The sequence below is a fragment of the Leptospira yanagawae serovar Saopaulo str. Sao Paulo = ATCC 700523 genome (assembly GCF_000332475.2).
Taxonomy (GTDB): domain Bacteria; phylum Spirochaetota; class Leptospiria; order Leptospirales; family Leptospiraceae; genus Leptospira_A; species Leptospira_A yanagawae.
The window spans coordinates 629,823-687,493 of the sequence record NZ_AOGX02000015.1; the positions used below are offsets into that span (position 1 = coordinate 629,823).

The window sequence follows — 57,671 nt, forward strand, 5'->3', positions numbered from 1 at the left end:
TTTTTGTTGGAATCAAACTTTTTAGATATTCATACAAAAATTCTTCTGCGCCAAATTCAGGATGGATGTCAAATTTCTCTAAAAATTGATGGATGGACCTTCTCACAAAAAAATCAATTTCAAATTTATCCATAAGATAGGAATCCACAGCATCATCAAAATCAATGGTGGCAGCTGTGAGGAGTAGGATTAATTCTTGGTCTAATTTATGGTTTGCGATTGTTTTTTGAATCAGAGTTTTGTATGATTCACGAAGTTCATATAACGGACGTTCACTAAAAAAAATCCCTGCTTTTAAAAATTCTTCCGCAACCTCATCCAAAGCCAAAATCCAAGCCAAAAAATCGATAAGAAGGTCACCATCAACTTCATGGAATCCGCCAGACAAAGTCATCTGTGGTTTGGCTGCTTTGAATTGGTAAACTTTACGTAGGCACTCTTCTTTTCGTATTTCTAGAAGTTCCGAGAGACGGTCATAAGAGAGAAACCATTGCATGGACTCGGAAACGTTTTGCAGTTCAAAAATGACATCATGCAAAATCTGTTTGGCCTTTTTTGTTTCCGTTTTTTGGACCATAAACTATCTCTTAAACCAATTTCAAATCGGGCCGACTTTTTTGCTAGTGAATCCTATTCCTTTTTTTGAACTGGAGATATGAGTCACCATATTTCTGAACATCCATCTTTACAACCGTTTGATATTTCCGAATACAAAGGCCTACGAGGAAAAAATTTTTATGATATGGATCCTGCCTTGCAGAGAATGGTGGATCGTTATTCAGCAACGTACGAACCCGATCACAAACAAGCCATGGTCGATCATATCCGAAAGTATGGGGAACTTGTGGGTGGGATTTTGGATGAACTTACCGAAGAGTGCCATAAGGAAGGGAAATACGGCGAAGTGGTCAAATATGACCGCACCGGCAAACGCATTGATTTTATAAAGTATTCAGAAGAACAAAAGTTGTCACGAAAGATTTCTTATGATCATGGTGTTGTCAATTTAGACTTTCACCCTGAATGGAGATTTGAATTCACACATATCCATCGTTATGCGCTCACGTATCTAATGAATTTAAATGGGGAGGGTGGAGTTGCTTGTCCTTTGGCAATGACAGACGGAATGATACTTGCCTTAAAAAAAATTGGAACCGATGAACAAAAAAATAAATATCTCCCACTTGTTGCAGGCAAAGGGAGTAACTCCCACTTTATGGCAGGCCAATATGTAACGGAACGAGTTGGTGGAAGTAATGTGTCAGCAAACAGAACCATAGCCAAAAAACTTCCGAACGGCAAATGGGAGTTAACTGGTGAAAAATGGTTTTGTTCCAATCCAGGTGATTTATGGGTAACCACTGCGAAGATGGAAGGAACAAATACGGTAGGGATGTTTTTAGTTCCTAGGATCAAAGATAATGGAGAATTGAATGGCCACCACATCCTTCGGAAAAAAGACATTATCGGTTCTCGTGGTAAGATAACAGTTGAGATCATTTATGACAAAGTGGAAGCGGAAGAATTCGGCCGGCCTGGTCATGGGCTTGTGAATTTAATTCGTTATATCATCAAAACATCAAGGTTACATGTAGGTCTTGGTTCTTGTGGGAATGCAAGAAGGTCTGTGATGGAAGCATCGGAGTATGCAAAGTATCGTACGGCTTACGGAAAAAAAATATTAGAATTTCCTTCCTTTGTGAAAACATTAGCAGAGATGCAAATCTTACAAACGGCAAATTGTTTTGTTAATTTTCGATCTGTTGCTCTAGCCGAAAAAGGGGATGAAGCCGCAGAAATCACTGTCCCGTTATTAAAATACAAATCTTCTTCCCATGCAAGTTACATCACACAAAAAGCGATCCTTACGTTAGGAGGGAATGGGATCATTGGAGACTTCTCACCACTTCCAAGATTGCACAATGACTCCATTATCAATGAAACTTGGGAAGGAACCCATTTGATCATCACAGACCATTGTTTGCATGCCTTACAAAAACCAAAAGTGTATGCTGCTTTTCAAACTCTTTTGGATGAACTCACATCCAAGGTAAGTGGCAATTCTGAATTAGAAACTGTGTATTCCCTTTTCCAAACGAAACGAAAGGAATTGGAACATTGTTTGAAAGAAGAATCCAAAGAATGGAAAGATATGAATCGTGTGTACATCGCTGATCTTACATACAATGTCTTAGTGTTGGCAGAATTACTCGAACAAACAGTCCACGATATAAAGGAAAATCTGCCGACCAAATATTTATATTTTGCAAAAGGTTATACGGAAATGGTTCGTGATGGATTAGAGGCACCGAGGCAAAAAAATGGTGTGTTTTTCGATCCAAATGCCCTTAAGACCTTTCTCTCTTTTTAAAAATGGAAAATTTTTTATTACTCGGAATTTGTTTTGGATTGGGGTTATTCTTTCGTCGGATTCCTCAATTTCCAGAAACCACTCCCAAGGTTCTCAATGGTTTTATACTATTTATATCATTGCCATCACTTGTATTATACCATGTACATGAATTAGAAATCTCTGTTTCAGCAATCATGCCAACCTCTATGCCTTGGTTAGTATTTGGATTTGCGATCCTCTTTTTCTATACATTTTATAAGCTAAAATTGATGACATTTCCAACTATGGTATGTTTGGTGTTAACAGCAGGTCTTGGTAATACTTCTTTTGTTGGATTTCCTTTACTTGAAACTTACTTAGGAAAGGAATCCCTTGGGTATGGTATCCTTTCTGACCAGTTAGGAACCTTTATGGTTTTGAGTTTTCCAGGGATCATCCTCGCATCCATTGCTATGGATGGAAAATGGGATTTTTTAACTTTAGTCAGGAGAGTGCTTGGTTTTGCTCCCATTTATGCTTTGTTACTTGCCATCCTTACAAGGCAATGGGAGTATCCGAGTGCATTAAAAATTGTATTGTTACGGTTAGGGGATACTTTGACGCCACTTGCTCTTGTTTCTGTGGGATATATGTTAGATTTAAGAACAATCGCCGGTCATGGCAGGTATTTAATTTTGGGACTTGGTTTTAAACTTGTTTTAGCACCAATCCTAGTGTATTTTGTCTATTCTCCATTAAAGGATGATACATTATTATTCCAAACAATTCTTTTTGAATCTGCAATGGCACCTATGGTCACGTCGACAGTCATCACAATTGAAAAAAATATTTCACCTCATTTAGCAAGCCTTATGTTAGGAATAGGGATTCCTGTATCCTTTTTTACAACCTATTGTTTGCATTTACTCATCAAAGGAAACTACATTTGAACATTAAATTTTTGATTCTCTTAATTTTGGCAATGGTCTCTTGGGGGATATCATGGCCAATTGCAAAAATGATCGCTGGTTTAGTGCCAGTCCCTGTCCTCGTGTTTTGGCGATTCCTTGCAACTTTTTTATCTGTTATACCAATCCTTTATGGATTACGATTGCCCATTCGATTGAATTCAGGTAAGGACTATTGGAATGTTTTGGTAGGTGGGATCATTTATACTCTATACAATCAATTTTTCTTTTTAGGATTGAAAAATGGATTACCAGGAGCAGGTGGAGTTCTTGTCACCACTCTCAATCCCATTGTCACTTTTTTTATCGTATTTTTAATTCAAAAAAAATCGATCTCCAAAAGACAAGTTTTAGGTCTTTTTTTCGGATTTATCGGTGGGCTTGTGATATTACAAGTATGGAAAATTAGTCTCGACTATCTTTTGTTATCTGGAAATTTATTCTTCTTACTCTGTTCATTTGTTTGGGCTACTCTCTCTCTCAATAGCCAAAAAACTGGTAAATCCATGTCTCCAATCACGTATAGTTTTTATGTTTATGGAGTTGGATCCATTTTGGAACTTCTATTTTGTTGGAATGATCCAAGTTTTTGGAAGGTATGGGATTTTGGTCCATCGTTTTGGTTTGCAATATTTTATCTCACCGTTATATCCACAACGTTCGGAACTACTGTTTATTTTTATGCGGCAACCAGACTTGGTTCTGAAATAGCGAGCAGTTTTATTTTTATTGTTCCATTATCAGCTTATATCAGTAGTTTTTTGATTTTGGATGAAGTCATACAAATTCCTGTCATCATTGGGGGCGCCTTGGCAATGTTAGCTGTGTACCTCATCAATTCTAAACATAAAAAAAAGGAACTGATACAAGGATGAAATCAATTTCTTGGAAAAAAAGATTCAAAATTTGGTTATATAATTTTTATCCACCTTACATTGGTGCCGGAATTCGTATCAAAAAAATCGCAAAGGATTTATCTTTTTTCCAAGTAGAAATGAACCTTCGATTTTATAACAAAAATTATGTTGGTGTTCATTTTGGAGGTTCATTGTATTCGATGTGTGATCCATTTTTTATGTTAATCCTTTTGGAACAATTGGGATCTGATTTTATCGTTTGGGATAAGGTGGGATCGATGACATTTGTTAAACCTGGGAAAGGTAAGGTAACGGCAACATTTGCAATTCCAGAATCAGAAATCCAAAGGATCAAAATGGAAGTGGAAACAAAACGGAAAGGGGAATATCATTTCACCACAAATGTATTTGATGAGGGAGATGATATTGTTGCTACTTTAGAGAAAACAATTTACATTAGAAAACGAGGAAGGCTCCCGGTTCAAAATGTATAAATTTTCTGATGAAGTGTCCGAGTGTTTCAACTCAAACTACTATGGTAACAAACTTTATCGTATTTTTAGTACTTTTTATCTTCGTCTTCAGGGATCATATTCGCATAGTATTGGAGTAAGGCATCGTTTTTAGAATGAATCATTCGATTGGCTTCTTCAATCATCTTACGTTTTTCTAAGATCTTTTTTCCTTTTTCCCAAATTTCTTCAGGGTCCCTCGTTAGGTAATTACCTTCATGGCGGGAAATAAAGTCCTCAACTAACATCGTACTTTGTGAGACTTCAATGGAATAATCATTCTCCACTAAAATTTTTGATACAATTTGGTTTGGTAATAATTTATGATATTGTTTCCAACCTTTTGTGATTCGGTAACTCAATTCGATTGTTGGGTCTTCTGTATGAGCATATTCTGATATTGGGATTGGATCACAGAATTCTACATATACATTGGATCGTTTTGCTAAAAACCCTGCCATTCCCAACTCTTCTGGGATATTACAAAACTGATTGTCTTCCGGAACGGTTTCATAAGAAACAGAAATGGGTACAATGACAATTTCTGTTCCCGAACTTCGGAATGCATTCACTGCAGTTGTAAGTAAACCAGTTTTCACTGGAACGATGGCTCCTGTTCTTGATCTGGTACCTTCTGGATACACTAGAGACGGAATGCCTTGTTCGAGCATCACTTGTGAGTATAAGGTAAGGCATTCTAAATACAAACTGTTCCTTGTCCGTTCGCGGTCAACTGCATACGCACCAAGAGATTTTAACATCCACTCCCAAAATGGATTGGACATTAAATTGATTCCTGCTGCATAACGAGGCACAGGCAGACCTAGATGGAAAAGAGAATAGGCAACCTCAACTGAATCCAAATGAGATCTATGTGTGGGAGCGTACAACAAATTGTATTTGGAAGAGAGTGCTTTGACTACTTCCGTTTTTCCACCAACATGTGGGATCATCGAACCTTTTAAAAATCCACCTGAAAACAATCGAATCGGAGCCACAAATCGTAAAACCGATTCATGAACGGTTGGACTGTAATTGTCAGCAATTTCATTTACATAGAATCGAACGAGTTCTTTGATCGAAGTGAGTTCCTCATCTTTTTGACAATTATGAAATCGTTGCCAAATTTCTACTTCCGATTCAAACTTTGCTTCTTCGAGTTTTTGTTTTTTTCGTTTAGCTATGGTTAGGCGTTTTTGTGTAGATTCAATCACGGCTGAGGATTGTTTTTTCACACGGCTGATTGTACCTGGAACATTGCTAATTTGTTTTAAGATTCTGTCGACAAGTAAGTTTTGAAAGTCTATCCCTGATGTTAAATTGAGACCAACTTTTTTCTGAACTACAAGTGGTATATTTTTGGCTTCAGTTTTTTTGCCACAAATCAGATCAATGAGAGCACCTGGTGGTTGTTTTCTTGTTAACACATCAAAGAGAGTTCGATGTAACGTAAATGGAAGGCGAATTTCATTTGCCAATTCGATGAGAATGCTAAGGGCATAAGTTCCTTCTACGTTATCATGCCATTTAGTAGATTCCCTTTCGATAAAAGAGCGAGGGGCAAAAAAGATTTCAATTCGATCTTTTAAACTGAGTTTTTCACCACCTGACAGTAGTTCTCCGACTATCTTTTGACCAAATCCTCTGTTTCTGCTTTTGTTGCTAGTTGCAGTAGTGATGAAGTCTGCAAGACCAGACCTTCCCATTACTGTGTCAGGCCTTGCACCATAACGCATCGCAAGGTCTCGTACTTCTTGGAAACCAGCGGATAAAATTTCGCCAAGTAAATTGGCTCCATACCGAGGAAGTAAGGATACAATTCCACTTGCAATGGCCATTGGATTTTTAGCGACCCCTACAATTTCCATTCCAATTACATCATCAGTGATGGATGTATTCATAAAATGAGATGAATACACTTCCGCCAAATAATCAGCCGTTGGTTTTTCGGTAGAACCTATGTTAAAAAAACTAAACTTTTCTTCTAAAATTTCACCAAGTAAAGATGGGCCATTGACAACAGCAACAGATGCGTTATTAAAATTGCGTTCGAGTAAATAATTTTGTAAGTATTGTGAATAAGTGACAAAACCTGTTTTTTTTCGGTTTTTAGAATCTAAAATCCCTTTTGTCAGAAAGGAAAACACATAACTATTAAAGGGTTCGAGAACTTCGATCAAACCATGGACACTATCCAAAAACGACCGAGAAGGGACGGCAACATGAAAGGCCCAATCATCCCTCCCAAAGGAATCCAAACTTGAAACGATTTCAATGTGGTCGGGAAGTTCGATGGTTTTTCCCATAATTTCTGTTTGGCGGCGCTTCTTTAGGAGTTCTACAAATTCTTTGTCAGGAATCCATAAAGTGATAGAATCATACTTTTCTGCCAGTATGGAAGCGATAATGATACCCATTGGGCCACTACCCAAAACTGCTTGTTTTAATTCGTTATAGGTTATTTGCATAAAAAATGAACATTTGGAAATTTAAGGAAAGTCTCATTGTATTTGTTTGCTTGAAACGAATTGAGTCTATCGAAAAAGTATCAGGTGAGTATAAATCGTCAAGTCACAATGATTCGAGCAGGCCTTCTATTTTCAATACTTTCCATTTTTCCTGCATTCTTCGGATGGTACCAAAATTGGCTTGGACTCACCCCAGCTCAGGAAATCAATTTAGCGATTGCGCTCCTTGTATCCTTCCTTTGGATCACAGAACTCATCCCACTCTATGTCACAGGATTTTTGGTTCTTTTTTTAGAACTCATTTGGTTAATTCCTGGTTGGGGACCTGGTGCTCCAAAAACGATTACTTTTTTGTCTTGTTACTTTTCTGAGACCATCTTACTGTTCTTAGGTGGCTTTGTAATCTCAAGTGCCATTAGTTTTTACGGATTGGATTCTACGATTGCTTCATTTGTGATCAAAAAAACCAAAGGTTCAGCATATTTACTAGTGCTTTCCTTAGGTATGGCTACGGCCTTACTTTCTTGTTTTATGAATAACACTGCCACGGCCGCCATGATGCTCGGTCTTGTCTCATCGATGATGAAATCCTTGGATGAAAAAAGTCCCCTTCGCAAATCAATATTATTTATGGTTCCTTTTTCTGCAAACTTGGGCGGAATTGGGACACCCGTTGGAACACTCCCAAATGTAATTGGAATTGCCTATTTACAAGAAAAAGGCTTTCAGATTGGATTTTTGGAATGGATGGCTTTTGCCTTTCCTGTCTTTTTAATCTCTGTTTTTGCTTTGTCTGGAATTTTGTACATTGTGTACCTAAAAAAAGAAAAAAGTAATTCCTCCATCCACTTAATTGGAATCCAAGAGTCCACAAACACATTTCCCAAAAACAAAAGAAACCTATCTATTTTTGTCATCCTCGTCACTATCCTTGGTTGGATCTCATCCGATTGGCATGGAATCTCCAATGGAACTGTTGCACTTTTCCCTGTGATTGTATTTTTTGGATTTTCCTTATTGGATTTAAAAGAATTCCGCAATTTATCTTGGGATGTCCTTATTCTTATGGGTGGTGGGATTGCTCTTGGAAAAGCATTTGAGGAGACAGGCCTTGCCAAACACTTCGTTAGTCTTTTTTTGTTAGGTGAATCAAGTCAGTTTTCTTTGTTTTTGTTTTTTTCGATTTTGTCCCTTCTGCTTTCTTGTTTTTTAAGTAATACCAGTGTAGCGAACTTGATTTTGCCGATAACCATGGGGCTTCCGGGTGAACTGATACTACCAGCGGCAATTGGTGCTACCATCGGTGCTTCCCTTGCCATGCCACTTCCAGTTTCCACTCCACCAAATGCTTTGGCTTTTAGTTACGGAGGAATACGAAGCATCGAGATGGTCAGAATTGGAGGTGCCATTTCCATTGTGGCCTGGATCGTGTTTACGTTTCTCGGCGGCTTCCTCTTACACCATTTGCATATTGTCGATTTTTCTCAGTTTTAAAAAAAAGGCTTTTCCTTCTTTTCTGAATTGATAGCCTTCTCACGGACTATGATTCAATTTCGAAATTTTACACTTCTTGTTTTATGTTCCCTTATGTTCTTACAATCTTGTTATAATTATATGAGTGAGGATGTGCCAATCGTCTCACGACCCACTCTCAAACAACAAATTCCACTACTAACGATTCAAGTTTTCACTCCTGAAAACAATAGAAACAAACGTGAGATTACTGCAATTTATACAAAGTACCTAACTGAAACAGGTTATTTTGGACGAGTGTTGTCCGATGGAGTACGTGCCACACATCATATCGATTTGTATACAAGTGAAGTAAACGAATACGAACACTTCTGGGTTTCTTCTATCTCAACCATTTTTATGATTGGAACTGCAGGATTATTACCATCCATTTATTCAAAAGAAAGAGTCCTTCAGGCTGATTTTTATTTAAACGACAAGTGGATTGGTCGTGAAAAATACAGACAAAAACATTCCACTCTATTTGGAGTTCCCTTTATGTTCATTTGGGAATCAGGAATCAAAGAAGCGAAAACAATTCAATACAACAAAGAAAGAAATCTCATCCACAATGTTGTGCAAGATTATAACCGGTATTTATAGGAGACGATATGAATTTACAATCGAAACAAAACCAAATTCAAAATAGGAATCGAAGCCAAACAACAAAGGAAGGTTCGCTAAGAAACATTCTTCCTGGTTTTGCTGTTTTATCCTTATTTACCTTTACTCTCTGTAAAACCCCTGAAGTAAAAAAAGCTCCCGTTGTTGTAGAAGAACCTAAGAAAGTGGAACAGGTTGTCGAAAAACAAGACCCAAAACTGGCTTTTTTGGAAAGTATAGAAGACGGTAGAGAACTTCCCGATTCTGATAAATGGAAAGTGGAACAATACGATGCATTTACTGAAGAGACTTTCCCAACATATGGTCCCGCAAATGCCACAATTGATTTTAGTAAAGTTGATTATCCGCTATTAAATGCTGCTATTTTCTATGTAACATCCAAAGAAAGAAAACAATTGGGAATGAGACCCTTTAAATATTCCGAACGATGTGAACAAGCAGCTTTTGGTCATGCCCAAGACATGGTAACCTACGATTTTTATTCGCATAACAGTACGGTAAATGGAAAAGAAACTCTCAAAGATCGATTAGATTTAGTCGGAATATCGGAAACCTATTCTGCTGAAAATATTATCAATGCTTTTGGAATCCAATACCAAAGTCGAAGGCCTGTTTTTACGCCTGTTCAGAATGGTGGTCCGTTTTTTAGTTATACCAAGGCAGGAACACCAATTCCAAACCATACCTATTTAAGTTTAGCAAAAGCTGTTGTGGAAGTATGGTTCAATTCACCAGGGCACAGAAAGAATATTCTCAATCCCGAATTCAATTATATGGGAGCAGGTGCTTACTTTTATAAAGACAAAAAGTTTTTTGAAGTCGATAAGGTTAAGGCAGTACAGGTATTCACAGCAAAACCGTAATTGGATTACTTGATTGTAACACCCGCTAGTTTTATCACAATTTCAAATTCTTTTTTGGTGACAGGTTGGATCGAAAGTCTTGATCCTTTTTGTGTCACCACCATCTTCTCTAGACCCTTCGTTTTTTTTAATAGGTCTAATGGAATGAGTTCTTGAAACTTAGTATGGGGTTTGAGGTGGACACCAAACCATCTTGGTTCTGTCCCTTTTAATTTTGGATCAAAGTATTTGTGATTGGGATCAAATTGGAAAGGGTCAGGGCTTGCTTCTTTCGCCACTTCGGCAATGCCTACAATTCCAGGTGGTTCCAAACGACTATGGTAAAATAATACCAAATCACCTAACTTCACTTCATCACGAAGGTAATTCCGTGCTTGGTAATTTCTAACACCTTCCCAATACGAGAGTTTTTCTCGTATTAGGTCGTCGATTGAAAATACATCTGGTTCTGTTTTAAAGAGCCAATATTTCATTAAGCCGAATAAGCCGGTTTGGTAGCGGATGCACCTTTCCCTTTTTTGGAACCAACTCCGGGTTTGTTATCAGAAAATTTATCAAACGTAGGTTGTACAATGTCCATCAGTTCTTGTGCATCAATGGTTTCTTTTGCAAGAAGGGCTTTCGCAATTGCATCCAATTTCTTTTGGTTTTTCTTCACCAAATCACGTCCCTTATCGAGGCAAGTTTGGATGATACGTTTGACTTCTTGGTCAATCATTGCTGCAAATTCTTCTGAGTAAGGTTTGCTTGTATGACCATAGTCTCTTCCCATAAACGGAGAAGACTCACCGGATCCGTAGTGGATGGTGCCAAGTTTTTCCGACATACCCCATTCACAGACCATACGACGAGCAATGTTCGTTGCTTGTTGGATGTCATTAGAAGATCCGTTAGAAGGGTCACCAAAGATGAGTTCTTCGGCAATGTATCCACCCATTGACATGACAATCCGGTCCAAACAATAGTTTTTACGATACGAATGTCTGTCTTCTACAGGGAGAGATTGGGTAAGACCCAGAGCTCGTCCACGTGGAATGATGGTGACTTTATGAACTGGTTCGGTATACGGCAGTAAGGTGCCAAGGAGTGCGTGGCCTGCTTCATGGTAGGCTGTCATTTCTTTCTCTTTGTCAGAGATGAACATCGACTTACGCTCAGGTCCCATCATCACTTTATCACGAGCTTCTTCGAGTTCTTCTTGGGTGACTCGTTTTTTGTTACGACGTGCCGCAAGCAGAGCTGCTTCGTTGATGAGGTTTGCAAGATCAGCACCTGTAAACCCTGGCGTTCCACGTGCAATGGAGTTGAGAGATATATCAGAAACCAAAGGAACTTTTTTAGCATGAACCGCTAAAATCTCTTCACGACCTTTTAAGTCAGGGAGATCCACAATTACTTGTCTATCAAAACGGCCTGGACGAAGGAGAGCGGGGTCGAGGACATCAGCGCGGTTTGTTGCCGCCATGACAATCACACCTTCGTTCATTTCAAATCCGTCCATCTCGACTAACATCTGATTGAGGGTTTGTTCTCTTTCATCATGTCCACCACCTAGGCCTGCACCTCGGAGGCGACCCACTGCATCAATCTCATCAATGAAGATGATACAAGGTGCATTCTTTTTCCCTTGGTCAAAAAGATCTCGTACACGTGATGCACCAACACCCACAAACATCTCTACGAAGTCAGATCCAGAGATGGAGAAAAAAGGAACCCCTGCTTCACCAGCAACCGCTTTCGCAAGTAAGGTTTTACCAGTTCCTGGAGGACCAACGAGTAAGACACCTTTTGGAATCCTTGCGCCGATCGCTTGGAATTTTTTTGGATCTTTTAAAAATTCAATGATTTCTAATAATTCTACTTTTGCTTCTTCACAACCTGCCACGTCGTTAAACGTAACTTTTACTTTAGGGTCAACATTCATCTTGGCACGAGACTTACCAAAGGTAAATGCCTTGTTTCCAGATGCTTGGAGTTGGCGCATCATGATGAACCAGATAATACCAAGGATGAATAACCATGGGATAATACCTGAAACAACACTCCAAAATTTATTTTCTTCAGTGGACTTTGCCGTAAAACTTAGGCGTGACTTTCGAAGTTTCGTCACCAAATCATCGTTAACTTGTGCAACATTTGTTTTGAAGGGTTTTGGTTTGTTGTCCTTACTATTTTCAGGAATGTACCAACCTTCGATGAGTTCTTTATCAATGATGATTTGTTGTTTGGAAGAAATGTCTTTTCCATCTTTGGAAGTGATTTTCCCTATGGGTTTTTTTCCCTCAATGGGTTCTACCATATTCAAAAAATCGGAATAACTGATTTCGTCGGGTTTACCGGCAAAGTCTTGGCCCTTATAAACCGTTGCCAAAATGACAAGGAATACGAGTAAAAATAGGAATACGGTTTTGATGTTTTTATTCATGTAAGACTTCCGATGATTAGACTGAAATCAAAGGTGATATTTCTGAATCACTTCGTCAATATCCCCCATGGATATGGAACGAATCGCCGCTTCGGCGTCATTGATGATCTGTATCAAACTCAGGTTCTCTAATGGCTCAAAATCTTCACGTAAAAAATCTTCTCTTTTTTTCGGATTGTAGCTGGAATTGAGAATTCCGATCCGAATCCGGATGAAGTTGGGGGAACGTAATGAGACAGAAATCGAGTTTACACCTTGATTTGTGTCATTTTCCCCACCTTTCGTGACGACGATTTGGCCAAGTTCCAGTCCTACATCTTCGTGGATGACAACGATGTCTTTGACCTGGATTTTGAGAAAGGAGGCAATGTAAAGGACCGACTCACCAGAGAGTTCGCTGAAGGTTTGTGGTTTGAGTAAAACCACTTCATCACCTTCAAAGTCACCTCGTCCAATGAGCGATTTTTTCTTTTTAGTTTTGATTTCGATGCCAATGTTATTGGCAATGACATCGAGAATCTTAAAACCAATGTTAGATCGATTGTTGTTATATCTATCGCCAGGATTTCCTAGCCCTACAATTAACTTCATTGGTTCTTAAAAGTAATTCTTACTTCTTAGCCGCTTTTTTAGCTGCTGGTTTGCCTTTTGCCGCATCAGCTTCAGCTTTTTCAGCGCGTTCTGCCGCTAGGATCGCTTTCGTTTTGTTACATGAAGCAACAATTGGATCACCATTCACTAAGATATCCCAAGATTTCGGATGTGGAAGTTCAGAAACTTTGATCATCATTCCGATATCAAGACCAGTTACATCAATTGTGATGACGTCAGTAAGATCTTCAGGAGTAGACTTCACTTTGATTTCGTGAACGAGGTGTTCAAATTGTCCACCAGCTTTTGATCCTTTTGCAACACCTGTTGTTTTGATGGCAACAGTGGTTTGGATTTTTTTCCCTGGAGTCACTTTGTAAAAGTCAATATGACGAATTTGCCCTGTGTGTGGGAATCTTTGGATTTCCTTTACGAACACTCTTTCCGATTTACCGTCGAGTTCTAGGTCAATGAGAGTTGCCTTACGAATTCCAGAGTCGATGAGTTTTTGGATTTCTTTTTCGACAACACTTGCCGATTTTGCTTCACCGCTTCCGATGATGTTAGCCGGTACTAAACCTTCCACACGCATTCTTCTGGCAGGACCTTTTCCTGTTGCAGTTCTTGGTTGTGCTTTGATAGTGATTTTTTCCATGATTATGTTCCTTAAAGTTATGAAAACAGACTAGAGATTGATTCTTCGTTATGAATCCGCTCGATGGCTTTTGCAAAGAGTGGGGCGATGGAGAGCGTTTTCAAGTGATTTATTTTTTTGCTCTCGGGAATGACGATAGAATTGGAGAGGACAATTTGTTTAAAATTGGCCTCATTGAGTTTTGTTGGCGCTTCCCCAGAGAGAACTCCGTGAGATGCACAACAAAGTACGGTTTTGGCCCCGTTTTCGTAAAGGGCAGTTGCAGCTTTTGCAATCGTTCCACCAGTATCGATCATATCATCCAACAACAAACAGTTTTTGTCTTTGATGTCACCGATGACATGCATGACAACGGACTCGTTGGCTTTGGGTCTACGTTTGTCGATGATGGCAAGAGATCCGTTGACTTTTTTACCAAAATTACGAGCTCGTTCAGCACCACCAGAATCAGGAGAAACAATGACAAGATCATCCATTTTAAGTGAATTGATGTACTCAGCAAGGACTGGTGAAAAATACAAATGGTCAACTGGAATGCGAAAGAATCCTTGGATTTGGTCCGCATGTAAGTCCATCGTGAGAACTCGGTCCGGGCCAACGGTTTCAATTAAGTCAGCTACCATACGAGCAGAAATCGGAACCCGTGGCTCTACCTTTCTGTCTTGGCGTCCGTATCCATAGTAAGGTATAACGGCAGTAATGCGACGTGCAGAGGCTCTTCTTGCTGCATCGATGATGAGTAGAAGTTCCATCAAACTGTCGTTAGCAGGGTAACTAATGGATTGGACTACAAATACATCGCGGCCCCGAACATTCTCTTCGATTTTGACAGAACTCTCTCCATCCGAAAATCTTTTGACTGAGATTTGGCCATTCGGAATTCCCAAGTTTTTACAGATTTCTTCTGCTAAAGGTTTATTCGCATTACCAGAAAATACTACCACTTCGCTAGGATTCATACTCCAACCAACCCATTATCTATATATTGTTTCGCTAGTGCCAAATCATCAGGAGAATTGATTCCATGACTTTCTAAAGCATTGGTTAAAGTTTGTGCTCCAACCTTTTTCCCTTCATTTCTGAATATCTTAATCACATCAGTGAGGTAATATTCTTTTTGTGCGTTGTTATTACCAATTTGTTTGAGAGCACCAAAAAGATCTTCTGTATTAAAACAATAGGTGCCCGTATTCACTTCGTTTACGGCTTTTTCTTCTGGATTTGCGTCTTTTTCTTCTACAATACGAAGTAGGCTCCCATCATCAGCAGAACGAATGATACGTCCGTAACCAGTTGGGTTTTCCATTTTGGCAGATAGGACAGTTGCGACATAACCATTGGATTTATGGTGTTCGATGAGATTAGAGAAGGATGACGCAGAAATCAATGGTGCATCTCCGCAAGCAACAATCGTATGACCAGTGTATGGTGCGAGTTGTTTCTCTGCCGAAATCACTGCGTGCCCGGTTCCGAGTTGTTCGGTTTGTTCAGCAAACTCAACACCAGGAAATGATTTTGCAATGTCTGTGACTATGTCTTTGCGGTAACCGACAACCACAACTTTGCGGTTTATGCCGGCGGATTCGATATTACGAAGAACATGGAGTAAAAGTGGAGATTCGTTCAGTACAACCGCAACCTTGGGAAGCTCACTCTTCATTCGAGTTCCTTTCCCCGCCGCCAAAATAACAGCAGTTACAGTATTATGTAGGTTCATCGTTCGTTCTATCGGATCTTTTAAAACTGGCTGGCCTGCTAGGATTCGAACCTAGGGAATGGCGATACCAAAAACCGCTGCCTTACCGCTTGGCTACAGGCCAGTTTCTAAAAAGAGAACGTTCGAAATTCCATTTCGGGGAATCTGAAGGAGACATTGGGAAGGGCCTCGTTTCGTTTCCCTTCGGTTGGATAAATGCCATAAAGACAAGAACCAGAACCTGAAAGAGAAGCAAAATCTGCTCCCGACTCAAAGAACCCTAATTTCAATTCCTTTAGTAAGGGTTGGGTCTGGAAAGCGATTTTTTCAAACTCGTTCTCTAACCTGTTTTGCAGGTAAGCCCAATCCCCGACGTGAAGACTTCGAATTAAATCCTCTGCCAGAGATTTCCATACTTCGGAACCATAGGGTTTTTGTAAACTTTTTTGAAGGCCTGCGTACATAGATCCGGTAGATAATCCAAACGGAGGGATGGCCATGATCCCAAATCCTTTGGCAACGGAGATCGGCTCTAAGATTTCTCCAATCCCACTGACAAAACAAGCTGAGTCTTGCAGGAAAAAAGGAACATCGGCACCAATGGATTTGGCAAAAAGGATCTGTTCTGGTCCGCTCAATTTTGAGAACGGCAAAATTTGTCGTAAAAAAACTCCCGCATTGCTACTGCCTCCACCAATCCCACCTTCGGGAGGTAGGAATTTCTTCAGATGGACTTTGATTCCTAAGGGTTCGATTAGGTTTGGTTTTAACGCAGCAAAAGTTTTGGAGAGGATGTTTTTGGTAAGGTCCCCTCGCTCTGACACTGCTTCAAATAAAGAGTGGCGGTACCCTTTCAAATGGTTTTCGGAATGGAATTCCAAAGTGGATTCGTTCCCTTGGGGTAAGGGTTGTATATGAATTTCCATGGGATCACCAAAGTCAATCGGAACAAAGACACTTCGGATTTCATGGAGTCCATCTTCCCTTTTGTAGGGGATCACTAAACCGATGTTAATCTTTGCGTGTGCAATCGTTTGCAAAAGAACCAACTTACGTTTCTAATGACTGGTTTTGTTTGGAAAGAGAAATGGATTGTAAATGGAGTCGTATGGAATCTTTGATTTCTTTTGGTTCCGCAACAAGAATGGAAGTACCATAACCAAGAATGGTTTGGATGAGCCAATTTTTATCCCGCATGGGAGTTTGGAATTCGCGGTAAGTCGTGTTTTGGATTTGTTTTACGTTTCCAGTTTCTTTTAGAGGGAGTTTTAAACCCAAATGGTAGGAAGCCGAGTCTGTCACCCATAATGTTACATTGGATTCTGGATTGGATTCGATTTCAAATTTTTGTTTGAATCCTTCTAAGAACTCAGAAGCCGTATCGGGTATGTTTGGGTAATCCTTATCAGTGATTGCGACATCTAAAATATAGTCCAATCGAAAGGAACGAAAACCTTCTTTCTTTAGGTCATAGGCAAGCAGGTAGGATTCATTTTCTTCGAGTAATAACCAAGGAGCAAGAGTTCTTGTTTCTTTTTCTTTAGTATTCCGCTTCCAGTAAACAATTGTTAGTATCTTTTTGGAGTGAATGGCATCTTGCACCATTTCTTTTGTTTTTTGATGAGGTGACCAGTCCCCAGAAGGCAAAACAGAATCTATTTTTTTTAATATAGATTGCCTTATAGAATCTTCTTTTGTGTTTTGATTAGTTAGTAGTAACGATCGTAATGCGGCCCATTCTTTGGGAGATAAGGGTAGAGCTGCATCAACAGCAATGGGAAGTCTAATTTTTACCTTGTCCCCATCAAAATCTAAATCCACAGCATCAGTCGGAGAATACGGATACATCTCAATCATGTACAACTCTCCCAAATCTTTTTTGAGAGAGGAGATGGATTTGTGCCCGGTTACTCCTTGGATTTCTTCTAATGTTAAACCTTCTGGGTGTGAAGCCAGAAGGCGTATTAAATTGAGTTTAGAAGCAGCCCGAGCGGTAGAAGGGTTCATTAAACTTCGAGAATCACCTTTAATTCTTTTGCGTTAGAGGCGCATAAAGATTGTTTTTCGATGTTTTTTGCTTTGAGGTGGCCACCAGTTAGTCTTTGGCTCACAACACTCGGTCCAAAGTCAATGATTGTCGTGATGGCACTGTCGTTAAAAATAGGAGCAATCGCCAAATCCCAGTAAAGTGGTTCAATGAGTACCATTTTGAAAAGGATGTCACGAAGGTTTCCATCTTTTTGTAAGTTATGACCATCAAAGATACTATAGACAGGAACTTTTAAATCAGCACCAGTGTAAGGGAATGGAACCACTGAAGCATCTTCTGCATTGAACTTATCAAGTGAAGTTTCCATAAAAGGACAATGGAAAGGAGCTGTTGTTTTTAAATACACGAACTTAAATTTTTTCTCGTCCATCTCTGCTTTCCACTGTTTACGGAATGCTAATAAGGATGATGGAAGTGCAGATAAAATCATCGAATCAGGAGTGTTATACAAAGAGATAAACACTGTGTCTTGGCCTTTGAGTCCAAGTGAATCGTTTGTTTTTTTCACACGGTCTTCGAGTTCCTCTTTTGAGTAACCAATCACGGCCACCATAGGAGCTGGGTTTTTGTCACCGTTTGCTTCGTTTTCTTTGACGATGTCTTCCGAAACTTGGAAGTTAGGGTATACTTTTTGTCCGTTGAACCCAAGATAAAAAACAAATTTCAAAAAGTCAGAGTAGGCCTTTAAGAATTCAGCGCCTTCTTTTCCAAGACCTACTAGAGCAGAGGCAATCACCCCTTGGCTATGCCCACTGACAGCACCAGTTGCTTTGATGAGTTCTGCTGTTGGATAACCACGTTTTGATACCAAAACATAGTTTGCGATTTGGGTCATAAAAATCCCAGGAACAGAGATGGGTGCACGGGCTAGGTAATCTTCGTTTGGTGCTGCATCTGGATTTTCAATCCAAGATTTGAAATCGAGACCTTCGTTTAAAAGGGGGTTTTTTCCGTCACGAGCTGCGATTTCACCAAGAGTTTTGAAACTCGTTTCGAAAAATTCTTTTAATTCTGGTTCTGCATACAATTTTACGAGTTCTTTGAGGTAAGGGGAACCCTGTCCTCCGAATTGAAGGAAAAATTTTTGTGAATTTTGGAGGGTACCGGTAAGGAGTTTTGCCGAAGTCATTGGATCTTCCTGAGAAATGATTTTTCTGTTACCGTACAGAGAGGACTTCTCAGAACAAGGAGAAAATTCCTGGAAGGACTGGCGAACCCCCCCCCCAGGATCTGGAAGCAAACCGACCGTTTAGGCGGCTTTGCTTTGTTCTAAATTGGATTTGATGCGTTCGTGGTCGAGGGCAAGGAGGACCGTATTTTCAAAATAGGTCGCAAAATCAATTCTCCCAGAAGCATAATCTTCATGGAGAAGGGCTAAAAGAAGGTAGAACATAGATCCTCCTGGTGGTTCCGAATCTATCAATGTGACATAATTCGAAAAGTCTTTTTCAAAGAAAGTGTTACTCAGTTTGTCGGCGGCTTTGGAAAAATTTTAAGGAAAATATTGGGCAGAAGGAAGGTTCTATACCTTCGATTTCCACTTTACAAACTTTTTTTCTCGGTTTCCCTTACAAACCTATGTTTGTTGCCTTAAGCCCCATCGATTATCTCATCATCTTTGTTTTCGTCGTTTTTATGGTGGTGATTGGGGTGCTTTTGAAACGATCCATGAACCATTCTGCGGATTTTTTACTGGCAGGGAGGAAAATTCCCAGTTGGATCACAGGGATTGCCTTTATCTCGGCAAATATTTCCGCCTTAGAATTGTTAGGGATGAGTGCTAGTGGGGCAGAGTATGGTTTTTTGACCTTTCATTTTTATTACTTAGGCGCCATTCCTGGAATGATCTTTCTTGGGATCTTTATGATGCCGTTTTATTATTCTACCAAGATACGAAGTGTACCTGAATATTTGCGGTACCGGTTCAACAGAGAGGCTCACTTAGTCAATTCACTCATCACCTTGTTGTCACTTGCTCTTGGTTCCGGAATCTATTTGTATTCCTTGTCCCTTGTGTTTGAAACTTTATTTGGTTGGAACCCACACCTTTCCATTGTATTTAGCGCTCTCATAGTTCTGATTTATACCTACTTTGGTGGACTTAGTTCTTCCATTTATACGGAAGTCATGCAGTTTTTTCTGACTGTGTTTGGGTTATTTCCGTTGGTCATAGTTGGATTAACAAGGTTAGGTGGATGGGATGGTCTTATGCAAAAAATTCCAGAGTCTCACAAACATATGTGGGTGGGCCTCGCTGGTGGACAAAATGAACTTGGTTGGGATATTCTCAGTGTAACTGTTGGACTTGGATTTGTTCTTTCGTTTTCGTATTGGACTTGTGGATTTGCGGAAGTGCAAAGAGCTATGGCAGCAAAGGATTTTCGTGCAGCGAGGAGAACTCCTCTCATTGGTGCCATGTTCAAATTGTTTTTGCCATTTCTTACTGTGATCCCTGGCCTCATTGCTCTTGCCGAATATTCTTCCGAAATGAATGGAGAGTATAACAAAAGTTTTTTGATTTTATTAAAAAACTTTTATCCTTCTGGGATGTTAGGACTAGGTACAACAGCGTTACTTGCAGCTTTTATGGCAGGGATGTCAAGTTCCATCACAGCAATGAATACGATTTTTACGTATGACATATACCAAACCTATATCAATCACAATGAAGATGATAAAACCTATTTAAAGATTGGAAAACAAAGTACGATGGTAGCAGTTGTATTTGCGATTTTTACATCTTACATTGCAATGCAATTCGAAAACATCATGAATTACATCCAGTTACTATTCTCCTTTTTTAATGCACCTTTAATCTCAATTTTTTTACTTGGTATGTTTTGGAAACGTGCATCCAAATGGAGTGCATTCTACGGGATGTTAGTGGGGACTGCGAGTGGCCTAGTTCATTATTTTTTGTATGTGAATGGGTATTTGTATTACAAATCAGATATGGTATCCAATTTTTATGGTGCCATTTACTCTGGCCTGTTTTGTTTTTTGGTGATGGTATTGGTGAGTTTGATAGAATCAGAAGATCCAAATCGCGACTTACATGGGTTAGTGTATGAAGATAGAGACAGGACCAATGAATTTTGGGATCCAAGGATTTTTGCCTGGGGTGTGATATTAATTGTCCTACTTGCAGGGTTTAGTATCGTTTTTGCGTAAAGATTTATACAACCGTAATAAAATAGTAATTGAATGCGAGTATTCTCAATTCTATGTTTGTTACAGTATACTCTAAGACCATGAAACCAAATCATTATACCGAAATCCCTGCTACCTTTGAAGTTCAATTGGAACATCTAAAGGATTATGATTCGAAAAAACATATCAGTGCCAGAGGGATCAAATTTTTCCATCCTTATGACATTGAAGTGCCTTCGATTTTAAAAATTTCTTTAAAAATGATTTCAATGACAGGATCGATCGACTTCCTCGTGAAGACATTAAAGTCTCTGAGAGTGGATCAGGAAGACCTATACGAAATCCATTGTAATTTTTATGACACAAATGCTGAAAAAGAAGACGAAGTGTTGGAGTTTATCAAAAGTTTTTAATCGTTTTTAACGATTGAAGTATGTTCGCCAACTCAAATCCTGTTAAGGATGTGTAACCTTTTGTATCACAATGGATTGGAAGCTATCTACAAAGTTCCGTTTTTTTCGCCAATCCATTGGAAGGTTTCTTCGCTAAAGGACTTTTCTTTGGGGCCGTATGTCATAAGCCACCGAGTTGGTGGTAAAAATCCGTCTGTTGTCAGTCCATACCCTCCACCTAACGGAGCACCCACTTTGGACCTAAGTTCAAAGTGGAGGTGTGCCGGGTAACTTCCTCCTGCATCTCCTATGGTTCCAATCCATTCTGTTTTTTTGACGAGTTGGCCTGGTTCCACATCGATGGTGTGAAGGTGGGCATAGACAGTTTCTAAATGATAAAAATTCCCATTGGCCAAGTTCTGGTGGTGGACAATGCGAACCACTTTGCCCCATCCCCCACCATAATCGGCAATTTCTGAGACCACTCCATTTCCAAAGGAATATACGGGAGCAGCAAAATCAGAGTCCCCACCTGTAAGAGCATTCCAGTCTTCTCCTAAATGCTTTCGTCCACCAAACTTTGCATTTTCGGATCCAAATTTTTGGGCAAGGTAATACCCATCGGCATATTTCCCACCAACAGGAAATTCAAAGTCTGTGGCATGGAATGAGGGGTAACGTTTGAGAATAGGGAATGGGTCCGTTGTGCGAACCTCTCCCGAAGACTCCATCCATCCAAAGAGTGGATTCCCTTGGTAAGAGTACCCTTTGGAAACACAACCTGTTCCGAGAATTAGGAAACAGAATGTGGAAATTAAGAATCCAATTGTCTTATTTCGAAACCAATTGTTTTTGTTTACGAGAAGGTGAAACATTCCGGCTACTTGAATGGTACATAGCACGTGCTTCAATTGGCAAATGGTTTCCTTCCTTCATTGCCTTTTTTTTGCCTCGTTCCATTTCCTTTTTCATCTCATACAAAAAGCTATCATAATCCACTTGGATGGTGTGCCTTGTACTACTTACATACCTTTTTTTCATCGCCTTCTCATCTTTTAGAATGGAGGATTCCATTTCTTCCTTGGATGGTAGAACATAATTTCCAGTTAAATACTGTGCGATCCATTTTCCCTGGCATTCTGCAAGTGGCATAATGGCACCTAACGGTTGCATGAGGCCAACAAAAAACAAATTATTGATTCCAGGTTTCATCATTTTATAATAAAGTGGGATGTAATTATTGGGTGCTGAGAGAAAATCTTCATCAAAGAAAGGGAACTTAATATTATAACCTGTGCAATAAATAAGAACATCGGCCTCTTCCTCTGTTCCATCAGCAAAGGCAATTTTTTTACCACGGAGTTCTGAGATCACAGGTTTCGGTTTGATATCACCACGACCCAGTCTTACCAGTAAGTCTTGGGAAATGGTGGGATGGGCAGAACCAAATTTATGATCTGGTTTTGGTAATCCAAAGTCCTCCATTTTTCCCACACCAAATCGAATGAGTAGGTGAGCAAATGTTTGTTGGATGAAAAAAGGAACCCAATGAGGTGTGTATTCCGTGAGTTTGTCTAATGGTTTTCCAAACAAATAATTGGGGATGACGTATGCACCTCTCCTTGCCGATAAAAATACTTTTTTGGCAACACCAGGTCTTGACAATTCAACAGAGATGTCCATGGCACTATTTCCCATACCAAGGATGACAACGTTTTTTCCTTCACAGTTAACAGGTGTTTTGGGGTCTACATAAGAATGGGAGTGTATGGTTTGGCCAGAAAATTTTCCAGGGAATGGTGGGTCTGGCCATCGTTCACTCCAATGGTGGCCATTTGCAACGACTAAGACATCATAGATTTGCGTTGGCCCTTTTTCGGGAGTAATTTTCCAAAGTCCATCTTCTGTGCGTTCTGCATGTTTCACTCCGTTTTTGAATTGGATGTGTTTGCGAAGTCCAAAGTGGTCTACATAGGATAAAAAGTACTGTTGGATGGGTTCGTGATTCGGGTAGTCAGGGTAGTTAGTTGGCATGGGAAAGTCACGGTATTCCATGCGGTCTCTATGTGTGTTGATGTGTAAGGATTTATAAATATTACTGAGACCATTGTCATTTTTGTAACGCCAGTTGCCACCAACATCGCTACCTTTTTCATAACAATCAAAGGGGATGCCATGTTCCTTTAAGGATTTAATGACGGTGATTCCAGATGAACCAGCTCCAATTACACAGACTTTCGGAAGTGCCATAATGGGTTTCTCTCTTACTAAAGATTCGATGAACGTTTGGGAAAGATTTATAAAATAAAGAACATCGTTATCAAGTAGATTTTATTACCATTTTGAAAAAAAAGTATGATATCTAACCTTTTTGGGAGAGAGGAAAGGGTTTTGGTATAGAAGAATCATCATATTTTTGGGTTAGGCTGGATCCAATTAATTAAAGTTTTCGAAAATGTTCGTTTGCTCCGTATAATGATGATTAAGTTAGAATTGGTATATATATGCTTTCTTAGATCATTAAGAACAAGTAATCAGAGTCGATTGCTGGTTGTATCAAAACCAAACATGAACAAAAGCGAGAAATCATAGGAGCTTATGATTAACCCATTGTTTCTTAAAAAATAGATTGGATTCATTTTTCCTTTTTGTGTCGTAATATGAGGATGGGTACTTCAGCGGGACAATTGAATCGAATGGGTAAAATAGACCATCCAATCCCTCCTGAGATAAAAACCGATTCACCTAACATAGATTTTTTCATTCCTAAATCATAGGTTTTATTTTGAACCGGCAGGATCGGTGAGAGATGAAGGAATGGAATCCGCACTTGACCGCCATGGGTATGGCCAGCGATGAAAAGATCAATGGATTCCGTATGTGGTGTATCCGCAGATTCGGGATTATGAGCAATTGCAATTCTATATTGTTTTGGATCAGTCTTTTTGAATATCGGATCGATTGGAATGTGGTCTTCCCAAAAATCACCAAGTCCACCAACGATAATCTTCTCATTTCCTCTATGAATTTTTATTGTTCGATTCCGTATTGATTTTTTACTTTTTTCCAATAAACGAAGAGAAAGCAAATGATTTGCCCAATGATCATGATTTCCATTTACGAAGACTTCTGCATCTTTGCCTTTCAAAAGTGGAATCAATTTCCACACATGGATCAACTCTTCATCAAAATTTCTTTTTTTTACATAATCTCCTATCCCAACAATTAAATCGGGATTTTTTTCATTGATCTCTTCAATGACATGTCGAATCCAAAATTCAGGGTTCAAAAAACCATAATGTAAGTCTGATACCACTGCGATTTTATAGCCATCGAAACTCTTGGGTATTTTTGAAGACTCGATTTCATAGATGGGAAAACGTACGATATAACGTTCACAAACAAACGAGTTAAAAAAAAGGATGAATAAGGATATGAAAATTAGTTTAAAGAATTTTTTCAAAGGTATAATTTGTTAACTCAACGTCATCTCGTTTGATTACATTCTCACGTAACAATACAAAACCAAGGGATTCAAAAAAAGGTTTTGCAGTGATACTCACATGGGAAATCAGTTTTTTAACCTTTCTCTCCTTTGCATCTTTTTCCAATCGGAGGTAAATTTGTTTTGCGATGCCTAATCGTAAATGTTTTGAACTTACATATAGTAAATCTATACAGTTTTGTGGGTCCAAAGTACCAAAGCCAATAATAGTTTGGTTATATTCTGCTATTATAACCAATTGTTGACTGATGATTTCTTGCCAGCGTTTTCCATCCCTCGATCCCAAAGTCCATTTTTTAAGTTGTTCTTCTGTATAATCATTGCAACATACATTGAGAATGGATTCTACAAATAGTTCCTGTAATTGGAAAAGATCCTCTTTGTTTCCATTACGATATAAAACATCATCCAATGGTTTTGTTATCCTACTCAATTCCCTTCCAGAAAAGATTTCACTTCTGTATCCACATTCGAAATTTGGATTTTTGTAACCTTTCCCTCTTTCAAAAGGATCATAGTCACCGATCCTTTTGTCCTGGGAAACGGGTCTGAAAGTTTTTCTTCTCTCACCAAACGAAGGGTATATGGATATGATTTCATTCTCGGGAGCGCAACAAATTTAGTAATCAGGGAAGGCATTCGATGGATGTCAGAAACAAGAACAGCTTGTTTGGATTCCAGGTAACCTTTACCTTCTTTTTCTAGTATAGGATGGATGATTTTACTGGCATCCATATCCGAAATGAATAAAACTTTATTGGTTTCAGTGGGGATGGGGCTCGGTTCTTCCCATTGGTTGGTGTAATTGATCTCTGGGAGTGAGTCACCAACTTTCAAAGTGGGGGGCAAGAGTTCTTCTGCTGTTAGGTGAGGGGAAAATGAAACAAAAAAGACCAAACAAAGAAAAACAAATCGTTGTGGTTTACTGGCTAATGGGCGGAGAAGGGAATTGGTTTGTGGTTTCATATTCGTTCCTTATGCGAAAGTTTGTCTTTCGATATCACAACTTGTAAAGATACTCTAACACTTGTTCCTTTGTCATTTTACTCGCGTTAGAGAATTCTCCACCTTTTGTAGATGTAATGAATTCACCCTTTGGAGATAAAACAACCAATGCAGGGATTCCATTTTGGATGGGATCCCCTAATTTTGCATTTAGACTTAGGTTTTTGTCAAATCGTCCCACATCAACTTTCATCACCACAAATTGGGAATCCAAAATGGATTTGGTTTCGGGATCAGAAAAAATTCCATCCAATGCCCGGCAATCGGGACACCAATCCGCTCCAAACACCACAATGAGTTTCCGATTGAGTTGGTTTGCTTGGGAAAGGGATCCTTCATATTGATTTAGAATTATGTCACTTTGCTTGGAGCAATGTGAGAAGGTGATGAGCGTGAAGCTTAAGAAAAGAGAGGAGAGAAAAAATAGGAATCGGTGTTCCATAAAAGTGCGGAAGGAGCCTTCCGCTTCGATTATTTTTTTGCGATTTCTTTTAGGATTTCTTGTCTTTTTTTGTCTTTCTCAATGTGAGAAAGAGACAACCAATCACGTTTCAATTGTTTCTCAGAAACACCTTTGAAGGTTGCATATTTGCCGAGGATTTTTGCTGTTTTTGCATTCATGGAAACCAGATTCTTTTGAACCAGCTTTCTGTCAATGCGAACCTACAGGACTTTGTTTCATCCTTGACCCCTAAACTCTTCACGAAACATAGTAAAGTCCAAGAAATCGATCGACCCTATGAAATCACATCTACCCGACCGTTATGATCCTGAATCTGTAGAACCAAAGTGGAACCAAATCTGGGAAGAAAAACAATCCTTTGCACCTGACACTTCACGCAAAGAAACATTTTCCATTGTCATCCCTCCACCAAATGTCACAGGGAATTTGCACATTGGGCACGCACTCAATCACACCATCCAAGACATCATCATTCGAATAGAACGGAAAAAAGGGAAAAACGTAGTTTGGGTTCCAGGTATGGACCATGCTGGGATTGCCACTCAAGTCGTCGTTGAACGAGAGTTAGCAAAGGAAGGTAAATCTAGAACCGATTTCACTCGCGAACAATTCATTGATAAGGTTTGGGAGTGGAAAAAACATTCTGGTGGAATGATTGCCAAGCAACAACGGTTACTTGGTGAATCGGTCGATTGGTCTAAAGAACGATTTACATTTGATGAAGGTCTTTCTAAAGCAGTGATCAAAGTCTTTAGAACCCTTTTTGATGAAGGTTTGATATACCGTGGAGAACGTATCATCAATTGGTGCCCTGTTACTAAAACTGCCATTTCCGATATTGAAGTGGAGTACAAAGAAAAACAAGGGAAATTGTACCATATTAAATACCCGAAGGCTGAGTTCAAAACTAAAGATCCAAAATCATTAAACCCTGGGGAATACATTGTTGTCGCAACCACAAGACCAGAAACCATGTTTGGTGATGTTGCAGTTTGTGCACATCCAGATGACAAACGTTATTCGGATTTAAAAGATAAATTTGTATTTTTACCCATAGCAGAAAAAGAAATTCCTGTCTTATTTGATTCCTTTGTGGACAAAGAGTTTGGATCTGGACTTGTCAAAATCACACCAGCCCATGATCCGAATGACTATGAGGCAGGTATCAGGCTAAAATTAACTCCTATCAATATCATGAATTTGGATGGAACCCTAAATTCGTTTGCAGGGAAATACAATGGACTCGACCGATTTGAGGCGCGCAAACGTGTGGTGGAAGAGTTAGAATCCAAAGGATATATTGAAAAAATTGAAACCCATATTCATAGTGTGGGCCACAACCAAAGGGGTGGAGCTGTCATCGAACCACTGTTATCAACACAATGGTTTGTCAAAATTGAATCCCTTGCCAAACCTGCGATTGAAGTGGTGAAATCAGGAAAGGTTCAGTTCCAACCAAAAATGTGGGAAAAAACCTACTTTGAGTGGATGGAAAATATTCGTGATTGGTGTATCTCTCGTCAATTGTGGTGGGGGCATAGAATCCCAGCTTATTATGCACCAAACGGAGATATGGTGGTAGCTGAATCATTAGAAGAAGCCATTACTCTATTTGAGAAAAAAGGAATCTCGTTAACAAAGGACACCATCAAACAAGATGAAGACGTACTTGATACTTGGTTTTCTTCTGGTCTTTGGCCGTTTTCTGTTTTTGGTTGGCCCGAAAAAACAGAAGAGCTTAAACAATACTACCCAACCTCGGTTCTTGTAACAGGTTTTGATATCATCTTCTTTTGGGTCGCTCGGATGATCATGAATGGTCTGAAGTTTATGGGTGATGTTCCGTTCCAAAAGGTTCTCATACACGGGCTTGTTCGTGACAAAGATGGAAAAAAATTCAGTAAGTCACTCGGTAACGTAGTGGATCCATTAGACATGATGTCCAAATACGGAACCGATAGCTTTCGTTTCTTTTTGGCAGCTGTTTTGCCTGAAGGAAAAGATATACTTTTCGACGAATCTAGGTTAGACGGTTATCGATCATTTTGTAATAAAATTTGGAATTCTAGTCGTTTCATTTTTATGAATTTACCAGAAGATTTTTCTCCAAAAGAACTTAATTTAGATTCTTTGGAGGACACTGACCTTTGGATTTTGAATGAATTCGACCAAATGTTTGCACGGTATGAAAAAGCATACTCTGGTTATCTATTTTTTGAAATGGCAAATGCAATTTACGATTTCGTATGGGGATCGTTTTGCGATTGGTATTTGGAATTAACAAAGGCTCGCGTGTATGGTAATGTCACTCCAGAGTCTGGGGAAAAAGCACGCCAAGTTCTCGTGAGTGTATTAAAAAAATCACTTGGGCTCTTACATCCTTTTATGCCTTTTATCACAGAGGAAATCCATTCACTTCTTGATGCAAAAGAATTAGCAAAAACAGAATTTCCAAAAGCATACGGAGTTTCTTCCTCAGCACCTGCTGTTGTTCGGATGGAACTTGTTCGTGAGATCATCACCAAAATTCGAAATATGCGCGCTGAACTCGGTGTGAAACCTGAGAAAAAATGTAAGGTGATCTTAAAGTGTGCAAATAAAGAACTAAAAGATATGATGGATAGGGAAAGCAAATCCATCCTTCAGTTATCGAAAGCTGAGACATTGGAATTTTTGGATTCCTATGAATTAAAAAATACAGATTCCGTTGGAGCCTTTTCGATTGGTGAAATCATATTACCTTTGGAAGGGATTTTTGATTTTGAAAAAGAAAAACAAAGATTGGAAAAAGAAAAAAAACAAATCCAATCCGAAATGGAAAAATTAGAAAACAAAATCAACAATCCTTCCTTTTTGGAAAAGGCAAAACCCGATGTTGTGGAAAAAGAAAGAGAAAAATACAACACATGGAAAGAGAAATTAGAAAGTACAGTTAGAGCGTTGGAAAAAATTGGAAAATAAATATAAAGTTTTATTATTAGGAAGTGGCGGAAGGGAACATGCATTAGCGGATGCAATTTCCAAATCAAACTCCTTGGAATCACTAAAAGTATTCCCAGGGAATGGTGGATTTTCTTCGGATATTTTATTAAGTCCAAATGAGATTTCCATCACGGACAAATCAAAGTTTTTTGATTATATAAAATCATCCAAAACAAATCTCGTTGTTGTTGGTCCTGAAGATCCACTTGTAAATGGAATTGCAGATTGGTGTGATGAAATTGGAGTCCCATGTTTTGGACCATCTGCTTATTGTGCGCAAGTCGAAGGAAGTAAACATTTTGCAAAAGAAATGATGAAACGAGCAAAAGTTCCCACTGCTTCGTTTGCAGTTTTCACTGACCATGAATCCGCGTGGAGTTACGCACAGAAAGAATTGTTACCACTTGTTGTGAAAGCAGATGGTCTTGCGGCAGGAAAAGGTGTAACCGTTGCATTTGAATTAAAAGAAGTCAAACGTGCCTTAGATGAAATCTTTTTAGAATCCAAGTTTGGTCAAAGTGGCAACAAAGTTGTGATTGAATCATTTTTGGAAGGAGAAGAAGCTTCTCTTTTTGTCATTACTGATGGGGAAAGGTACATGTGTTTGCCTGCAGCCCAAGATCACAAACGTGCATACGATGGCGACATCGGACCAAACACAGGTGGGATGGGTGCTTATGCACCAGCTCCCATTGTAACCGATGCAGTTTTGACAAAAGTGAAGTCACTTATCATAGAGCCAATGTTAGGTGATTTTAAAAGGTCTGGTCATCCATACAAAGGCCTTCTCTATGTTGGACTTATGATTACTAAAGAAGGAGAACCGAACGTAGTTGAATTTAATTGTCGATTTGGTGATCCTGAAACACAATGTGTGTTACGACTGATTGATGAAGACATTTTGCCGATCTTTTATGCATCAGCCACTGGGAATTTACCAGAACGAAACCTAAAGTTAAAACAAGGTTCTTCTGCTGTAGTGGTGCTTGCTGCCAAAGGGTATCCTGATTCACCAGAAAAAGGTATGACTTTGGAAATACCACCAAACGAAGGAAATGTGGTCGTATACCATGCAGGTACAAAAAAAGAAAACTCTTCGATAATTGCGAATGGAGGACGAATCCTTGGAATTACTTCTTTTGGGGATAGTTTAAAAAATGCAATCGATGAATGTTATGTTTTCTTAGGAAAAATAAAAGCACCGAATACGTTTTACAGAAAAGATATAGGTAGGAGAGCTCTTTAAGTGCCATTTAGTCTCTCAGGAAATTTTAAGTCTTGCGAACGATCAAAACTTCGCAACTTTGAAAAACACCTAGGGATTATTTTATCCGAAAACCAAACACAACTCCAACAACATTTGATGATTCGCAGAGCTCTTCAAAATTTGAGTGGTTCTGTTAGTGTATTGTCGAGTCTTAGTCGCCAAGAACTTTTATCATTTATCTTCATCTTAACTCAGTTTGGTGACATCATTCGTACAGAAACTCCGCCGGAGTATCTTCAATTGGAATCCATTCCTTATGTGATCGAATGGACTAAGGGACATTATATGATTCCACTTGAAATTTTGGAACACCTTGCACATGAAAGGATCTTTAGAGACCAAGGTTATTTATTTGCCCTTATTCCTGCCTTACCCATCAAAGAGAAAAAATCATGGATCCGTTGGATTGGTGTGGATTTTGAAAAAGGTGGGGACCGAGATTTAAATTTTGAAATTTATTTCCAATGCCGTGTATTACAAAAACCATTTTTGGGTAAATCACTTGTTCAAGAATCAGAGATACGTTTGGAACAAATTTGGCCACGTGGTAAAAATGAATACATCGATTGGTTTTATAAGGGATTATCTACCTTTTATTATGCAATGGAAGAGATGAGTCGAAAAGAAAAAGATCCTTTTTTACTCCATGTGATTGAACTCATCAAATCAGGAAAATTCATTTTGAAACGATTGCCTGACCATTATGGAAAAGAATCAACTTATTCTTTAGTTGGAACTGTAGAAGGAAACACACCTCAACTTCGTGAAACAACATTCCAATGGGAAGTAGAACGATTACGCAAAGATTCTTTGTTTTAATATATACTTCGGATTAATGCATTATGGATAGACCACTAAAAGAATTAAAAAAACAAACAACTGAGATGATTGAATCATTTCAGTCATATTGGACTGCACAAAATTTCCAAGAAGATTATGACAGGTTATTGTCTTTGATTGAGAAAGCCAATGACCCGAAGTTATGGGACTCGCCAGAACAAGCAAAAAACGTAGCACAAAAACGGAACGAACTTCAAATGAAGTTAGATCCATGGTTGGATTTAAAAAAAGAACTTTTGGATTTTCCGGATTTGATCGAACTCACATCCGAAGAGATGGGTGAAACAGGTTTAAAATCTCTAAACGATGATTTTGATCGTATGTTTGATGCGTTTGAAAACTTGCAGATGTTAGATGCTCTTTCTGGGAAGGATGATGGGAAGGCTGCTTTTATCAACATCCATCCAGGTGCTGGGGGAACTGAATCACAAGATTGGGCAGATATGTTACTCAGAATGTACACAAGATTTTGTGAGCAAAAAGGTTATCGTGCAGAACTTGTAGACTACCAACCAGGTGAAACTGCTGGAATTAAAAACGCCACCTTATACATCCAAGGTGACCATCCCTTCGGGTATTTAAAATGTGAATCAGGTGTCCATCGTCTTGTTCGGATTTCACCATTTGATTCGAACAAACGTAGGCATACTTCGTTTGCATCCGTTTATGTGACCCCTGAAGTGGATGATGACATCCAAGTGAACATTGAAGAAAAGGATTTACGTGTCGATGTGTATCGTTCCTCAGGAGCCGGTGGACAACATGTCAACACAACTGACTCTGCGGTTCGGATCACACACATTCCCACAGGCGTTGTTGTTTCTTGCCAAATGGAACGTTCCCAAATCAAAAACCGTGATACGGCGATGAAAATGTTAAAAGCTCGGCTTTATGAAATGGAAAAACAAAAAGCCGAAGAAGAAAATGCCAAAAAAGCAGGGGAAAAACGAGACATTGCTTGGGGTTCACAAATTCGAAGTTATGTGTTCCATCCATATAATATGGTGAAAGACCACAGAACCGATTTTGAAACAGGAAATGTCCACGCCGTAATGGATGGTGACCTTGAAGATTTTATCATTGCCTATTTAAAATACCTGACAAACCAGAAGGCTAACGCTAAAGTATAATCCCATGTCTGTAAAACAGGATATTTCCGGTACCTTAAGGAAAATCCAAAAAGAAATCCAACAACTTCCGAATATTACGGATCGTTTAAATTTCATTTTGGAAATGACCCTTACCCTTTTTGGTGCCTCTACAGGGAGTATTTCTATTATGGACCAAGAAGAAAAGGTCCTTACCATTGTGGCTGCCAAAGGGATGGACTGGGAGAAAAAAATTGCGGCAAAACTTCCATTTAACTTCGGTGTGACGGGACGTGCGGCTTCTACAAGAGAAATCACCTATGTTCCTGATGTAACTTTAGATAAAGATTATGTAAAACTTATTGAAACCGTAAGATCAGAACTTGCAATTCCACTACTCACAAGAGACTCTGTTGTTGGAGTTCTGAATTTAGAATCGGATAAAGTAAACTTTTTTTCCCCTGACATCATCAACCAAGCAACACTTTTTGCTTCTCAGCTAACGATTGTAATTCTAGAAGAAAGGATAGCCAAGGAAGCGTTTGAAAAATCTAAACGGGAAGAAGATCCTGTAGAAGAAATTTTAGGTTATGATCCAAGCATACTTTTTTTAAAACATCGGATCCGACAGGTGGGTCCTTCAGATATTTCAGTGATGATCATCGGGGAAGAGGGTGCTGGGAAAAAACTAGTAGCAAAAGCTTTGCATTTTATCTCACAAAGGAAAAATGCTCCCTTTCACACAGTGGACTGTTCTGGTTTAAGTTATGAACTTTTGGAAGCAGAACTTTTTGGAAGTTTCAGTGGCAAAATATTCAATCCTGGAAAATTGGAACAAAGTAATGGTGGATCCTTATACATAGAATCAATTGGGGACCTACCTTCCAATTTACAAAACAAACTTTTTCAAACATTAAGAGATAAATCCATACCCAATCCTATTGCGAAGAAAAAAGAAGAAGTATTAAATATTAGAATGTTTACGGGAAGCAAACGAGATCTTTTGGAAGACATCCAAAAAGAAACGTTTTCGATGGATTTGTATTACCGCCTAGCAGAAGTTCCACTCCGAGTACCACCTTTACGTGAAAGAAGAGGTGACATTCCACTTCTTGCCCATCATTATTTATACCAATACAATAAACAGTATGGAAGAAACAAATCTTTCTCAACCGAGGCTCTAAAAGCTCTCACAGGAATGCCATGGAGTGGGAATGTGCGCCAACTCCAATCAGTCATCCAATACGCCGTTCTTGTCCCGCAGGAAACCGTCCTCGAACCATATTCATTCCAACAAGATGGAAAACGAGAAGAAGAATCGCGCTCCAAGGCTTCTGGATTTGGAGATGGAACGAATGTTCTCACCCCGAGCGAGAACTTGTCCTTGAACTTAGCGATCGAAAAATTGGAGGCAATTTGGATCAAAGAGGCCTTCCAAAGGGCATCTACGCAAGAAGAAGCCGCAAAACTTTTGGGCATCAGCCGTGGTTCGTTGCAATATAAACTCAAAAATAACCAATTTCTGGACGGTTTCACTACCTAATCTTAAGAAAAGAATGGATCGAACCGCTCAGGTGGTCGATAGTAATAGAAAGGAGCTTCGAAGTGGCAGAAAGTTATTACCGGACCATCAGTGGTAAACAATATGACAATGAATTGTTAGAAATCGCAGAGAAGGCCACCAAACGCAGCAAAGCTCCTATCGGCAAAAATGTAGCCAAAACATTATTTGATGCCATCAAAGATGGTGGTGATTATACTGATGTAGAAAAACGCACCGTCAAATACATCCGAGATAATTTTAAATTTTCACCTGATGCCGACGAATACTTAAGATCGGAAATTCGTAAATGGGCAGCCAAAATCTCGGTTCCTGCCGCTAAGAAAAAAACACAATCCAAAACTTCTAATACAAAAGATTCACCTTCCAAGTCAAAATCATCTCGCACTAAAAAAACATCCATCCCTGTTGATGAATCTGAATCTTCCTACATGGAGATTTATGATTCTAGAGAAGATACAAGTTACGAAGTTGCGCCCACACCAGAATACAATGAACTTGTTGCTTTAAATAAATTCCAAATCACACCGAAACAAAGCCAGTTAGGAAAGTACATCCTCATAGGCCTTATCGTTTTGTTTTTACTCATACTATTATTTTTTGGTGTGCGAAGTTGTAATCGCAATACACAAACAAATGTAGCCAACAAAGTGAATGGATCAAACCAAGGATTGGAAACTAGTTCCCGTTCCTTAGAAAGAGTAAATTTGCAGACAGGAAAGGTTTCCAACAAATTTGATACGAGGGGTAAGGCAATTCGCTTTATCAATGACCTTCAAATTCGTTTTATCAAACAAAGTATGGCAACCGAAGACTTAGCAGCAGATAAAATAGCAACTCTTGCAGAAGCACTTAAGACTTATCCAGGGATCAAAGTTCGTGTGAAAGGACATACTTGTTTCATTGGTGAAATGGACGAAAATAAAATTTTGTCAGAAGAAAGAGCAAAGTTTATTTATGATGAACTGATCAAAAATGGTGTGAACCAGAGCCAACTCGATTACCGAGGTTTTGGTGAAACAGCAGAGATTGATACCAACCAAACAGAAGTCGGTCGTATCAAAAATAGAAGGGTAGATTTTACCGTTTTATCAGTAAATCCTAAAGATTAGATAGCAAACGATATAAAGATTTTGTGAGCATCCGTTTGGTGGACCGAACGGATTCAAATAATCCTTCGTACAATAACAAAGATTTTTTTGCTACTCCGAGTCTTGGATTTTCTTTTTCTTCCAAACATAGATGTTCATCATAACCTTCTGTTATCGTTAAAATCACTCGTTGGATTCCTAAACTTAAAATTTCATTTAATCCTTTTTTTTGTGATACTTCTTCATCAATCTTATCCATTTGTTTGATATCTTCTGAAAATGTTTTGGGATTGATTTGGTTTTTCTCAATTTGGTTGTAAATTCTTTGCGAAGTGGTGAGACCTTGTTTCACTAAGATTACAAATTCATTTAATGAAGTAATCGTATTTTGTAAGTCTTTTGCGAGTAATGTTTGGTCAAAAAACGATGGATTGACTGTTAGTTTGGATTGGATCAAATCCTTTGTCATTTTTACCAAATCTTTCTGTTTTTTTGATTCATCTGACAGATTAGAAAATTCTGTTTCAAAATCGGAATATTCCAAACCTTCTAATTTGGCACCAAACTTAGTTAGGTTGGTCCATGGATTTTCTTTTGAATGATCCTCAAACCATTTTTTAAAAATTAACATCTTTTCATTTGTGATATAAGTTTCATTGGCGTTTCCAAGAACTTGTTTTTGTGGTAAGGCAAAGAGTTGTTTATAATTGTGTTTTTCTCTTCGAAATTTTCTTGATTCTAAGTAATTGAGCCTTTCTTCGAGGACCGCGCCTTTTGAGTGAGCAAGTCCTTTTGTAAAACTTAAATCTTGACCAACTAAATATACTTTTTCTGCTCCCATCAGGGTTCCTAGGCTTGCGGCATTGGTAGAAACGGAACCACCAAAAGGAACTGAACCTATTTCGCCAGATGAAGTTTTTTCTAATAATTGGATGAGAGGGAATGGGGATGAAGTCACAAAACCTTTGTTTGGTCCTTTATCTAATCGTAAACTGATGTAAGTTGATGTAGGGTCAAAAATTAATATTCCGTCACCATTATAATCTTCTAAGTATTGGCTATTTAAGGCTTGTGGATCGACAGAATAAATTAAATCAGGGTCCACTCCAAAAGAGGTTAAAATGGGAACAGCTGTATCGACTGCAAGTAAAAGGAATTGGTTTCTATACTTACTGAGTTCAGGGATGGATTCAGATAAACTTGGTCCTGCGCAAGCAATCACAATTTTAATTCCTTTTGCTATGCCAAACAAATCTGACACAGGCCGAAACTTTGAAAGTTCAGGTATGTTATAACAAATATTTTTTGCCCAAATTTTTTCGAAACGAGTGAGAGTCGCAAGGTTCACATCTTTTTTGTGAAACATCTGTTCGGCGATATGTTTCAAGCGAACATATTCTGGTTCCTTCCATTGCCAAGACCCTCGGTGTGGTACAAAACTAATGGGATGGGTTCCTTTTCCTTTGACTGCTTCGGAAAGTTGGTCTTCTAAATGTTCCCCCGTGATGAGAACAAGTTTACCAGACAAAAAAGAATCGGAAAAATCAAATTTGCGAAATGCTTCGAGTATCAGAAAGGGAAAAGGTTCCATCCAAAGGATTGTAACTTTGGGACGTTCTAATAAATACGGAATGATATATCCAATACCAGCACCAAACAATAGATAAATGCGCTCTGTTCCATCATGAGGTAATTCTGATACAAATCGGAAGGCTTCTTTTTTCGGATCAAATTGGCTATGGATCCAGACACCATCTATGACTAAGGTTTCTTCTCCTGTTTTGGACAAAACTCGTTTGTAATCCTTTCCTTCAACCATAGAGTTTTCTGTTTGGATCCATTCCGAAACAGCAGAAGGCAAACTTGCTAAATTTTTGGAAAGAAATGAATCGTTCACTTACGGTTCCAAAATAATTTTTACATTCATGTTGGGTGATAAAGAGGAACTAGGTTTTGGATCTTGTGTTTTGACAAAACCAGATCCTTCGAGGGTGTAAGGTAATTTTAATTGTTTTAATACTTGTATGACTTCGGAAGCAGTAAGACCTGTGAGGTCTGGCATTTGTTTTGGATCTACCTTAAACAATTTGTTTTTTTGGTTTTGCAATCGATAAACCAAAGCTTTTTCACTTCGTTCCACAATCGGAATGATACTTTCAACGACTTCACGAAAAACAGGAGCCGCAATCCCACCTCCGGTATGAGACTCACCACCTGGTTCATCAAAAACAATCAGACCAACATACTTTGGTTTGTCGGCAGGAAAAAAACCAAGAAAACTTGCAGTAAAAAGTCCCGCTTGGTAACCAGCCCCCGCTTTTGCTTTTTGAGATGTACCCGTTTTTCCGGCAATGAAGTAGTTTTCTAAGTAGGCTTTTTTACCTGTTCCTTGTGAAACAGCTTTACCCATTGCATTTAATGTTTTTGCTGCAGCCCCTGGCTTAATCCCAAGTAACTCCGATTTGGTGGAAAATTCATGTACCAATTCCCCATATGAATTTGTGATTTGGGACACAACCGAAGGTTCAAATAAAATCCCACCATTCACAACGGCTGCTGCGGCAGTAATGAGTTGGATGGGTGTAACGGAAACCCCTTGCCCAATGGAGAGGAAGTAGGGAGTACTTTTATTCCATTTGTTTTGAGGGGCGAGGTATCCTTTTGCTTCGTGTATAGAAAAATTAGTGCGTTTTCCAAATTTAAAATTGTCCAGATAACGATAGTATGTTGCCTCATCAATTTTTTGTGCGGCCTTTATGATTCCAACATTACAAGAATATTGTAAAATTTCATCTAAGTTTACGTGGCCATGGTTATCTGTGCAACGGATGATTGTTTTACCAATTTCAATGTATCCTGGACAGTGGAATCGTTCTCCAGGTAAAATTTTACCTTCGTTTAAAAGCATTAGCGCGATGAAAATTTTCATCGTGGATCCTGGTTCGTATACATGTCGGATGGACCAATTGCTATGAGATTCAACTGGGAAATCTTGGAAATGGTTGGGGTCAAAACTTGGAAAGGATGCCATTGCCAAAATTTTTCCTGTTTCTGTATCCATGATCATCCCAATACCACGTTTGGAAGCTGTCTGCAGGAATGCCTTTTGTAAGGACTTTTCCAATCGGTATTGAATGATACTGTCAATTGTTAGATGAACATTATTTCCTTTCGCCGATTCTGCATCCGGTGTGGATAAAAGTTCGAGATTGTATAACATCTCAAGTCCCGAGAGGGCTTTATCATCATCATAACCAGTAAATCCAAGTAAACTTGCAGCAAGACTTCCTTGTGGATAAATCCGTTTGTATTCTTTTTCGACACGTACGCCAGGAAGGGAAAGTGTTTTGATTTTTTCTGCTTTGGATAATTCAATTTCACGTTTTAACAAAAAATAATTTTGTTTCTCTCGAATTGTTTCCATAAGTTTGTTTGTTGGAATTCCCAGAACAGGGCCTAACTCTTGTGCGGTGAGTTCTGGATCGTATATATTAGATGGATCAATCCCTACGGTTGCAGATTCTCTTGAGATCGCAAGTTCTATCCCTCGCCGATCATAAATTGTTCCTCTTTGGACAAATTTGTTTGCTTTTAGATTGATGATGTTTTCGTTGAAGTAGGTGAGATACACCACACGGAAAATTAAAACGACGAATAACGAAATAATAAAATAAAAAATGTACTTAAAACGAAGTTTGTATTCTGTCATTGTTAAAAATAAAAGACTACCTTTCCTTTGATTTTTTCTACAGGCACTAGACCGAAGGATCTAGAATCAGTGGAATACTGACGGTTGTCACCGAGTAACAAATAATAACCGGGTGGAATCCTTCCTTGTTTGTCCATAGCAAGAAATGGAGAATGATGGCGATTTAAAAAAACGGATGTTGAAGGTTCACTTGTGTATGTTCCTTTTGGAAGGTAATTTTCTAAAAGTTCCTTGGAATCAATCAATACTCTACCTGATTCAATGGAATAAAATTCTCCCGGTAGACCAATCACACGTTTGACAACAAGCTCATCTTCTTGGCTTACAAATAAAACCAAGTCTAGTTTGCCTATACTCGGTTCCGTATATAAAATCTCAGTTCCAAAAAATTTGGCGGAGATGGCAAATCCACCTTTCCACACAAAGACGATGGAACCGTGTTCCAAGGTGGGATACATAGAATTTCCCTGAACCGAGTAAATTTGGAATAAAAAGATACGGACAAAGAGTAAGAAACAGAGAAATAAGAAGACGAAGAGGCTCCTTCTCAAGTATCGTTTGCATTTGAACCACCATCCAGGGGTCTTAGTTTCTGTTTCCATATCCATCAAAAAACGATAAAAATCATTCGTGCATTTTTCCCCTTTCCAAAGAATGGAAAAGGAAGTTTCCGTAAATCTGAAGCCTAGAGAAGTCTATGTCACTTACAAAATATCAATTCCGAGCACAGTTTCGCTGCACGAACGACGCCTGTCGTAAAACCTACCCACTCCACCAAGTGATTTATTCTTGTTCTAGTTGTGGAGAACTTCTGAACGTTGAACATGATTTAGACAGCTTAAAAAAAATCCCTGCAAACGAGTGGAAGTCAACTTTCGAATCTCGTTTCCGCTCCAGCCAATTTCCGAATGCTTCTGGGGTTTGGGGGAAAAAAGAATGGGTCCTGCCCGAAATCAAAGATGAAAACATCATCACTTCTGGAGAAGGGACAACCCATCTCTACGACGCATCCCGATTTGCCAAAGACCTCGGTTTAAAAAGCCTACACGTAAAACAATGCGGAGTTTCTCACACAGGTTCCTTCAAAGATTTGGGGATGACCGTACTTGTGAGCCAGGTGAACCAAATGATTGCCGATGGTGTTCCGATTAAAGCAGTTGCTTGTGCTTCCACTGGTGACACGTCGGCAGCCCTTGCATCGTATGCCGCAAAGGCTGGAATCCCAGCCATCATCCTACTTCCCGCTAACAAAGTGTCAACGGCACAGCTCATCCAACCAGTTTCCAATGGAGCCATTGTACTGGCACTCGAAACGGATTTTGATGGTTGTATGGCGGTTGTGAAAGAACTCACGCAAGAAAAGTCAATTTACCTAGCAAATTCGATGAATTCGCTTCGCATCGAAGGACAAAAATCAATTTCCATAGAGATCACCCAACAATTGGGATGGCAAGTTCCTGATTGGGTTGTGATCCCCGGTGGGAATTTGGGGAATGTGTCAGCACTTGGTATGGGTTTTGAAATGATGTTGGAACTTGGTCTGATTGACAAATTGCCAAGGATCATCCTTGCCCAAGCAAAAAATGCCAGTCCCTTATATGATTCGTTTAAGAAAGGTTTTGCGGAGTTCTCACCAGTAACTGCCGAAAAAACCTTAGCATCGGCGATCCAAATCGGTGACCCGGTATCCGTAAAAAAAGCGATCCGTGTTCTCAAAAAATTCAATGGAATTGTGGAAGTGGCAACCGAAGAAGAATTAGCGAACGCAAGCGCGAAGGGGGATTTGTACGGATTGTATAACGACCCTCATACGGGAGTGGCACTTGCGGCACTTTTGAAATCAATCCAATCGGGTGAGGTCAAACAAAATGAGTCAGTGGTTGTCATTTCCACAGCGAACGGCCTTAAATTTACCGAATTCAAACTTGCATTCCATGAAGGTAAAATTCCCAAAGTGGAGGAAGCTCTAAGGAATGTGATTTTGCCTTGCAAACCAACTCTTTCAGGTGTGATGGAAATCCTAGGCAAACATTTGAAGAAAACATAAATCGCTAGACAAATCCAGAATCTACTGGCAAATTTTTGAAGTTTACCGGTATGTCCCAAGAGATTTCTCTCAGTCCAGATTTTTGTCATACAGTCGACAAGGCAGTTTTGGCTGGGAAAAAAATTTCCATGATCACCTATGTGATGGGAGACATAGGTGAGTCCAAACTCAAATACATTTTACTAAAAATTTTGAGTTCTGTCGGGAGGGAAGACCTGATGGAGCTGTTTTATACAGCCGCGAAAGAACTCATTGTCAATTCGACAAAGGCTGCGATCAAACGCATCATCTTCGAAGAACTCCGACTCAATATCCAAAACTTAGAAGATTATGAAGAAGGTATGAAACTCTTCAAATCGAGTTTGAATGAACGCAAATTTCCGACCTACAAACGAAAAATGAGAGAGTCGGGGCTCTATGTTAAAATCACTTGTATTTACAAAAAAAATAAAATCGATTTAGAAATTCGAAATAATTTTCCACTTTTGCCAATTGAGGCAGAAAGGGTAAAAGAAAAGTTTATTAATGCTAAAAAGTATGATAATCTATTCGAGTTCTTTATGGAACATGGCGACAGTACAGAAGGTGCGGGTATGGGTATCACGATGGTAGAAATATTATTGTCTCAATCTGGATTTGATCGTCGTTTATTTTCAATCTATTCTTCAGAAAGGAAAAAGGAAACAGTAGCGCGTGTAGAAGTTCCATTGGATGACATACCAAAATCGAATGGAATTCCTGAACAACTGTTTGTAGAATAATGTCAGAACTAAGCTCAAAAGCAGACCAATTAAAAAGACAAGCAGACCTCCTTGGTTTGACAAGAGAGGCCGTGTTTACTGATGAACAAGCCAAAGAAGTTTTACAAGGGAAAATCACAGATGGTTATCTTGTAAAAGTAAAAATTGATTTGGACAGTTTGAACGGTATGGTACTCATTTTAGTATCATCTATCCGTAAACACATAATGGAATTGTATGCTGTTGTGGGAACCTCGCCTACATTTCGGCGCATTCGAACCTTCGCTGACCATGTCCAAATTTCCACGGACTTAGGTGATATCGGAAAAACGGGAGGATACGATCCTGCAATTTCAGAAAATATAGGTCGAGCTGTCCACCGCACTTTCACCAAAGAGAAGTTAGAAGAACTTCTCCCCCTTTGGCAAAAAAAAGATCCATCCCATATCGCAGAAATTTTAGAGAATCCAATTCTTATGGCAACCAAAGGGAGGAATATCAAACTCCAAGCAGAAGTGGATAAAATTTCCACTGCTAAGTTTCGCTATGAAAATCCGATGAAAGGTGTCATCCTTCCCATTCCAAAACCTGAAGATGAAGCAGCGAGCGCTCAGGATGCATCGATTCCTTCTATCTCCACCGAACCGGCAAAAGGTGAAGGTTCTGCATTAGAAAGGCAAATCGCTGGCTTCCGAGTTGGTTTTCCAAAAGAACTCAATATGAAAACAGTCATCTCTCCTATCAATGGAGTGGAATTTGACAATCTCATTGAAGGGATGGAAATTTTATTTCGAGTTCCCACGGAAACTCCAGAAGGAATGACCAATGCAGAAATCCTTGGTCTCATCGATGAGGAGGGGAAAATTAAAAAGGATCCTGTTGTTGGAAAATTTTTAGGAATCGCTAGCAACAAAACGGAATACCATATCTTTGCCGAAGGTCCAAATCAATATTTATTACATTCAGTGGAAGAACATCCTGTTAAAGTAGCAATTCCAAAACCAACAGCAATGGCTGGAGCTGGAAACAAAGTGGGAGCTGGTCAAACTCAAAAGAAAAAAGTGGGGCAAGGACAATCCCAGGATACAAAATCATCAGGTGCCAACTTATTTATGTTAATGGGAGCCTTTATCACCATCGTTCTCATTGGAGTCCTAATCTTTGTGATGGTGATCTTGTAAAGGGAGATTAATCTAATTCAAATTAGATTTCCTGGTGACTAAACTTAAGCTTCTTAAGCAAATCTAGAAGTATATTTGTCATTTAAAAAGCTCTGGTATAAGTTATCGAATCTTAGATTACATTTTATTTTGAATTGTCTTTTTCATTTACTCCCTCGACAATTCGAATTTCATCGTTTGTCAGTCCATACAATTCATAAACCATTCGATCAATCTCTTTATCCGTAGAATCAATGACTCCTTTAATCGATAGCGCTTCTTTACGTAAACGCTCAAAACGATCGAGCCATTTCTCTTCATCCTTTACCGATAAAATTATTTTCTTTTTCTTGAGTTCACCTGCAAACTCGGACCAGTCAAGTAAATACCAATCCTCTAACTTCTCCGTTAGTCTTTCGATTTTAAATTCAGAAATTAAAAGAGTTGAAAACTTCTTTTGTATTTCTAGCAATTCTTTGCATTTTTTAAGCATAATATCGGCTTGCTGTATGAATGGCTTCTGGTTAGTTGGGGAAATGTTTTTTATAGGAAATTTTCTAAGGTCTTCCAAAATTACTTTTGGAAACATTAAGCGAACCGATTTAGCTGTGTTCATTAAAAAATAATAAGAAAGTAGAGAACTATTTAATATTGTTAAAATATATTTCAATTCAACGTTGGAGTCTTCTCTTTCTAAAATTGCAATATTGCTTCGATTAAAAAGATATAACTCTTCATTATAAGTTCCGATTATCATTCGAGGGTATTTGCCAGTTATCTCTCTAATAATAATATTTGGATTTTCAAAAATATCAATTGTTCTTGGTGCGGCAAGATGTTCACCATACTGTAAATATATTCCTGACCAATCAATACAATATCTCTTTACATCTTTTCCATCTAAGTATTCAAACGTATTTGAATCAAATTTATAATCATAATCAAAAGGTCTTTTTTTTACATCTTCCGAAGACTGTTTTGGTTTTCCTTTACCAGCTTCATAGGCTTGAAGTCCTGCTTTTATATTAGTCAAATCATTTAAAGGAACGGTATTCTTTTTTATTTTTTCTAAAAGTTTGTCTCCTTTCTCATCGGAGAAAACATAGAACTCAGAGTTTTCATTTTTACGAAATTCATCCTGTTTCTTTTTGTGAGAGAATTCGAAAACATTTCCATTACTAAGTAGAATTTCAATTTCATTATTCCTTATAGATTCTTTCTTTCCTATCATAATAATTGTTTCGACACTCACGCCTTCGAAAGAGTAACCAGAAAGATTTATGATTCGCTCTATAGACATATTTGCCAGAACATATTCTCGAAGATTTTTTGCAGAGCTTATCATTAACCAAGCATTTGGTACAATTAAACCTAAATTAGCATTTGTAGAAAGTAATTTAAGACCTCTTTCAATAAATAATAAGTAAGTATTTACTTGGTATTGCGCACTTTCATATTTTTTTATATAGAAGTTTTTTTCCTCTTGCGAAATCTTTTCACGAGCGAAGACATACGGCGGATTTCCAACAACAACATCAAAGCCACCTCTATTCATAATGTTTGAGAACTCTTTTTTCCAATCAAACGCAAGATCTCCAACAATCAATGGATCATCTATTAATGAATTTCCGACTTTAATATTATTGTGAAGGCTATTGAGCTTTTTATTCTTCGCCGCAGTCTTGAGCCAAAGGGCAAGCTTTGTGATCTCGACTGATTCACGGTTTAAGTCAACGCCATACAGATTGTTTTCGAGAATTGTTTTGCTGATTGAGTCAAAATCAAAAAGCTCACCTTGTGCGGTTTTATTTTTTATTTCTTTTATCTCTTTATATACTCTTTCATGTTCGTTCCATAGATAATTGAACGCAGCGATTAAGAATGCACCTGAACCACAGGCGGGATCTAGAATTTTTATTTTAGAAAGATATTCATCTCTATATTCACGTAAGATGGTATATTCTTTGTTCTTTTTTAAATTGGAATATTTCTTGATTACTTCTATTTCTTTCTCCTTTAACCAAGACCCAACAGTATTTTCAACAATGTAGCGAGTGATATAATCAGGGGTATAGAAGACTCCTTCTTTTTTGCGTTTGGTTTTTTTTGCATCAAATTCGAAATGTTTGTGCTCAACAACTTCAAACTCTTTTCCAAAGTCTATGAATTGTTCTTTATTTAGTTTTGTAGGATTTTGGTCAAATTCTTGGAAACTTACACGCATTTCTTCTAAATCAGAAATACTTTGTTCGAAAATATGCCCAAGAATGTTTACATTGAGTTCATTTTCGTCCCCGAAGTCATATTGATTTCCAATTTCGGCAACTTTCTCGAATAGGAAATTAGGAAGTTTCAGAGAATCCAGTTCAATGTCTGGTTTGAATAGTTCTCCATTGTATCCACCTTCAATGCCAAATGCCTTGCCTTCATCAATCGCCTGGAATAGATCTTTTATTTTTGCATAGATACTAAAATGATTCGGGTTATAGTATTTATCTTTTAACTGAGAACTTATAATATCACCAGAGAGAATATTGGAAGGAATTAGATTTTCTCGAGAATCTTCACAAAACTGACCTGCTCCCCAAAAACTGCACCGATATTTAAGTTAGTTTTCTCCGATATTAAGGAGAGAGCATTATGGCAAGAAAGAAGATAGAAGAAAGCGAGATTTTTCGGATATTAAAGGAAGCAGAAACAGGTATTCCAATCAAGGAACTTTCACGAAAATACGGAATCACTGAACAAACATTTTATCGCTGGCGTAACAAGTATGGAGGAATGGAGCTTAGCGAAATCAAGAAGATGAAGGCACTCGAGCAGGAAAATTCAAATCTCAAAAGATTGGTAGCTGACATGGCTCTCGAAATCCAAGCAATTAAGAATGTTTTGGGAAAAAAGTTTTGAGCAGATCAACGAAGGAGAGAGCAGTTGATCTGCTAGTTGAAGAGGGACTTTCTCTAAACAGAAGCCTAGATGTTGTTCTTCTTCCTAAATCAAGTTATTATTATCAGCCGAAAGCTATTGATGAAGAGACAATGAACGAAATTCGAAGACTTGCTTTTCGATGGAAACGGGAAGGCTATCGACGAATTTACCGAAGGTTAAGAAGGTCGGGTAGGACAATCAATCATAAGAAAGTATATCGACTATATTGCTTAGAAGGGCTTAAAATAAGGACAAAACCGAAGCGAAAGAAAAGAAATGCATCATCACAGCAACTACCATTGCCTAAGAATTCAAACGAAGTTTGGTCAATGGACTTTGTTTTCGAACGGACGATTGATGGAAGAAAGCAAAGAATTTTAACAGGTATTGATCATTTAACAAGAGAGAATACCATACTTCAGGCAGAGTTTACTTTTTCGTCAGAAAAGTTGATCAGATATTTAAACACCCTCGAAAGACTTCCAAGAGCATTTGTTTTGGATAATGGAACAGAATTTACATCCAAAGACTTCCAGAAATGGGCAGAAGATAAGGGGATAGAAATTCACTTTATTGAAAAAGGAAAACCAACACAAAATGCATTTATAGAAAGTTTCAATGGTAAACTTAGAGATGAGTGTTTGAATCTACACTACTTTAAAAATCAAAGAGAGTTAACCGATGCTTTGCGAATTTTCCAAAAGGAATACAACGACGAGCGTCTTCACTCTTCATTGAATTACTTGACTCCTTCAGAGTTTAAGCGATCTTATGGTTGAAATGTTTAGAGAAAACTAACTTATCCATTGGTACTGAAAATGGGGGCAGGTCAAAACCAACAAAAGATAATTCTATCTAAAAGTTTCTGAATCAATTGAAGTAAATCAGATTTTGGTTTTATTGATTCATATTGGTTATTGTGTTTTAATGCTTCATAAAAAAATTGAGTTCTTAAATTTTTATAAGAAAGGTAGAATTCTTTTTGGACTTTTGTTTCTTCTAATCCTTTAATTTTTAGAAGTTCTTCTGTACGAGAGATACCATTGGAATACAGAAGATTTTCTTTTTTTAAAAGTGTGATAAACTTTAAAAGTTCAGTTTCCGTTGATAGGGGTAAAAATTTATCCTTATATTCTTTCGGAACACTAAAATAGAAAGTCTCAAAGGAATTCTGTCCCTTATCTTTATTATAAATTCGTATTTCATTAAAGTTAGTAACAATTCCCCATTTCGCAGATGGGTGATTCAGAAGGTATTTCCAACATTGATCAACTGGAGATAGTTTATCACGACGGTTGGAAAGTTTTGTTAAATCACTAGTCTCCTGTCCTTTAAATTCAATAACAACTTCTGCATCTCCTTTAATTTTTGAAAACTGCCCTAAAGCTAAATCAGCGAAGCCTGATCCACCAGACACACCTGCACCTTCAATCTTGTATTTCGGATAAATATGAAAGCTTTCTGAGTTTTCTCCCTTACCTTTGTAACCTAGAATTTTCTTAAAAATTAAGTCTACAAACTCCAATTCATCTATACTTTCTTTATCTACATCAGGATTAAAGGATTCACAATTCTGCTGCCAATTTGTAACTAAATTTACTAGTTCCTTCAATCTCTCGGGAGAAATGTTTAATTCATTTCTGAAATAGTTATTTTTTTTAAAATATGTTTCGTTAAATAGTGATTGTGGCATATTATTTTATTTAGTTTTCGAAATTTACACCTAACTAGTATATCAGCGATATCATTAAATTAGTAAGTAAACTAGTCCAATGAAAATAAATGAAAATTTGGGAAAAAGTCCAATATTATTTAGAGGCAATAGTGTATCTAGATGACTATTTATTTTCGGAATTTGTCTCGGTTTATGGAATTGATGGTTTCCATTTCAACTTCAGTTTTAAAACAAGAGAGAATTTTCGATAAAGTAAGAGATAAAATGGAAATTATGTAGATAAATAAACTTTAACCCGCCACTACGATGTTGACGAGTTTACCTTTGACATAAATTTCTTTTTTGATTTCTTTTCCGACCCAGAAAGGTTTTGCCTTTTCCACTTCTTTGGCAAGTGACAAGGCTTCTTTTTCTTCGATGTCTCTTGGTGCTAAAAATTCTCCACGCATTTTCCCGTTCACTTGGACAACAATGGTGATATTCGCATCAATTAAATACTTCTCATCCCATTTTGGGTAGGGATGGTAAGCAAGAGATTCTTTGTGACCGAGTTTTGCCCAAAGTTCTTCTGCTAGGTGGGGAGCAAACGGGCTAAGTGCTAATACAAATGGTTCTAATACTTTTTTAGGTTTTCTAGGATTACTTGTAAACTCATTGATAAAGATCATCATTTGAGAAACCGCAGTATTGAATGCAAAACCATCAATGTCGTCTTTTACTTTTTTGATCGTCCGATGGAGGGTTTTGAGTTCTGCTTCATTCGGTTCGATATCTTCCACAAAAAAGGATTCGTTTTCGCCAGAGTGAAAGAGGCGCCAAACACGATTTAAAAATCGGAAGACTCCATCCACTCCGTTTTTACTCCAAGGTTTGGACATCTCAAAAGGTCCCATAAACATTTCAAAGAGTCGTAATGTATCGGCACCAAATTCAGAAACCACATCATCGGGATTGACAACATTGCCACGTGACTTGGACATTTTTCCTTTGTCTTCACCGAGGATAAGACCTTGGTGGACCAATTTTTGGAAAGGTTCGGGTGTTGAAACATGACCCAAATCAAATAGGATTTTATGCCAAAATCGGGAGTATAATAAGTGTAATACGGCGTGTTCTGCACCACCCACATACACTTCTACTGGCATCCACATCTTTTCAAGTTCTGGATCAATGAGTTTGTCATTGTTTCTGGGATCAATGTAACGAAGGTAATAATAACAAGATCCTGCCCACTGAGGCATGGTATTCGTTTCTCGTTTTCCAATTTCCCCTGTTTCTGGGTCTTTGTAAACTAACCAATCTTTGGCGAGCGCAAGTGGAGATTCTCCCGTTCCTGAAGGTTTGAATTCTTCTAAATCAGGAAGGACTAATGGTAATTCTGCGTCGGATAATGCTTTTGGTGATCCATCTTCAAAGTGAACGAGTGGAATCGGTTCACCCCAATACCTTTGTCTTGCAAAAAGCCAATCTCTCAGTTTGAATTGGATTTTTTTACGACCAATTCCTTTTTTTTCTGCCCAAGTAACCATGGTTTGGAAGGCATCTTTGTAAGATATGCCATCTAACTGCACTTCAGCGGAGGAAGAGTTGATACATACAGATTCTTTGGAATCAAAAGCAAGGTTTGCTTCCATCTTTCCATCGATCACTTGTTTAATGGGAAGTTGGAACTTTACAGCAAAATCATAGTCTCTTTGGTCGTGGGCAGGAACCGCCATAATGGCACCAGTTCCATAAGAAATTAAAACATAATCAGAAATATAAATCGGAACTTTGACAGATGGATCTGTTGGTAACTCTGCATAGGCTCCAGTGAAGACACCTGTTTTGTCTTTATTCAGTTCGGTTCGTTCCAAATCACTTTTTAAGGAACAATCTTTTTGGTAGGTTTCCACAGCCAATTTTTGTTCTGGAGTTGTCAGCTCTGCGACAAGTGGATGTTCCGGCGCTAGAACCAGGTAGGTCGCTCCAAAAATGGTATCAGGTCGTGTGGTATATACGGTTATGTCTTTTTTTACTGTTGGGACATGGAAACTGAGTTCCAATCCTTCGGATTTTCCAATCCAATTGCGTTGCATCTCAAGTGTGGATGGTGGCCATTCACAAAGAGAAAGATCATTTAGCAATCGTTCGGCGTAAGAAGTGATGCGCATCATGTACTGGCGCATGGGTTTTCGTTCGACCGAATACCCTTTGGAAGTCCATTCTTCGACTTCTTCGTTGGCAAGAACAGTGCCAAGAGCCTCACACCAATTCACTGGGATATTGGCTTCGTACACCAATCGGAAATGGGACAAAATGTCCTCTTTTGCTTTCCGAGATTTGGATTTCCAATCGGCACCAGAGAATTGGATCCCTTTTGGAAGTTCTACCCCTTCAAATGCCCGAGAACCTTCGGTTTCCAAAGTTTTGACAAGTTGGGTGATAGGGACTGCTTTGTTTTCTTTGCGATCAAAGTAGGAATTGTAGATTTGCAAAAAAATCCACTGGGTCCAACGGTAATAGTCTGGGTGGGTAGTGGAAATTTCCCTTTCCCAATCATAAGAAAGCCCAAGGCTTTTGATTTGGCGGCGAAAGGTATCAATGTTATTTTTCGTGGTAGTGCGCGGGTGGATGCCCGTTGTCATGGCATAACGTTCTGCAGGGAGTCCAAATGCATCCCAACCCATTGGGTGCAAAACCTCGTATCCTTCCATACGTTTGAGTCTTGAGATGATGTCAGTGGCTGTGTATCCTTCTGGGTGGCCAACGTGAAGGCCTGCACCACTTGGGTACGGAAACATGTCTAAACAATAGTATTTAGGTTTGGATGAGTGTGCGTTTGTGCGAAAGGTCTGGTGGTCGTCCCAGTATTTTTGCCATTTTTGTTCAATATCTTGGAATGGATAATTCATCGACTAACGTAGAGAAAGTGTAGTTAATTCTACTTTCTCACGGAGTCGATGATTTTTACAAGCTTTTTGAAACTCTTGGACAAACAAACTTTGCAAAGATTGTACTGATAAAGGGTAGTGACGGAGCCACATTCCGCACAAGGTTTAAGATTGTTAATTTTCACATTCATAAAGTCTGCAGTATTTATCTTTGTATTGCATTCGAGCATTCTATATTTACCTGTATGAGTCCGCTTATCGACAGTGCTGTTCATAACTTCCCAAATTCCCTAAAAAACGGGCGAGGGGAAACACTACGATGAAGTTACTTTATATGAAACCCACCCTTTGGGGTCAAAAAAAATTAGGATGTACACACAAAAAGATAAGGAATTTTTCTAAGTTTTTTTTTGCCGAGGTGCAATAGAATTGGAACGAAAATGATAATTAAAAAAAAGATAACTGTAATCAAAAAAATTGAAAAATCATTGTTAGGTGGCATTTTATTGAATAAATGCCCGTTATTAGTCATACGTTATGTGTTAGGTGATATTAAGTTTGGGGGAAAAACCTAGTGTTAGAATTTGAAAATGTGTTCAAATCATTTCACAACGAAGAAGAAACGATTGATGTGTTGAAAAATATTTCATTTCGCATGGAAACTGGTGAATTTGTAGCGATTATCGGCCCTTCTGGATCAGGTAAATCCACTTTACTTGGCGTTGCGGCAGGTCTTGACAAACCAGATTCGGGCATTGTATCCCTGGATGGAATCGATTTAACGAAACAAAATGAATCGAATCTTGCAGATATCAGGGCAGACCAAATCGGTTTTATCTTCCAAAACTTCCAATTATTGCCTGGTTTCAATGCAATTGAAAATGTTGGGATCCCTTTGTATTTAAAATCATCGCTTTCTGAAAAAGAAATTCTGTCAAAAGCAGAAAAAATTTTGGAATCAGTAGCGATGTCACACCGTGCAACCCACTTCCCAAAACAGTTGTCAGGTGGTGAAGAGCAGAGGATTGCCATTGCCAGGAGCTTTGTGAATGATCCCAAAATTATTTTTGCAGATGAACCAACTGCAAACTTAGATTATAAAAATAGTAAAACCATATTGGACTTATTACTCTATCGAAACAAAAAACAAGGCACCACTCTTGTTGTGGTCACTCATGATCCAGATGTGGCAAAACTTGCCGATCGAGTGTTGGAAATGAAGGATGGTGAAATCATATCAGATTCAAAGAATAAAAAATCCTCATTGGGTCCAAAGAATTCTTCCCAATCAAAATCCTCATCACAGAAAAAAACCACCAAACAAGGAAATACGACAAAACAAATAAAGAAGGTGAGTCGATGAAGGCATCCCTTTTTCGTTTTTATTTAAAACGGGAATTGTTTTCTCGTTTTCGGTACTCTCTTCTTATTGTAGTTTCCATTACCCTCGGTGTGGGTTCTGTGATAGGCATCCATTCCTATAAGGACAATACGGCAAATGCCATTAAAAAAGAGGCAAAATCGATTATGGGAGCGGATTTAGCCTTACAATCCCCCCAAGAAATCACGGAATCTGCAAAGGAATTGCTGAAAACACATCTTCCACAAGGTGCAAAAACGAGTAATTCCATCCAATTTTTATCCATGATCTCCAATGAAGTTGGTTCGGAAAATTCTCTTAGTTTTGTGAAAGGGATCGAAACAAGTTACCCGTTTTATGGGGAAATGAAAACAGAACCAGAGAACGCATACCGAAATTTAAAACCCAATCAAGTATTACTCGATGCAAGCCTTGTAGAAAATCTAAAATTAAAACTAGGTGACCGCGTTCGTTTGGGGGATAGCTTACTTGTTCTTGCTGGTGTTGTATTAAAAGAACCAGGTGCTGTTGGATCTTTTGTTGGTTCTGCTCCAGGCTCAATCATTCGGAAAGAGACTGCCATCCAAACTGGACTAGTGCAAAGGGGAAGTCGCATCCGTTATACAGTCTATTTACAATTTCCTGATACAATCGATAGTTTGGAATGGAAGGACAAAGAGTTCGCAGCCTTTATCAAAGAAGATTTAACCATCTATCATAATACGGAAGTCAATTCGGGTTCACAACAGTTTATTAAAAACACATTTGATTATATGGCCCTGCTTGCTCTCGCTGGGTTTTTTCTGGGAGCTATCTCCGTATACACTGCGGTTCGCACAAGATTGTTGGAAAAGCGAAATGAAATTGCGATTCTTATGTGTTTGGGTGCAAAACCAAATGCCATCCTTATATTAGTATTTTCGGAAATACTAATTTTATCTCTTTTAGGGACAAGCTTTGGTTTAGGACTAGGGTATGGCATCCAATCCTTATTGCCTGATATCAGTGGCCTATTGGCTGTAGGTACTCGGACAGGTGTTCTTGGTTTGTCGATATCATCGCTCCTTTGGAGTATAGTTCTCGGTTTGGTATTACCACTTTTAATTTCCATTCCACTTGTCCTTGAAACAAGGTCTGTCAAACCATTAGCGGCATTAAAAGAAGTCGAATCACAAACGAGCGGAAATTTATCAACTTCCTATTGGCAATTTGCTTCCTTTGTTTTGATTTATTTCCTCTTTACAAGCCTAGCTATCTTAGAAACTGAAAGTATCTTCAAAGGGATTCTTTTTACTCTTGTACTCTTAACATTACCCCTCCTTGTGTACGGTTTGTACATGTTTTTGGGTTTTTTATTGCAAAGGGTTTCAAAACTTGGTTGGTTATCTAAAGAATGGAGCCTTGTCACAAAAAAAGTTACAAGAAAATCGGGAGCCCTTCGGCTTTCCATTATCGGACTAGGGTCTGCGCTGTTTATTTTAACACTCTCGCTGATTTTACAAGAAAGTTTACTCGAGTTAAGTGGAGCAAGAGAGATTGAACGTAGGCCCAATATGTTTCTACTCGATATTCGGGAGTCTCAGAAAAATGACCTGCTAACAGCGATTTCATCTTTCCCACTGGAAAAACAATATGTGGCACCTGTGATTGGTGCTCGTTTATCAAAGGTCAATGGAGAACCTGTCAAAAAAGAAGATACTATCAAAAACGCAATGGATCGCAATTGGCGAGCCACCGCAAGGACCAGAGAATACTTTTTATCCTATCGAGATGAGTTGTATGATACCGAAGAGGTGACCAAAGGAAGTTGGTGGGGCCAATCGAGCCAAAATGAAATCTCTGTCGAACGAGATTTTGCGGGTTATTTACAAGCGGGAGTTGGTGACGAGTTGACTTTCAACGTACAAGGAAGGGAAGTATCTGGTAAAATCACAAACCTTCGTTCGGTGAACTGGGCGGATATGAAACCAAATTTTGTGGTGTTATTTTCCAGAGGGATTTTGGAGAGAGCCCCTCGCTTTTATATTGTTTCCTTACTCATTGATTCCAATGAAAACAGATACCAATTGCAAAAAGTGATCGTAAACAAATTCCCGAACATCACAGTCATCGACACAGAAAAAACCATCCAAGCCTTTATGGGGATTTTAGAAAAAGTGACCCAGATGATGGCACTCATGACTGCTTTTATCTTAGCTGCTTCATTTGTTCTTGTATTTACCACTCTCTATGCAAGCCAATCAGAACGGAAACGTGAGTTTGCTTTGTTGCGAGTGATTGGTGCAAACAGCCGTTTTATGGGCAAACACTTTCTTAGAGAGGCCTTACTTGTATCTGTGATTTCATTTTTACTTGGACTCGTGTATTCTGTCGTTTCCAATGAAGTATTGAACCGGTCGGTGCTTGAGTTACGAAGTGTTTATCCTTATGGACAACTCTCACTTGTGTTTCTCGGAATTTGTTTGGTTACTGTGGGTTTGTATGCGATTGGATTATTTAGTTTCTTTCGCATGCCAACAAAGACAGTCTTAAAGGAAATTAAATGATTCGTAGATTTAGTTTGTGAACAGGAATTTTTGAATATGAGTTCTTATGAAATACAATGATGATAACTCAAGTTTAGAAATGGTTTTTCTATTTGCATAAAAACAAAAAAGCCCGGGGTTTGAATCCGGGCTTTCTCATTGAAAGAGATGTATTCGGGATTATTGTGCTACCGAAATAACCTCATCTCGGTTGATTACGTTCACAATATGTTTGTATTCAGGAGAATCCTTTCCATATTTTAATTCAGTGGCACGAAGTAAGTGAACGTTCTTTTTGTAACGATACTTAAAGAGCATATCATCTGGACCTTTAGTCTTTTTGATCATGTTCTCTTCGAAGCTATATGCACTTGCAAGATACTTGTGAGCAGGGTATTCTTTCTCGTTGTCATCGATTTCGATGTAAAGTTCAAGAATTGGGATACACTGAGGAAGGTTTTGTAAGTCATACTCAGCCATGATCCAAGAACGATATACGTCAGAAAGAAGTCTTTTGAACTCAGGTCTTTCTCTTAAGTCAGGGTTTTTAATTTCATCTAAGTGATTGATCGATTTAGAAAAGTAGTTAAGAGCATCTTGTTTTGCTTTCATTTTTTCGCGATAAACAACACGTTCTTCTCTTGCTTTACGATCAACTTTTTGCCAGTACCATTTTTCATCTAAGCGTTTCTTTTCCGCTTCTTCTTTGCGGTACTGCTCTACCCAATCTCTATTTTTCATAATGGTGTTCACACCAGATTGGTAGTTTGAAAGAGCCAAACGGAATTGGTTGTTTGCAAAAGTTTTAGAAAGTTGGTGTAACTCTTGGAACGTTTTGTTATACCCTTTGAAATCAGGGTTCTTCCAAAGAGATTCCTGTTCCATAATTTCTTTCTTTCTTTTCTTTTGGTCTTCAGTGAGTTCCGCATCGTCATTCTCAGGAACGAGTTCGCCTTTGAGAAGTTCGTCGACTTGGTCTTTAGCCGCTTGGCTTTCTTGAGCGTTCGCAGGCTGAGTTTGTGCGAAAAGCACACTAAAGCCGGACACCAGTTGGAGAATAAGGAGATACTTAATAATCTTCATAGTCGTGTGACCCTTTTGTCTCTTTCAATATTTTGAACAAATAGGTTTATCTATTTCTTCAATGAAAGTATCGGTTTGGGAAGAGTCAATAATAACGAATTAAAGAGGAAAAAAACCTAAATGTGAACTTTTTCTTCGCAAACCCTTGGTTTTAAAGGGACATAAGTCGTTCCAGACCTAAAAAATCTCATTCCTTGACAGCTTAGTGAACTAAGGAAGATTGCTCATTGGAGATGAATTTATCCGAAATTACTTCGATCCGAGACGGAAATCCGCAGTGTAAAACCTGTGGGGGAGTGGGCATTACCTTAGCAGAACATGTAAGGGGATCTCGGTCCGGTGCCCTTGTTTTATGCCATTGTATTGGAAGTGAATGTAACACATGTGAGGCGAAAGGGCAACCTCCGTTTATGTCATTCGACAGAAAATTGGACAAAATGCTCCCGTGTGTTTGTCATAATGCCAGGTTTTCCCTTCGCAACTTAGAGAATTTGGTTGAAAAAGCCAATATCCCTCCTCGTTACCGATTCCAATTTTTATCCACAATTGACATTGGGGACACAGCAAACGATCCTGATATGTCCTTTATCATCGCTCATGACTGGGCGAATGAGCTGGTTCATAAGTTTAAAAATGCAGATTTTACACCACAAGGGTTTTACCTTTGGGGGGGAACAGGATCTGGGAAAACGCTGCTCGCCTGTGTCATTTTAAATGAACTCATCTTTCGTTATGGGATCACTTGTAAGTATGCGAAAGTAAACAAAGACTTTTTATCTGCCATCCGAGATACTTACCAATCAGATAGTGAGACCCATGGTCAGGAACGTTCCATTGAACGAGAATTTGCGAATGTAGATGTCCTTGTGATAGATGACTTTGGAGTCCAAAAGGAATCTGAATTCAACAATCGTAAGTTATACGATCTCATAGATAGTCGTTATGAACAAGAAAAACTCACCCTTCTCACATCCAATCACTCACTTGTAGAATGGAGAGATAGAGGCCAAGGTCGGATATATTCGCGACTAATGGAAATGACAAAAGAAATCGAATTAAAATGTCCTGATTATCGTACGAAGTTTGTGAAGAGGTAAGAGTATGAAGTATTCCAATATTGCCTTTTTGTCTTTAGGTTCCAACATTGGTGACAGACACCATTTTATGGACCAGGCAATTTGGGAAATCTCCACCTTACCTGAGTTACAAATACTTAAACAATCAGAACGATTGGAAACAGCTCCACTCGAAAATACCAACCAACCTTATTTTTTAAATCAAATTCTAAAGGTGATGGTTTCTTCTGCCTTCACTTTACCATGCCTTTTGGATTCTCTCCAAGGGATCGAAGACAAACTGGGGCGCAAACGAAGGTCTTGGAAAGGACCACGTGAAATCGATATCGATATCCTTACTTATGAAGCGGTGGTCATGAAAACTGATTTTTTACATTTACCACACCATTCCATTTATTCCAGACCTTTCATCAAGCAGTTGTTAACTGATATGGGTGAAATTGGTGTTTATGCCCTATATACGGAACTCAACCATGAAAAACATTATTCTACAGTATAAAAAGAAATACGATGCGGGAGAACCCATCTCTGTCATCACTTGTTATGATTACACATTTGCAACTCTATTCAATCGCACAGAAGTAGATTGCCTGTTAGTTGGTGATTCACTTGGAATGGTGATCCAAGGAAACCAGTCCACACTACCTGTCACTTTGGATGAAATCATATACCATACAAAGGCCGTCTGCAAAGGGGCACCGGACAAAACCATCATCGCTGATTTGCCATTTTTATCTTATCAAACTTCTTTAGAAGAAGGGATTCGGTCCGCAGGCCGTGTTTTAAAAGAAACGAATGCTTCTTGTGTCAAACTTGAAGGAGATTCTGACTTTATCATAGAACTCACCAAACGGATGACAGAATCGGGGATCCCTGTGTTTGCCCATTTGGGTCTCACTCCCCAATCGGTGCACACTCTCGGAGGACACCGTGTCCAAGGAAAAACGGAAGCAGCTCGGAACAAAATGATCCGCAAAGCAAAAGAACTTTCAGAAGCTGGCGCCTTTGCCTTGTTACTCGAGATGGTTCCAGAATCCTTAGGAAAAGAAATCACGGAATCCATCCGCATTCCCACGATTGGGATTGGTGCAGGGAAATACACATCGGGCCAAGTCCTTGTGATGCAAGACCTATTAGGTCTCAATGAAGACTTTCATCCGAAGTTTTTAAAGAAATTTGGAAACTTAAGTGGTGTGGTAAAAGATGCTGTGAATGCGTATCACAAAGAAGTGACGAAAAGGGAGTATCCTTCCGAAGCCCATGTATTTTTAGATCCATAAACTTCGGAGTCTTTGTTTCGGTTTATTTGCGTTTGTTTGCAGCCTCGGCTAGTTTTTCGAGCATAGGAACCGTAGTTTCCCAAGAGACACAAGCATCCGTGATCGATTGTCCGTAAACCAAAGGTTTGGCATCAATGGATTGGTTTCCTTCTTTTAAATGGCTTTCAATCATCACACCTAAAATGTATTTGCTTCCTTTAGCAAATTGTTCGGCCACGGAGTCCACAACACCTGGTTGTTTGCGAAAATCCTTTTGGCTATTGCCATGAGAACAATCCACCATTACTTTTGGAGAAAGACCAGCTTTTTCAATTTGAG

The 57,671-nt window shown here is 38.7% G+C and carries 53 protein-coding genes and 1 tRNA gene (2 of these 54 cut by a window edge); 26 read left to right on the forward strand and 28 right to left on the reverse strand.

The features are described from left to right. Nucleotides 1-577, reverse strand: the 5' portion of a protein-coding gene (locus LEP1GSC202_RS06705) for a molecular chaperone DnaJ (protein WP_015676751.1). It extends 299 nt beyond the left edge of the window; only the first 577 of its 876 coding nucleotides appear in the window; its start codon is at nt 575-577; its stop codon lies off the left edge, out of view. Nucleotides 578-655: 78 nt separating this feature from the next. Here LEP1GSC202_RS06705 and LEP1GSC202_RS06710 point away from each other — a divergent pair, with 78 nt between their 5' ends. Genes LEP1GSC202_RS06710 through LEP1GSC202_RS06725 form a run of 4 tightly spaced genes read left to right on the forward strand, consistent with a single transcriptional unit; the run spans nt 656 to nt 4,651 of the window. After that, complete coding sequence (locus LEP1GSC202_RS06710) at nt 656-2,371, forward strand: acyl-CoA dehydrogenase family protein (RefSeq protein WP_015676394.1); 1,716 nt, start codon at nt 656-658, stop codon at nt 2,369-2,371. Nucleotides 2,372-2,373: 2 nt separating this feature from the next. After that, nucleotides 2,374-3,282 carry an AEC family transporter gene (locus tag LEP1GSC202_RS06715; protein ID WP_015677159.1) on the forward strand — a complete coding sequence of 303 codons (909 nt, stop codon included), beginning with the start codon at nt 2,374-2,376 and terminating at the stop codon, nt 3,280-3,282. Further along, a complete protein-coding gene (locus tag LEP1GSC202_RS06720; RefSeq protein ID WP_015677230.1) occupies nt 3,279-4,175 on the forward strand; it encodes a DMT family transporter in 897 nt (298 codons plus the stop codon). The genes LEP1GSC202_RS06715 and LEP1GSC202_RS06720 overlap by 4 nt, the downstream gene beginning before the upstream one ends. Then, nucleotides 4,172-4,651: a DUF4442 domain-containing protein gene (locus LEP1GSC202_RS06725; RefSeq protein ID WP_015676645.1), complete on the forward strand. Its 480-nt coding sequence runs from the start codon at nt 4,172-4,174 to the stop codon at nt 4,649-4,651. The genes LEP1GSC202_RS06720 and LEP1GSC202_RS06725 overlap by 4 nt, the downstream gene beginning before the upstream one ends. Before the next feature lie 65 nt (nt 4,652-4,716). On the opposite strand, the gene LEP1GSC202_RS06730 is transcribed toward LEP1GSC202_RS06725, so the two are convergent. Further along, nucleotides 4,717-7,137, reverse strand: coding sequence for a 1-acyl-sn-glycerol-3-phosphate acyltransferase (locus LEP1GSC202_RS06730; protein ID WP_015676876.1), 2,421 nt, complete (start codon nt 7,135-7,137; stop codon nt 4,717-4,719). Nucleotides 7,138-7,245: 108 nt separating this feature from the next. Here LEP1GSC202_RS06730 and LEP1GSC202_RS06735 point away from each other — a divergent pair, with 108 nt between their 5' ends. From LEP1GSC202_RS06735 to LEP1GSC202_RS06745, 3 genes are read left to right on the forward strand one after another with little or no spacing between them, the layout of a single operon-like run. Then, nucleotides 7,246-8,631 carry an SLC13 family permease gene (locus LEP1GSC202_RS06735; protein WP_015677562.1) on the forward strand — a complete coding sequence of 462 codons (1,386 nt, stop codon included), beginning with the start codon at nt 7,246-7,248 and terminating at the stop codon, nt 8,629-8,631. Nucleotides 8,632-8,679: 48 nt separating this feature from the next. After that, nucleotides 8,680-9,252, forward strand: a complete 573-nt coding sequence (locus tag LEP1GSC202_RS06740) for a hypothetical protein (RefSeq protein WP_015677002.1) — start codon at nt 8,680-8,682, stop codon at nt 9,250-9,252. A gap of 8 nt (nt 9,253-9,260) precedes the next feature. Continuing rightward, nucleotides 9,261-10,136, forward strand: coding sequence for a CAP domain-containing protein (locus tag LEP1GSC202_RS06745; RefSeq protein WP_015677100.1), 876 nt, complete (start codon nt 9,261-9,263; stop codon nt 10,134-10,136). A gap of 5 nt (nt 10,137-10,141) precedes the next feature. On the opposite strand, the gene LEP1GSC202_RS06750 is transcribed toward LEP1GSC202_RS06745, so the two are convergent. The 11 genes from LEP1GSC202_RS06750 to LEP1GSC202_RS20000 form a co-directional block, all read right to left on the reverse strand. Then, nucleotides 10,142-10,609 carry an EVE domain-containing protein gene (locus LEP1GSC202_RS06750; RefSeq protein ID WP_015677246.1) on the reverse strand — a complete coding sequence of 156 codons (468 nt, stop codon included), beginning with the start codon at nt 10,607-10,609 and terminating at the stop codon, nt 10,142-10,144. Continuing rightward, nucleotides 10,609-12,561, reverse strand: a complete 1,953-nt coding sequence (gene ftsH, locus LEP1GSC202_RS06755; protein ID WP_015677396.1) for an ATP-dependent zinc metalloprotease FtsH — start codon at nt 12,559-12,561, stop codon at nt 10,609-10,611. Before ftsH ends, LEP1GSC202_RS06750 begins: the two co-directional genes overlap by 1 nt. 27 nt (nt 12,562-12,588) lie before the next feature. Further along, on the reverse strand, nt 12,589-13,152 hold the full coding sequence (gene pth, locus LEP1GSC202_RS06760) for an aminoacyl-tRNA hydrolase (RefSeq protein ID WP_015676796.1): 564 nt from the start codon (nt 13,150-13,152) through the stop codon (nt 12,589-12,591). Between the two features lie 19 nt (nt 13,153-13,171). Beyond that, on the reverse strand, nt 13,172-13,807 hold the full coding sequence (locus LEP1GSC202_RS06765; RefSeq protein WP_015677375.1) for a 50S ribosomal protein L25/general stress protein Ctc: 636 nt from the start codon (nt 13,805-13,807) through the stop codon (nt 13,172-13,174). A 17-nt stretch (nt 13,808-13,824) separates the two neighbouring features. Next, a complete protein-coding gene (locus LEP1GSC202_RS06770; protein WP_015676360.1) occupies nt 13,825-14,766 on the reverse strand; it encodes a ribose-phosphate pyrophosphokinase in 942 nt (313 codons plus the stop codon). Continuing rightward, entirely contained in the window at nt 14,763-15,524 is a 762-nt protein-coding gene (locus LEP1GSC202_RS06775; protein WP_083929989.1) for a sugar phosphate nucleotidyltransferase, read from the reverse strand. The genes LEP1GSC202_RS06770 and LEP1GSC202_RS06775 overlap by 4 nt, the downstream gene beginning before the upstream one ends. 27 nt (nt 15,525-15,551) lie before the next feature. Continuing rightward, nucleotides 15,552-15,627, reverse strand: a tRNA-Gln gene (locus tag LEP1GSC202_RS06780). 4 nt (nt 15,628-15,631) lie between these two features. Then, nucleotides 15,632-16,552, reverse strand: coding sequence for a 4-(cytidine 5'-diphospho)-2-C-methyl-D-erythritol kinase (locus LEP1GSC202_RS06785; RefSeq protein WP_015677147.1), 921 nt, complete (start codon nt 16,550-16,552; stop codon nt 15,632-15,634). Nucleotide 16,553: 1 nt separating this feature from the next. Further along, nucleotides 16,554-17,510 carry a helix-turn-helix transcriptional regulator gene (locus LEP1GSC202_RS06790; protein WP_015676516.1) on the reverse strand — a complete coding sequence of 319 codons (957 nt, stop codon included), beginning with the start codon at nt 17,508-17,510 and terminating at the stop codon, nt 16,554-16,556. Beyond that, nucleotides 17,510-18,682 carry an ACP S-malonyltransferase gene (locus tag LEP1GSC202_RS06795; RefSeq protein ID WP_015677324.1) on the reverse strand — a complete coding sequence of 391 codons (1,173 nt, stop codon included), beginning with the start codon at nt 18,680-18,682 and terminating at the stop codon, nt 17,510-17,512. Before LEP1GSC202_RS06795 ends, LEP1GSC202_RS06790 begins: the two co-directional genes overlap by 1 nt. 120 nt (nt 18,683-18,802) lie before the next feature. Next, the gene (locus tag LEP1GSC202_RS20000; RefSeq protein WP_015677411.1) at nt 18,803-18,946 is read right to left on the reverse strand and encodes a hypothetical protein; all 144 of its coding nucleotides are present in this window, start codon (nt 18,944-18,946) and stop codon (nt 18,803-18,805) included. A gap of 185 nt (nt 18,947-19,131) precedes the next feature. Between LEP1GSC202_RS20000 and LEP1GSC202_RS06800 the strand changes: the two genes are divergently transcribed. Both LEP1GSC202_RS06800 and LEP1GSC202_RS06805 read left to right on the forward strand, forming a co-directional pair. Further along, nucleotides 19,132-20,724, forward strand: a complete 1,593-nt coding sequence (locus LEP1GSC202_RS06800; protein WP_015677317.1) for a sodium:solute symporter family protein — start codon at nt 19,132-19,134, stop codon at nt 20,722-20,724. Between the two features lie 80 nt (nt 20,725-20,804). Next, on the forward strand, nt 20,805-21,116 hold the full coding sequence (locus tag LEP1GSC202_RS06805; protein WP_015676556.1) for a hypothetical protein: 312 nt from the start codon (nt 20,805-20,807) through the stop codon (nt 21,114-21,116). Between the two features lie 86 nt (nt 21,117-21,202). Here LEP1GSC202_RS06805 and LEP1GSC202_RS06810 read toward each other — a convergent pair whose 3' ends face one another. The 7 genes from LEP1GSC202_RS06810 to LEP1GSC202_RS20005 form a co-directional block, all read right to left on the reverse strand. Further along, on the reverse strand, nt 21,203-21,970 hold the full coding sequence (locus tag LEP1GSC202_RS06810; protein ID WP_015676684.1) for a M23 family metallopeptidase: 768 nt from the start codon (nt 21,968-21,970) through the stop codon (nt 21,203-21,205). Continuing rightward, nucleotides 21,927-23,345, reverse strand: a complete 1,419-nt coding sequence (locus LEP1GSC202_RS06815) for a flavin-containing monooxygenase (protein WP_015677035.1) — start codon at nt 23,343-23,345, stop codon at nt 21,927-21,929. The genes LEP1GSC202_RS06810 and LEP1GSC202_RS06815 overlap by 44 nt, the downstream gene beginning before the upstream one ends. Nucleotides 23,346-23,730: 385 nt before the next feature. Then, complete coding sequence (locus LEP1GSC202_RS06820; protein ID WP_039928318.1) at nt 23,731-24,558, reverse strand: metallophosphoesterase; 828 nt, start codon at nt 24,556-24,558, stop codon at nt 23,731-23,733. Then, a complete protein-coding gene (locus LEP1GSC202_RS06825) occupies nt 24,542-25,033 on the reverse strand; it encodes a GNAT family N-acetyltransferase (protein ID WP_051125293.1) in 492 nt (163 codons plus the stop codon). Before LEP1GSC202_RS06825 ends, LEP1GSC202_RS06820 begins: the two co-directional genes overlap by 17 nt. Beyond that, nucleotides 25,030-25,566, reverse strand: coding sequence for a hypothetical protein (locus tag LEP1GSC202_RS06830; protein ID WP_015676734.1), 537 nt, complete (start codon nt 25,564-25,566; stop codon nt 25,030-25,032). Before LEP1GSC202_RS06830 ends, LEP1GSC202_RS06825 begins: the two co-directional genes overlap by 4 nt. A 34-nt stretch (nt 25,567-25,600) precedes the next feature. Beyond that, nucleotides 25,601-26,047, reverse strand: a complete 447-nt coding sequence (locus LEP1GSC202_RS06835) for a thioredoxin family protein (protein WP_015677205.1) — start codon at nt 26,045-26,047, stop codon at nt 25,601-25,603. 29 nt (nt 26,048-26,076) lie between these two features. Continuing rightward, nucleotides 26,077-26,226, reverse strand: a complete 150-nt coding sequence (locus LEP1GSC202_RS20005) for a hypothetical protein (protein ID WP_012387282.1) — start codon at nt 26,224-26,226, stop codon at nt 26,077-26,079. 118 nt (nt 26,227-26,344) lie between these two features. On the opposite strand from LEP1GSC202_RS20005, the gene LEP1GSC202_RS06840 reads away from it, so the two are divergent. The 6 genes from LEP1GSC202_RS06840 to LEP1GSC202_RS06865 all read left to right on the forward strand — a co-directional run bounded on the left by LEP1GSC202_RS06840 (nt 26,345) and on the right by LEP1GSC202_RS06865 (nt 34,918). After that, nucleotides 26,345-29,029, forward strand: coding sequence for a valine--tRNA ligase (locus LEP1GSC202_RS06840; RefSeq protein ID WP_015676683.1), 2,685 nt, complete (start codon nt 26,345-26,347; stop codon nt 29,027-29,029). Continuing rightward, a complete protein-coding gene (gene purD / locus LEP1GSC202_RS06845; RefSeq protein WP_015677558.1) occupies nt 29,019-30,296 on the forward strand; it encodes a phosphoribosylamine--glycine ligase in 1,278 nt (425 codons plus the stop codon). The genes LEP1GSC202_RS06840 and purD overlap by 11 nt, the downstream gene beginning before the upstream one ends. After that, nucleotides 30,297-31,136 (forward strand): hypothetical protein, encoded by an 840-nt coding sequence (locus LEP1GSC202_RS06850; RefSeq protein ID WP_015676457.1) that lies wholly within the window; start codon nt 30,297-30,299, stop codon nt 31,134-31,136. Between the two features lie 23 nt (nt 31,137-31,159). Continuing rightward, on the forward strand, nt 31,160-32,287 hold the full coding sequence (prfB, locus tag LEP1GSC202_RS06855; protein ID WP_015677031.1) for a peptide chain release factor 2: 1,128 nt from the start codon (nt 31,160-31,162) through the stop codon (nt 32,285-32,287). A gap of 4 nt (nt 32,288-32,291) precedes the next feature. Further along, nucleotides 32,292-33,788 (forward strand): sigma 54-interacting transcriptional regulator, encoded by a 1,497-nt coding sequence (locus LEP1GSC202_RS06860; protein WP_015677025.1) that lies wholly within the window; start codon nt 32,292-32,294, stop codon nt 33,786-33,788. A gap of 62 nt (nt 33,789-33,850) precedes the next feature. Further along, nucleotides 33,851-34,918 carry an OmpA family protein gene (locus LEP1GSC202_RS06865; protein WP_015676904.1) on the forward strand — a complete coding sequence of 356 codons (1,068 nt, stop codon included), beginning with the start codon at nt 33,851-33,853 and terminating at the stop codon, nt 34,916-34,918. Here LEP1GSC202_RS06865 and LEP1GSC202_RS06870 read toward each other — a convergent pair. Genes LEP1GSC202_RS06870 through lepB form a run of 3 tightly spaced genes read right to left on the reverse strand, consistent with a single transcriptional unit; the run spans nt 34,908 to nt 39,214 of the window. Beyond that, nucleotides 34,908-36,794: a motility associated factor glycosyltransferase family protein gene (locus LEP1GSC202_RS06870; protein WP_015677597.1), complete on the reverse strand. Its 1,887-nt coding sequence runs from the start codon at nt 36,792-36,794 to the stop codon at nt 34,908-34,910. The genes LEP1GSC202_RS06865 and LEP1GSC202_RS06870 overlap by 11 nt on opposite strands. Beyond that, nucleotides 36,795-38,606, reverse strand: a complete 1,812-nt coding sequence (locus LEP1GSC202_RS06875; RefSeq protein WP_015677496.1) for a penicillin-binding protein — start codon at nt 38,604-38,606, stop codon at nt 36,795-36,797. A 2-nt stretch (nt 38,607-38,608) separates the two neighbouring features. Then, the gene (gene lepB, locus LEP1GSC202_RS06880) at nt 38,609-39,214 is read right to left on the reverse strand and encodes a signal peptidase I (protein ID WP_039928321.1); all 606 of its coding nucleotides are present in this window, start codon (nt 39,212-39,214) and stop codon (nt 38,609-38,611) included. An 89-nt stretch (nt 39,215-39,303) separates the two neighbouring features. Here lepB and thrC point away from each other — a divergent pair, with 89 nt between their 5' ends. From thrC to LEP1GSC202_RS06895, 3 genes are read left to right on the forward strand one after another with little or no spacing between them, the layout of a single operon-like run. Continuing rightward, a complete protein-coding gene (thrC, locus tag LEP1GSC202_RS06885; RefSeq protein WP_015677371.1) occupies nt 39,304-40,653 on the forward strand; it encodes a threonine synthase in 1,350 nt (449 codons plus the stop codon). Nucleotides 40,654-40,703: 50 nt separating this feature from the next. Then, nucleotides 40,704-41,414, forward strand: a complete 711-nt coding sequence (locus tag LEP1GSC202_RS06890; protein ID WP_015676401.1) for a hypothetical protein — start codon at nt 40,704-40,706, stop codon at nt 41,412-41,414. Then, nucleotides 41,414-42,574, forward strand: coding sequence for an LIC10486 family protein (locus tag LEP1GSC202_RS06895; protein ID WP_015677104.1), 1,161 nt, complete (start codon nt 41,414-41,416; stop codon nt 42,572-42,574). Before LEP1GSC202_RS06890 ends, LEP1GSC202_RS06895 begins: the two co-directional genes overlap by 1 nt. Nucleotides 42,575-42,698: 124 nt before the next feature. Here LEP1GSC202_RS06895 and LEP1GSC202_RS06900 read toward each other — a convergent pair whose 3' ends face one another. Continuing rightward, complete coding sequence (locus tag LEP1GSC202_RS06900) at nt 42,699-44,777, reverse strand: Eco57I restriction-modification methylase domain-containing protein (RefSeq protein ID WP_015677537.1); 2,079 nt, start codon at nt 44,775-44,777, stop codon at nt 42,699-42,701. A 416-nt stretch (nt 44,778-45,193) separates the two neighbouring features. Here LEP1GSC202_RS06900 and LEP1GSC202_RS06905 point away from each other — a divergent pair, with 416 nt between their 5' ends. Continuing rightward, on the forward strand, nt 45,194-45,460 hold the full coding sequence (locus tag LEP1GSC202_RS06905) for a transposase (RefSeq protein WP_015675631.1): 267 nt from the start codon (nt 45,194-45,196) through the stop codon (nt 45,458-45,460). After that, entirely contained in the window at nt 45,457-46,260 is an 804-nt protein-coding gene (locus LEP1GSC202_RS06910) for an IS3 family transposase (RefSeq protein WP_015675630.1), read from the forward strand. Before LEP1GSC202_RS06905 ends, LEP1GSC202_RS06910 begins: the two co-directional genes overlap by 4 nt. A 50-nt stretch (nt 46,261-46,310) precedes the next feature. Here LEP1GSC202_RS06910 and LEP1GSC202_RS06915 read toward each other — a convergent pair whose 3' ends face one another. Continuing rightward, on the reverse strand, nt 46,311-47,174 hold the full coding sequence (locus LEP1GSC202_RS06915; protein WP_015676470.1) for a hypothetical protein: 864 nt from the start codon (nt 47,172-47,174) through the stop codon (nt 46,311-46,313). A 272-nt stretch (nt 47,175-47,446) separates the two neighbouring features. Then, nucleotides 47,447-50,050, reverse strand: coding sequence for a leucine--tRNA ligase (leuS, locus tag LEP1GSC202_RS06920; protein WP_015676358.1), 2,604 nt, complete (start codon nt 50,048-50,050; stop codon nt 47,447-47,449). A 419-nt stretch (nt 50,051-50,469) separates the two neighbouring features. Between leuS and LEP1GSC202_RS20360 the strand changes: the two genes are divergently transcribed. From LEP1GSC202_RS20360 to LEP1GSC202_RS06935, 3 genes are read left to right on the forward strand one after another with little or no spacing between them, the layout of a single operon-like run. Beyond that, nucleotides 50,470-50,604, forward strand: coding sequence for a hypothetical protein (locus LEP1GSC202_RS20360; protein ID WP_015676391.1), 135 nt, complete (start codon nt 50,470-50,472; stop codon nt 50,602-50,604). Next, on the forward strand, nt 50,604-51,392 hold the full coding sequence (locus LEP1GSC202_RS06930) for an ABC transporter ATP-binding protein (protein WP_015677571.1): 789 nt from the start codon (nt 50,604-50,606) through the stop codon (nt 51,390-51,392). Before LEP1GSC202_RS20360 ends, LEP1GSC202_RS06930 begins: the two co-directional genes overlap by 1 nt. Beyond that, the gene (locus tag LEP1GSC202_RS06935) at nt 51,389-53,935 is read left to right on the forward strand and encodes an ABC transporter permease (protein ID WP_015676843.1); all 2,547 of its coding nucleotides are present in this window, start codon (nt 51,389-51,391) and stop codon (nt 53,933-53,935) included. The genes LEP1GSC202_RS06930 and LEP1GSC202_RS06935 overlap by 4 nt, the downstream gene beginning before the upstream one ends. Nucleotides 53,936-54,094: 159 nt before the next feature. Here the strand turns inward: LEP1GSC202_RS06935 and fcpA are convergent, their stop codons facing one another. Beyond that, the gene (gene fcpA / locus LEP1GSC202_RS06940; RefSeq protein ID WP_039928323.1) at nt 54,095-54,997 is read right to left on the reverse strand and encodes a flagellar coiling protein FcpA; all 903 of its coding nucleotides are present in this window, start codon (nt 54,995-54,997) and stop codon (nt 54,095-54,097) included. Nucleotides 54,998-55,230: 233 nt separating this feature from the next. On the opposite strand from fcpA, the gene LEP1GSC202_RS06945 reads away from it, so the two are divergent. Genes LEP1GSC202_RS06945 through panB form a run of 3 tightly spaced genes read left to right on the forward strand, consistent with a single transcriptional unit; the run spans nt 55,231 to nt 57,353 of the window. Next, complete coding sequence (locus LEP1GSC202_RS06945; protein WP_039928324.1) at nt 55,231-56,094, forward strand: ATP-binding protein; 864 nt, start codon at nt 55,231-55,233, stop codon at nt 56,092-56,094. Between the two features lie 4 nt (nt 56,095-56,098). Continuing rightward, nucleotides 56,099-56,572 carry a 2-amino-4-hydroxy-6-hydroxymethyldihydropteridine diphosphokinase gene (gene folK, locus LEP1GSC202_RS06950; protein WP_015676701.1) on the forward strand — a complete coding sequence of 158 codons (474 nt, stop codon included), beginning with the start codon at nt 56,099-56,101 and terminating at the stop codon, nt 56,570-56,572. After that, nucleotides 56,547-57,353 carry a 3-methyl-2-oxobutanoate hydroxymethyltransferase gene (gene panB, locus LEP1GSC202_RS06955; protein ID WP_015677358.1) on the forward strand — a complete coding sequence of 269 codons (807 nt, stop codon included), beginning with the start codon at nt 56,547-56,549 and terminating at the stop codon, nt 57,351-57,353. The genes folK and panB overlap by 26 nt, the downstream gene beginning before the upstream one ends. A 22-nt stretch (nt 57,354-57,375) precedes the next feature. Here the strand turns inward: panB and LEP1GSC202_RS06960 are convergent, their stop codons facing one another. After that, a protein-coding gene (locus LEP1GSC202_RS06960) for a 3-deoxy-7-phosphoheptulonate synthase (RefSeq protein ID WP_015676832.1) crosses the window boundary here: on the reverse strand, nt 57,376-57,671 show its 3' portion. Its footprint extends 754 nt past the window's final position; the window shows 296 of its 1,050 coding nt (coding positions 755-1,050); the start codon falls outside the window, past its right edge; the stop codon is at nt 57,376-57,378.

Bases quoted from the DNA above. Each gene is read 5' to 3' on its own strand.
- LEP1GSC202_RS06795 (WP_015677324.1), bottom strand. From the start codon at position 18,682: ATGACTTCGGCAAAACTCCTTACCGGTACCCTCCAAAATTCACAAAAA.
- LEP1GSC202_RS06725 (WP_015676645.1), top strand. From the start codon at position 4,172: ATGAAATCAATTTCTTGGAAAAAAAGATTCAAAATTTGGTTATATAAT.
- LEP1GSC202_RS06915 (WP_015676470.1), bottom strand. From the start codon at position 47,174: ATGCCACAATCACTATTTAACGAAACATATTTTAAAAAAAATAACTAT.
- LEP1GSC202_RS06900 (WP_015677537.1), bottom strand. From the start codon at position 44,777: ATGCGTGTAAGTTTCCAAGAATTTGACCAAAATCCTACAAAACTAAAT.
- LEP1GSC202_RS06800 (WP_015677317.1), top strand. From the start codon at position 19,132: ATGTTTGTTGCCTTAAGCCCCATCGATTATCTCATCATCTTTGTTTTC.
- ftsH (WP_015677396.1), bottom strand. From the start codon at position 12,561: ATGAATAAAAACATCAAAACCGTATTCCTATTTTTACTCGTATTCCTT.
- LEP1GSC202_RS06815 (WP_015677035.1), bottom strand. From the start codon at position 23,345: ATGGCACTTCCGAAAGTCTGTGTAATTGGAGCTGGTTCATCTGGAATC.
- LEP1GSC202_RS06830 (WP_015676734.1), bottom strand. From the start codon at position 25,566: ATGAAACCACAAACCAATTCCCTTCTCCGCCCATTAGCCAGTAAACCA.
- LEP1GSC202_RS06770 (WP_015676360.1), bottom strand. From the start codon at position 14,766: ATGAATCCTAGCGAAGTGGTAGTATTTTCTGGTAATGCGAATAAACCT.
- LEP1GSC202_RS20005 (WP_012387282.1), bottom strand. From the start codon at position 26,226: ATGAATGCAAAAACAGCAAAAATCCTCGGCAAATATGCAACCTTCAAA.
- panB (WP_015677358.1), top strand. From the start codon at position 56,547: ATGAAAAACATTATTCTACAGTATAAAAAGAAATACGATGCGGGAGAA.
- LEP1GSC202_RS06905 (WP_015675631.1), top strand. From the start codon at position 45,194: ATGGCAAGAAAGAAGATAGAAGAAAGCGAGATTTTTCGGATATTAAAG.
- LEP1GSC202_RS06935 (WP_015676843.1), top strand. From the start codon at position 51,389: ATGAAGGCATCCCTTTTTCGTTTTTATTTAAAACGGGAATTGTTTTCT.
- LEP1GSC202_RS06840 (WP_015676683.1), top strand. From the start codon at position 26,345: ATGAAATCACATCTACCCGACCGTTATGATCCTGAATCTGTAGAACCA.
- LEP1GSC202_RS06715 (WP_015677159.1), top strand. From the start codon at position 2,374: ATGGAAAATTTTTTATTACTCGGAATTTGTTTTGGATTGGGGTTATTC.
- LEP1GSC202_RS20000 (WP_015677411.1), bottom strand. From the start codon at position 18,946: ATGTTCTACCTTCTTTTAGCCCTTCTCCATGAAGATTATGCTTCTGGG.
- pth (WP_015676796.1), bottom strand. From the start codon at position 13,152: ATGAAGTTAATTGTAGGGCTAGGAAATCCTGGCGATAGATATAACAAC.
- LEP1GSC202_RS06890 (WP_015676401.1), top strand. From the start codon at position 40,704: ATGTCCCAAGAGATTTCTCTCAGTCCAGATTTTTGTCATACAGTCGAC.
- LEP1GSC202_RS06745 (WP_015677100.1), top strand. From the start codon at position 9,261: ATGAATTTACAATCGAAACAAAACCAAATTCAAAATAGGAATCGAAGC.
- LEP1GSC202_RS06805 (WP_015676556.1), top strand. From the start codon at position 20,805: ATGAAACCAAATCATTATACCGAAATCCCTGCTACCTTTGAAGTTCAA.
- prfB (WP_015677031.1), top strand. From the start codon at position 31,160: ATGGATAGACCACTAAAAGAATTAAAAAAACAAACAACTGAGATGATT.
- LEP1GSC202_RS06710 (WP_015676394.1), top strand. From the start codon at position 656: ATGAGTCACCATATTTCTGAACATCCATCTTTACAACCGTTTGATATT.
- LEP1GSC202_RS20360 (WP_015676391.1), top strand. From the start codon at position 50,470: ATGATAATTAAAAAAAAGATAACTGTAATCAAAAAAATTGAAAAATCA.
- LEP1GSC202_RS06740 (WP_015677002.1), top strand. From the start codon at position 8,680: ATGATTCAATTTCGAAATTTTACACTTCTTGTTTTATGTTCCCTTATG.
- thrC (WP_015677371.1), top strand. From the start codon at position 39,304: ATGTCACTTACAAAATATCAATTCCGAGCACAGTTTCGCTGCACGAAC.
- LEP1GSC202_RS06895 (WP_015677104.1), top strand. From the start codon at position 41,414: ATGTCAGAACTAAGCTCAAAAGCAGACCAATTAAAAAGACAAGCAGAC.
- LEP1GSC202_RS06875 (WP_015677496.1), bottom strand. From the start codon at position 38,606: ATGACAGAATACAAACTTCGTTTTAAGTACATTTTTTATTTTATTATT.
- LEP1GSC202_RS06765 (WP_015677375.1), bottom strand. From the start codon at position 13,807: ATGGAAAAAATCACTATCAAAGCACAACCAAGAACTGCAACAGGAAAA.
- leuS (WP_015676358.1), bottom strand. From the start codon at position 50,050: ATGAATTATCCATTCCAAGATATTGAACAAAAATGGCAAAAATACTGG.
- LEP1GSC202_RS06735 (WP_015677562.1), top strand. From the start codon at position 7,246: ATGATTCGAGCAGGCCTTCTATTTTCAATACTTTCCATTTTTCCTGCA.
- folK (WP_015676701.1), top strand. From the start codon at position 56,099: ATGAAGTATTCCAATATTGCCTTTTTGTCTTTAGGTTCCAACATTGGT.
- LEP1GSC202_RS06860 (WP_015677025.1), top strand. From the start codon at position 32,292: ATGTCTGTAAAACAGGATATTTCCGGTACCTTAAGGAAAATCCAAAAA.
- LEP1GSC202_RS06775 (WP_083929989.1), bottom strand. From the start codon at position 15,524: ATGAACCTACATAATACTGTAACTGCTGTTATTTTGGCGGCGGGGAAA.
- fcpA (WP_039928323.1), bottom strand. From the start codon at position 54,997: ATGAAGATTATTAAGTATCTCCTTATTCTCCAACTGGTGTCCGGCTTT.
- LEP1GSC202_RS06790 (WP_015676516.1), bottom strand. From the start codon at position 17,510: ATGAACCCTTCTACCGCTCGGGCTGCTTCTAAACTCAATTTAATACGC.
- LEP1GSC202_RS06945 (WP_039928324.1), top strand. From the start codon at position 55,231: ATGAATTTATCCGAAATTACTTCGATCCGAGACGGAAATCCGCAGTGT.
- LEP1GSC202_RS06835 (WP_015677205.1), bottom strand. From the start codon at position 26,047: ATGGAACACCGATTCCTATTTTTTCTCTCCTCTCTTTTCTTAAGCTTC.
- LEP1GSC202_RS06730 (WP_015676876.1), bottom strand. From the start codon at position 7,137: ATGCAAATAACCTATAACGAATTAAAACAAGCAGTTTTGGGTAGTGGC.
- lepB (WP_039928321.1), bottom strand. From the start codon at position 39,214: ATGGATATGGAAACAGAAACTAAGACCCCTGGATGGTGGTTCAAATGC.
- LEP1GSC202_RS06810 (WP_015676684.1), bottom strand. From the start codon at position 21,970: ATGTTTCACCTTCTCGTAAACAAAAACAATTGGTTTCGAAATAAGACA.
- LEP1GSC202_RS06750 (WP_015677246.1), bottom strand. From the start codon at position 10,609: ATGAAATATTGGCTCTTTAAAACAGAACCAGATGTATTTTCAATCGAC.